This window comes from Mesorhizobium sp. ORS 3428 (assembly GCF_001854785.1).
In the GTDB taxonomy this organism is placed as follows: Bacteria; Pseudomonadota; Alphaproteobacteria; order Rhizobiales; family Rhizobiaceae; genus Mesorhizobium.
Genome location: NZ_MDFL01000138.1, coordinates 1 through 57,671 on the forward strand (window position 1 = coordinate 1; position 57,671 = coordinate 57,671).

Genomic DNA, 57,671 nt, shown 5'->3' on the forward strand with positions numbered 1-57,671 from the left:
GATCATAAAGGCGACGCCCGACGTGCGCAGCGCGAGCAGGCCGATGACCAGGGCGAGCAGCGCGCCGCAGACGATCCCGGCGACAAAAGCCCCAGGCACGCCCCAGCCGAGGTGATAGACCGTGAGCCCGGCGCCGTAGAGGCCGGCGGAGAAGAACATGGCATGGCCGAGGCTGAGCAGGCCGACATAGCCGAAGAGCAGATTGTAGCCCATGGCGAAGACGGCCAGCGCCATGATGCGGGCGAAAAGCCCMTGATGGTAATCGGGCAGGATGAAATTCAGCGCGAACAGAAGCGCAATGACGCCGATATGCAGCGCATAGACCTTTGCCGGCGAAGCATCCCTCATCGCGCCRCTGTCCCGAACAATCCTTGCGGCCTGAACACCAGCACCATGGCGACGACCAATGTGGCGATGATCTTGGCGAGCGTCGGCGAGAAGAACACCGAGATGATGCCGTCGGAGAGGCCGATCAGGATGGCGGCGACCACGGTACCGCGCAGCGAGYCTAGCCCGCCAATGATGACGACGATGAAGGAGAGCAGCAGCGGATCCTGCCCCATCAGGTAATGCGCCTGGCTGATCGGCACGATCAGCACCGCGGCGATCGCCGCCAGCATGGCGCCGATGGCGAAGACGCCGGCATAGACGCGCTCGACCGGAATGCCGAAGGCCTGCGCGGTCTCGCGGTCATACTGGGTCGCGCGCATGATCAGGYCGATTCTGGTGCGGGTGAGAACCAGCCAGGTCAGCACGAGCAGAAGTGCCGACGCGGCGACCACCGACAGCTTGTAGCCGGAATAGCCGAACCACGGCAGAAGGATGCGGTAGCTGAAGGGCGGCTCCACGGGGCGCGCCTCCGGACCATAGAATGTCAGCGCCAGCTGTTGGATGATGTAGAGCATGCCGATGGTGGCGACGATGGTGCCTTCCGGATTGTAGTTCAGGCGGCGCAGCACCAGCCGTTCGGCAATCAGCGCGACCAGCCCGACCAGCAAAGGCGCGATCACCAGCGCGGCCACGAAGCCGATCGCGGGATGGCCCGAGATCGCCGTCGAGATAGCCCAGGCGAGCACCGCGCCCAGCATGAAGAACTCGCCATGCGCGACATTGACGACGCGCATGACACCGAACACCAGCGACAGCCCAAGCGCCGTCAGCGCCAGCACCGCGGAGGTGACCAGGCCTTCGAGGGCGGCGAGCAGGAGGTGGGGTCCGAAATGCATCCTTTACACGCCTACCTTAGGCGCGAGGCGCACCCCCCTCTGCCCTGCCGGGCATCTCCCCCTCAAGGGGGGAGATTGAGTTTCACATCGGATTTCGCCAATCACCAAAGTCGAGAGATAAATGCCGGCGTGCGAACTGCCAATCTCCCCCCTTGAGGGGGAGATGTCCGGCAGGACAGAGGGGGGTGGCTTGGCGCTCACGCTTACAGAAACGATCCTACAGCGCCTGCTTCGTATAATCCCCTTCCGGCTCGTAGAGGCCGTCCTCGATCTTGGTCTTGTGCACGACCTTGAGCTTGCCGCCTTCGACCTTGGAGATGTTCTGGATGCCGAAGCACTGGTGGATCTTGCCGTTGAAGGTCTTCGGGCCCTGCGGATGCTCCGGGCCTTCGGCGAATTCCTTCAGCGCCTCGGTCGCCTCGACCAGCTTGGCGCGGTCCTCGGGGCCCTTGTAGCCCGCATCCTCCATCGCCTTCTTGACGACATAGAGCGTCTCCCAACAGCCGAACATATGGGCGGCGGTGGAAACAYCCTTGGGATCGCCGACGGCGGCGCCRTTGTCGTCGATGCCGACGGCGGCGCGGTAGGCCTTCTGCGCGGCGGAATCGTCAGGCTGCGCATAGCGCGGCGAGCCTTCCCAGAAGTRGCTGCCGTCGAGGAATTCGAGGCCGGGACTGTTGATGTCGACGGCTTCGAGCGAGTCGATGAAGCCGAAGAGCTGCGGCCTTTGCGAACCGTAGAACTCGCCGAGCTCCTTGACGAAGGTGAGCACGGCCGGGCCGACCATGACGTGATAGATAACTTCCGTTTCGGCCGGGATCTGCGGGAAGTATTTGGTGAACGAGCTCTCCGTCGGCGGAATGGCGATCTGGGCGATGACGTCGGCGCCTTGCGCCTTCAGCGCCGGCGGCAGGTAGTCGCGATGGTCGTAGCCAAAGGCGAAGTCGGGGAAGATCTGCGTCACCTTCTTGCCGGCATTGGCGGCGATCCACGGCGCCATCGACTGGATCTGGCTCTTCACATCGGTGATGCCGGGCTGGAAGACGTAGCGGTTGAGCTTGGTCGAGGCGACGTGATGACCTTCRCTGACCACGAAGTAGGGGATCTTGTTCTCGCCGGCGGCCGGCGCGGAACCGATCACCACATGCGAGAACAGCGTGCCGAAGACGATGTCGGTCTTGTGCTGCTTGGCGAACTTGCCGACCACCTCGGCGCCACGCGCGGGATCGGTGCCGTCATCCTCGATGACCAGCTCGACCTTGCGGCCGCTGATGCCGCCGGCATCGTTGATCGCCTTGACCGCGGCGGCGCTCGTCCTCTCGTACCAGCGGCCATAGGCGGCGCCGATGCCGGTGCGGTGCGACTGGAAGCCGATCCTGATCGGCGCCGAGCTCTGCGCCTGGCTGTAGCGGACGAAGCCCGGGGCCAGCGCGAGACCGGCGCCAGCGGCGATGCCCTTGAGCGCGCTGCGACGAGAAAGCGTCGTCTTGGAAAGGTCGAAGAATCCGTTCTTGTCAGCCATGTCCGTTCCCCTGTTTTTTCAGTGTTGACCAGCGATAAGGCGGCTCGATCCTCCTCCTTCGGAGGATGCGAAAATTGCATGTGTACAAACTAAATCACCAAAGCCCTGACCTGGCAAGCGAGCTTCCCGGGGACACTCTCACCCGGCAGTCGGCGTGGCAAGCAGCCAGAGGCCGAATATCGTGTAGGCGATCATCAGAAGCGTCAGCGGAAGCTGGCTGAGCGCGGCGCGTGACGGCTGCGGATGGAGACGCCAGGCAAGGCCATGCGCGACGAGCACTGCCAGTACGTGGCCGGCGATGATGACGCCGGCCTGAAGGTTCCACAGCCACCAGGCCGATTGGGCGCCGGYCACGACGCCCGCTTCGACCATCTTGTCGGCCGTACCGAACAGGTTCCAGCCGCGCGCGAATGGATCTGACAGCGCGACYAACGCGTATTGGCCGCCGACGAGCAGCGCCGTGAGGTAATGCGCGATGTGATAGGCGAGCGCGATCGRCACGATCGACCAGACCAGCAGCCCTGCGGCCTTCTTGAACGGCGGCGCATCGCCGGCGAGACGCTGGCCGAGAAGGACGGCAAGTGCGAATACGGCCGCGAGCAGGACGAAGCTGAGGACGAGACCGAAGCTGCCGATGCCGATCAGCGCGGTGCGGCCCGGGAATTCCAGCGGATTGACGCCGAACAGGCCGAGCCAGAAGAAGGTTTTCGACAGGCCATCGAAGGATACGGACGACAGCGCCAGCAAGAGGAACGCCGTGCCACTTGGCGGCAGCGGCTCAGCGGCGAGCAGCTTCGCCCCGGGCCAGCAGAGGCTGAGCCGGCCCTCGCTGCGCTCGAAAAGGGCGAAGCGGGCGACCATGGAGAAGAAGACGCTCAGCAATTCGCCGCGCCGGCTCCAGACGCCATAGCCGAAGGCAAGCATGGCGAGGAAGCTCACCAGCCAGTACAGGCCGGCCGCGAACGCCAAGCGGGACGGATCGTCGGGCGCCGGGTCGATCAGTTCGAACCAGGCGAAGGCGAAGAACAGCGCAAAGGCCGGCCAGAAGCCGAGCCGCGAGAGCAGCCGTGACGGCGTCGTMTCGTCACTATGAAGGCCGAAGACGCGAGAGGCTACGCGCCATGGGCCGTACCATGGGTTGAGCCACGACCAGAGATCGCCGAACACGCCCTGCAGCAGCGTGAAGCCGGCCCAGAGCAGCGTCCAGATAACCAACGGCAAGGGGTTGGAGAGGGGGTCGCGACTGCCGAGTACGCCGGCGGCGATAAGCAAAGCGAAGCCGGCAAAGGAAACCAAGCTGACGACGGTGCGCGGGCCGTTGCCGAAGGCGAACAAGGAGAGGCGGCGGCGCCAGACATTGTCGAGGGCGGCGGGCGGCAGCAGCGCCAACACGAGGAAGCTGACCGCCACCGCCAGCGCGCCGCCGGCGATGTAATAGCCGGTCGGGAGAAGCAGCACATGGCCGCGATCGGAGGCGTGGGCGAAGGCGGGAGTGGGGAGGAGCGTGAGTGCGCAGGCGCTCGCAAGGGCGCACGCCCGAAGGGGTCTACCTCCAGCGCTGCGATCCTTCGCACCCCCCTCTGTCCTGCCGGACATCTCCCCCGCAAGGGGGGAGATTGGCAGCTCGGTCGAGGGGCGCTTCTCTTGCGACGTTGGCGATTGGCGAAAGTAGCGGTGACGGCCAATCTCCCCCCTTGTGGGGGAGATGTCCGGCAGGACAGAGGGGGGTTGGCGGGAACTCAAGCTATCCGAGATTTCCATATGCCTGGCGAGGCCAGATTATGGGGCCCGCCCTCACACCTTGACCAGCTGCTCCACCCGCCCCTTCTCGCCGAAGATGCGCAAATAGCGCTTGATCTCCTTTTCATCGCCGGTCGCCTTGGCGGGGTTGTCGGAGAGCTTCACCGCCGGCCGGCCATTGGCTTCGCTGACCTTGCAGACCAGCGAGATGGCGTCGAGGCTATCGGTTTCGGTCGGCGCGYAGCCTTCGAAATCGTTGGTGAGGTTGGTGCCCCAGCCGAAGGACATGYGCACCTTGCCGCGGAAATGCTTGTAGGTCTCCTCGATGGTCTCGACCTCGAGCCCGTCGGAGAAGATGAGCAGCTTCTGCTTCGGGTCCTTGCCCTTCTCGCGCCACCAGGAGAGGATCTTCTCGCCGCCCTCGATCGGCGGCGCGCTGTCCGGGCGAAAGCCGGTCCAGTCGGCGATCCAGTCCGGCGCATCGCGCAGGAACGCCGCGGTGCCGAAGGTGTCGGGCAGCACGATCAGGAGGTTGCCGCCATAGTAGCGCTGCCAGTCCTGCAGCACCTTGTAGGGCGCCTGCCGCAGCTCCTCCTCGGTATTGGCGAGTGCCGCGAACACCATCGGCAGCTCATGCGCGTTGGTGCCGAGCGCCTCTAGGTCGTTGTCCATGGCTAGAAGCACGTTGGAGGTGCCGGTGAAGGCGTCGCCGATGCCTTCCTTCAGCGCCTCGACGCACCAGCGCTGCCACAGGAAGGAATGGCGGCGGCGCGTGCCGAAATCGGAAATGCGGATGCCGGGCAGCGCCTTCAGCCGCTCGGTCTTGTCCCACATCTTGGCCTTGGCGCGTGCATAGAGCACGTCGAGCGCGAACGGGCCGAAGGAGCGCAAGGCGGCGCGCGAACGCAGCTCGTTGATGATGGCGAGCGCCGGGATCTCCCAAAGCGTCGTGTACATCCAGGGACCCGCGAAGGCGAGTTCGAACTGGCCGCCACGCTTGGTGAGCTCGTATTCGGGCAGGCGGAAATCCTCCAGCCAGGCGAGGAACTCCGGCTCGAAGATCTGCTTGCGGCCATAGAAAGTGTTGCCGCCCAGCCAGATCATCTCCTTTTTGGTGAAGCGCAAGGTGCGAGCGTGGTCGAGCTGCTCGCGCAGTTCCTGCTCATCGATTTCGTCCGCCAGACGGACCGATGTGGTGCGGTTGATCAGCGAGAAGGTGGCGTCGACCTTGGGGTACATGCCCCAGATCATCTGCAGCATCAGAAGCTTGTAGAAGTCGGTGTCCAGCAGGCTGCGGATGATCGGATCAAGCTTCCAGGTGTGGTTGTAGACGCGCCGCGCTATATCGGTTCTTGCCATATTTGCTGCCGCCTCCGCTGCTTGCCYGAAAGAGCGCGCCGATACGATCCGGGCGACATTCTTTCAGCCGTTGGATCTCAAAGCGTCGCGTCGAAATGACGACGCGCTTCAAGCTTTTATCTTGATGCATGTCATTTACCCAAACCGCTGCGCAGTTTGGGCGACATGCACTAAGCCGACTGCCTCATAGCATTGAATTTTTGGGCGCGCTGCCCGCTTTGCAAGCTGGCCCGACAAAAAGAGCCGGCCTGCGGCAAGCGACAGGGCCTGAATGCAATTGATTTTTCGGATGGGCTACCGGACACTCCGCCGGACGAGAGACAGGAGAATCCGGATATGGGCTACGATCGCGGCAAGCTGGAAGCGTTGCGCCGCAAGTATGGCGAAAGCCATGGCGGCGAGATGTTCGATCCCAAGTTCCGCAAGGTCGCCGACAAGATCTTTTCGAAGAGCGGCACCCGGCTGGCACCCTATTCCGGCATCCCGACCTTCCTTGCCGCACCCTACCGGCAAGTCGCCGCCGACAATCCGGATTTCGGCGACCTGCAGGTGGCGATGATCGGCGTGCCGATGGATCTCGGCGTCACCAACCGGCCTGGCTCGCGCTTCGGACCGCGGGCCCTGCGCGCCATTGAACGCATCGGCCCCTACAACCATGTGCTGGAATGCGCGCCGACGCATGAGCTGCGTGTCGCCGATATCGGCGACACGCCGTTCCGCAGCCGCTACCGGCTGGAGATCAGCCATGAGGACATCGAGCGCCGCACCAACCAGATCGTCGATGCCGGCGTCATGCCGCTTTCGGTCGGCGGCGACCATTCGATCAGCCATCCGATCCTGAAGGCCGTCGGCAAAAAGGCGCCGGTCGGCATGATCCATATCGACGCCCACTGCGACACCAGCGGGCTGTTCGACATGACCAAGTTCCACCACGGCGGACCGTTCCGCAACGCGGTGCTGGACGGCGTGCTCGATCCCACCCGCACCATTCAGATCGGCATTCGCGGCTCGGCCGAATATCTGTGGGAATTCACCTATGAGTCCGGCATGACCGTGGTGCACGCCGAGGAGGTGACCGGCCTCGGCATCCCCGCCATCATTGAGAAGGCGCGCAGAATAGTCGGCGACGGTCCGACCTACATCTCCTTCGATGTCGACAGCATCGATCCGGCCTTCGCGCCCGGCACCGGCACGCCGGAAGTCGGCGGTCTGACGACGCGCGAGGTGCTCGAGCTGCTGCGCGGCCTGAAAGGTCTCAACATCGTCGGCGGCGACGTCGTGGAAGTTGCGCCGCAATATGACGCGACCACCAACACGGCGCATGTCGGCGCCCAGGTGCTGTTCGAGATTCTGAGCCTGATGGTGTTCAGCCCGGCTCTCAAGAAGGGCTGAAGCCAGCAACCCAACGCGGCCGCCGGCTAGAGCGGTTCACCGTTTCACGGAAACGGCGAACCACTCTATCTCTTTGTTTTCACGCAATTCCGGACGAAAAACCGCTTCACACTTTTCCTGGAATTGCTCCAACCGGCGGCCTTTTGGCTCAATGACTAAAGGATAATGCCGGCGCGATGCGGTCGCGCCGAAGCCAGCGCGCGAGCAGCAGTGCCGCCACCACGGCCAGCCCGGACGACAGGYCTATCCAGATGCCGACGCCGTTGAAGCCGAACTGGAAGGCGAGCAGCACGCCTAACGGCAGGCCGACGCCCCAATAGCCGATCGCGGCATAGATCATCGGCACCTTGGTGTCGTGCAGGCCGCGCAGCATGCCGGAGGCCACCGCCTGCGCGCCATCGAAGATCTGGAAGAGTGCGGCAAAGGCCAGGAAAGACACGGCAAGCCCGATCACCCTGGCATTGGCCGGGTCGGCGAGATCGATGAAGGCGCTGATCAGGAGATGCGGCCACAGAATCATCACCAGTCCCATCAGCGCCATGAAGGAGACGCCGATGACATAGGCCGTCCAGCCGGCGCGCGAGACGCCTTCGGGATTGCCGGCGCCATGGGCAAGGCCGACGCGCACGGTGACCGCCTGATTGAGGYCGAGCGGCACCATGAAGGTGATCGAGGCGATCTGGATGGCGATCGCGTGCGCGGCCAGCGAATCCGCGTCGATCAGGCCCATCAGCAGCGCCGCCGCATTGAAGATAGTCACCTCGAAGGCGAGGATGCCGGCAATCGGCAGGCCGAGCCGCAGCAGACCGCGAAAGCGCGGCCAGTCGGAGCGCCAGAAGCGCCCGAACAGGCGGTAGCGGCGGAACTTCTCCTCCAGCAGCACAACGGCCATCAGGCCGGAGAACATCAGCGTGCTGGAGAGCGTGGTGGCAAGGCCCGAGCCGGCAATGCCCATGGCCCGCACGCCGAGATTGCCGAACATGAAGACCCAGTTGAAAAAGGCGTTGCAGGCGACGGCGACGAAGACGATGACCAGCGCYCAGCCCGGCCGCTCGAGCGCCGAGATGAAGGAGCGCAGCACGATATAGCCGTAGAAGGGCAGCACCGCCCATTGCAGCCAGTGCAAATAGATGCCTGCCTCATGCGCAAGCTCCGGCTTCTGACCCATGGCGAGCAGCACCACTTCGCCGTGCCACAGGAAAAGCCAGATCGGGATCGAGACGAGCACCGCCAGCCACAGGCCCTGGCGCACGGTGCGGCGCAGGTCGCGCACCGAATGGCGGTGGCGGCCGAGTTCGGTGGCCATCATCGGCGAGGTCGCCAACATCAGGCCAAGCCCGAAGATCAGCGGCATGAAATAGAGGTTTGAGYCGAGCGCGCCGGCGGCCAGCGTGTCGGGCCCCAGCCGGCCCATCATCATGACGTCGGTCGCTGTCATGGCGGTCTGCCCGAGATTGGTGAGCACCATCGGCCAGGCAAGCGCCAGCGTCGCCCTGATTTCCCGACGCCAAAGATTTTCCGGCGCGYGAGCGCCGGCTTCGATCGCAGACATTTTCCGCTCTTTCAGATCGCGGCGCGTCGGGACCAGACCCGGAAGCCGCACGACAAACGGCGCAACCTTCGGTTTCGCGCCGTTTGCGTCGTCTTGTGAACGAAATGCGACATATTGGCAAGGGAGGAGGAGCCGCCAGTCATTGATCCAGCGGGAAGCCGACGACCGCGTTCACTTGCCGGCGCGTGGCTGCTACGGATTGTCCGAGGACGCACGCACAGCCGGCGAGAGATGCCGGGAGGAATGGATGCCGTTCAGGCGCAGAAAGAACACGGCCGCGATCCCGCGCACGGTGCCGGCCTTCGAGCATATCGTCACCGAGGCGAGCGAGAGCTTCCTGTGGCGGCTCGACGACTATCCGTGGGAGCGCAACGTCTGGAAWTTTCACCCCGAATACGAAATCCATCTGCTCAGGAAATCGTCGGGCGTCGTGCTGGTCGGCGACCATATCGGCGAGTTCGGTCCGGGCTATCTGACGATCGTCGGCGGCGGCCTGCCGCACGACTGGGTGACGGCGGTGCAGCCGGGCGAACTGATCGAGGGCCGCGATATCGTGCTGCAGTTCGACCCGGAGCGGCTGCGGGGCTCGGCCGGGCTGCTGCCGGAGCTGCGCGAGCTGGAGCCGTTCCTGGAGCGCTCGCTGCGCGGCATGGTCTTCCATGGCCAAACCGCTATCGACGGGGCAGAGCTGATGGAGCGGATGGGCACCGTGCAAGGGCTGACCCGCTTCCGTCTGTTCCTCGAGCTGGTCGATATGCTGGCCAGGACCGATGAGTACGAGCTCCTGTCGTCGCCGGATTTCTCGCCGGTGCTCGACGCCGCCTCGCTGGACATCATCCAGCGCACGCTGACCTATCTCTTCCAGCACTTCGCCGAAGACCTGAAGCTGCCGGAAGTGGCCGCRCTCGCCGGAATGAGCGAAAGCACGTTTTCTCGCTTCTTCCAGAAGAATACCGGCAACAGCTTCAGCGACCACGTCGCCAAGCTGAGACTCTGGCAGGCCTGCAAGCTGCTCGCCGATACCRATATCCCGATCACCGACATCTGTTTCCAGGTCGGCTATATGAACATCTCCAACTTCAACCGCGCCTTCCTGCGCAAGCACAAGATGACGCCGTCGTCCTACCGCAAGCTGTCGCGGCAGCGGCTGGCGCTGCGGGCCTGATCAGGTTCGAAATCGGTTGCTCCCGACGACACTGATACTCATGTGAAAAGTAGACTCAGCTGGCGGCATTTTTTGCGTCGCACAATGCATAAAAGTACAGATTTGCCGCAACAAGGCTTCTAGTCTCGCCCTGTCCAACTCCTCATTTTGGCGACGGGTGGCAGGTCGCCCGGGCGACGGTGAGGGTCGCTTAGYCCGGGGACCTCCGCTTCCTGCGAGTGTTCCTGGAGGAGAAAAATCAATGAAATCAACTCGGCTCGCTGCCAGCCTCGGCGCAGCGTTCGTGCTTACCGCATCCGCATCAACCGCAGCACTGGCACAGGCGCCGGTCTGCACGGCACCGGTCAAGGTGCTGGCGCAGCCGCGCGACGGGCTGACGCTTCTGGAGGACTCGAAGGACGAGTTCAAGAAGCTCTCCGGCGCCGGCTTCCAGATCGACTATCTCAACGAGAACGACCGCCGGGCCAAGTCGCGCGCCGACGCCTCCACCGTCGGCAACTACAACGTCTATTATGTCGACGAAGCCAATGTCGCACTGTTCGCCTCTTCCGGCTGGATCGCGCCACTGGCCGATTATTATCCGGCTGAATACGACTTCGCCGATTTCRATCCGGGCCGCCAGAAGGTCGCCACCTATGACGGCAAGGTCTGGTTCGCGCCGCTGACCGGCGGCGGCGACCTGATGGTCTATCGCAAGGACGTGCTGGAGGCTGCCGGAATCCAGCCGCCGAAGACGCTGGACGAGCTGATCGCCGACGTGGCGAAGCTGAACGATCCGGATAAGGGCATGTATGGCATCGCGCTGCGCGGCGCGCGCGGCTCGGGCGCCAATGTCTGGCGCTGGATGCCCTTCTTCAAGGCCTATGGCGGCAAGTGGTTCGACGGCGACAAGCCGGCTTTCAATTCGGACGCGGCCGTGAAGGCGACCGAGACCTATCTCAAGCTGTTCAAGGACTCCGCGCCCGGCACGCAGACCGGCAGCTGGGATGAATCGACCGGCGCCTTCCTCTCTGGCCAGGTCGCCATCCTCGTCGAGTCGACGCCGCTGTCGGGCATGGCGGTCGATCCCAAGACCTCGCAAGTGGTCGGCAAGGTCGGCTTCCTGCCGCCGCCCTCGCCGCTGCCCGGYGGCGGCTACGGCCATGGGCTTGCCATCGGCACCAAGGCCAATCCGGACGAAGCCTCGAAGAAATGCGCCGGCCTGTTCATCGCCTGGGCGACGTCGAAGGAGAACGAGAAGCGCAGGCTCGACGCGCACCAGTTCGGCGAGCTCAACCRCACCAGCATCCTCTCCAGCAAGGAATTCGCCGACATCTACGGCGCCGATCTCGGACAGGCGCTGGCCGACACCGGCAAGGTTACGGCGGTGAACTTCTGGCAGGATCCGCGCTGGCCCGATCTCGGCGACCGCTGGGGCATCATCCTCGAAGAGCTGGTCACCGGCACGCGCACCGACATCAAGGGCGGTCTCAACGAGCTCGAGGCCTACGCCAACGATCTGGTGAAGAAGAAGTAATCCTCCCGCCCGCGGCGCGCGGTCGCCGGCATTCACCGGAATGCCGGGACCCTGCGCCGCGGATCCCGCCAGCGAATTCCTATGCATCCGCGATATTCCCGAGGATAGGCAATGCGCCGACGCTCTTCCCTGCCCGTCACCTTTCTCGTTCCGACGCTCGCCATCCTGCTCGTGCTGTCGATGGTGCCGACGCTCTATGCCATGGTGATTGCCCTGCAGAACCGAGAATTGAGCGCGCCGGGCTATTCCTGGGTCTGGTTCTCCAACTTCGCCGATCTCTTCCTCGACCGCCGCTTTCTCAACGCCGTCTGGGTTTCGGTGAAATGGGAGATCGTCACCGTYGTGGCGACGATGGCGGTGGCGGTCGGGCTCGGTGTGCTGATGTTCGAGGTCGCCTCGCCGCGCCTGCGCAATGTCTACTGCCTGCTGTTCATCATTCCCGTGCTTCTGCCGCGCGTCTCGGCGGCCTTCGTGTGGAAGTTCGCCTATCACCCGCTCTACGGCATCGCCACCTATCCCTACCGGCTCATCACCGGCGGGCTGATCTTCGACCCGCTGTCCAAGGCCTCGACAGCGTTGTTCGCCGTCGCCTCGGTCGACGTCTGGCAATGGGGCTTGTTCTTCGCCGTCATCGTGCTGAAGCTCCTGGAGACCTTGCCGCCGCAGCCGATCGAAGCGGCGCGGCTCGACCATGCGAAGCGCTGGCAGATCCATGCCTATGTGACCTTGCCGATGCTGAAAGCGCCGCTGATCAGCCTGATGTTCGTCAAGATGATCGAATCGCTGCGCTCCTTCGACCTCATCTATGTGATGACGCGCGGCGGGCCGGGCGTCGCGACCGAGACGCTCGACATGTACGCGTTCTCGCAGGGCTTCATCGAGTCCGGCAAGGTCTCCTACGCCTCGGCCATGGCGGTGCTGATGATGATCGCGACGGTCATCACCTTCACCTTCCTGTGGAAGCGGGTGCAGGCATGAGACCGGGCCGCCTGATCGCCAAGGCCATACTGGCGCTGGCCGGATTCCTGGCTGTGTTCCCGCTTGTCTGGACGGCGCTCAATGCGCTGAAGAACAATGTCGACATCATCACGCGCGTGCCGCGCCTGGTGTTCACGCCGACGCTTGCCAACGTCAGCTACATCCTCGGCCGCGACAGCGTGCTGACCGGGCTCCACAACTCGGTCGTCGCCTGCGGCTCCGCCRTTGTGATCGGGGTCGTGCTCGGACTGCCGGCCGCCTATGCGGTGGCGCGCTATCCCAACCGCTTCGCCGGCGACATCCAGTTCTTCGTGCTGTCGCTGCGTTTCCTGCCGCCGGTGGCGGTGGCGATCCCGCTGATGGTGATCTGGCTGCAGGTCGGCCTCTACGACACTTTGCCAGCGCTCATCGTTACCTATTCGCTGCTCACCATCTCGGTGATCATGTGGCTGGCCATCCCCGCTTTCCAGGGCGTGCCGAAGGAGGTYGAGGAGGYGGCCTTTGTCGACGGCTACGGCGCCTATTCGGTGTTCTGGCGCATTGCGCTCCCCGTCGCGGCGCGCTCRCTCGCAGGCGCGATCGCCTTCAGCTTCGTGCTGGTCTGGAACGAGTTCCTGATCGCGCTGATGCTGTCGAGCTCCAACGCCAAGACCCTGCCGATCGTCGCCTCGGAACTGTCGCAGCAAGGCATGAACGTGCCGTGGGGGATTCTCAACGCCTCGGTCGTGCTTTTGTCGCTGCCGCCGCTGCTGTTCCTCGGCGTGCTCAGCGGCTTCCTGAATTCCGTTTTCCGGCAAAAAAAGACTTGATGCGAGGATTGGCCGATGCAGGCACTGGTACTTGAAAAGAAGGGTGAACTGTCGCTGCGCGAAATCGCGCTGCCGCTCGATGTCGGACCCGACGACGTCAGGATCGCCATCCATACGGTCGGCGTCTGCGGCAGCGACGTGCACTATTACACGCATGGCGCCATCGGCAGCTATATCGTGCGCGAGCCGATGGTGYTCGGCCATGAGGCGTCGGGCACGATCGTCGAGGTCGGCGCCAATGTCACGAGCCTGAAGGTCGGCGACCGCGTCTGCATGGAGCCGGGGGTGCCGAACCTTTCATCTCGCGCGACGAAGCTCGGCATCTACAATGTCGATCCTGATGTCCGCTTCTGGGCAACGCCGCCGGTGCATGGCGTGCTGGCGCCCTACGCAGTGCATCCGGCGGCCTTCACCYACAAGCTGCCGGAAAACGTCTCCTTSGCYGAAGGCGCGATGGTCGAGCCCTTCGCCATCGGCATGCAGGCGGCCGCGCGGGCACGCATCGTTCCCGGCGATGTCGCTGTCGTCGTCGGTTGCGGCCCGATCGGCATCATGATCGCGTTGGCCGCACTGGCGGGCGGCTGCTCGAAAGTGCTGATTTCTGATTTTTCGGCGCCCAAGCTGAGGATCGCCGCGCAATATCCGGGCATCGTGCCGGTCAATATCGGCGAGCAGTCGCTGGTCGATGCGGTGAGGGAGGCCACCGAAAGTTGGGGTGCCGATATAGTGTTCGAGGCAAGCGGCAGCCCGAAGGCCTTTGCCAATCTGTTCGACGTTGTGCGCCCGGGCGGCGCACTAGTGCTGGTCGGGCTACCGGTCGAGCCGGTCAGCCTTGATGTGCCGGCGGCGATCTCCAAGGAAGTGCGCATCGAGACGGTATTCCGCTACGCCAATATCTTCGACCGTGCCTTGCAACTCATTGCCTCCGGCAAGGTCGACCTCAAGCCGCTGATCACTGGCACTTACGATTTCATGGAGAGCATCAAGGCGTTCGAGCGGGCGGCYCAGGGCAACCCGCAAGACGTCAAGCTGCAAATCCTGCTCACCGGCGAGAAGGGCTGACCCATGTCCACGATCGTTTGCTCCCATGTCGACAAGGCCTATGGCGCCACGACCGTCATCCGCGACCTCAACCTTGCGATCGAGGAGCACGAATTCGTCGYGTTCCTGGGGCCCTCCGGCTGCGGCAAGTCGACCTTGCTCAGGATGCTCGCCGGGCTGGAGGACATCAGCGGTGGCGAAGTGTCGATCGGCGGCAAGGTGGTGAACGACCTCGAACCCGGCGACCGCGGCATCGCCATGGTGTTCCAGAACTATGCGCTCTATCCGCATATGACGATCTTCGACAACATCGCCTTCGGGCTGAAGCGGCAGAAGGTCCCGGCGGCCGAGATCAGGAAGCGGGTCGAGGCGGTGTCGAAGACGCTCGGGCTCGAGCCCTATCTCGGCCGCAAGCCGACCGAGCTATCCGGCGGCCAGCAGCAGCGCGTGRCGATCGCGCGCGCCATGATCAAGACGCCGAAGGTGTTCCTGTTCGACGAACCGCTCTCCAATCTCGACGCCAAGCTGCGCAACCACATGCGCGTCGAGATCGCCCGTCTGCACCAGTCGCTGAAGACGACGACCGTCTACGTCACCCACGACCAGCTCGAGGCGATGACGCTCRCCGACCGCATCGTGCTGCTGAAGGACGGCGTGATCGAGCAGATCGRCTCGCCGGCGGAAATCTATCGCCGGCCAAGCAACATGTTCGTGGCGGGCTTCATCGGGACGCCGAACATGAATTTCATTGAGGTGACGGTGGATCGGACCGGAAAAGGCTGGACGCTGACCGGTGCTGGAACGGTTCTGGTCGTGGACGGCCAGGGTTTCCATCTCCAAAATGGCGATCGCGCGATGCTCGGCATCCGGCCTCCGGACCTGAAGACGGTAGGTTCAGAAGCTGGCCGAAATCTCTTGCTGGGTACAGCCGACCTCATCGAATTTCACGGCAACGACGCGCTGGTGACATTCGGGTCCGGCGGCAAGGAGATCAGCGCGCTGGTTCCGGCCCGCGAATGCCCGGAATTGCGCGCGCCTGTCCGCTACACATTCGACGAGGAAAGCATCCACCTGTTCGACGCGACGACGGGTATGTCGCTGCGCAAGCAATAGGCAAAAGGTCTGCGTCTACCCTAACGCGTCGAGGGCGCGCCGTTGCCTGTGCATTTCGAGGAAGATGCGGTAGTCGCGGTCGAAGCGAGCGCTAGCGGCGGGGTTCGAGGCACGCGTCCTGCCGCCCTGCTGCATGGCGACACAGGCCGCGTTTAGGTCGGGGTAAAGCCCGGCGGCCGTCGCCGCCACCATGCCGGTGCCGAGCAGCACCGCCTCGTCGGCCAACGGCTCGATGACCGTGCAGCCGGTGGCGTCGGCATAGAGCTCCATCAAAAGCGGGTTCTTGGTGTGGCCGCCGGTGACGTGCAGCGTGTCGATCAGGTAGCCGTTCTCGTTCAGCGCCTCCAGCACATGGCGCACGCCAAGCGCGATGCCGACGGCTGTGCGCCAATAGAGCTTGCACAGGCTGTCGAATGAGGAATCGAGCGTCAGCCCGCTGACGACACCGACCGCGTGCGGATCGGCGAGCGGCGAGCGGTTGCCGTGGAAATCCGGCAGGACATGCAGCCTTGCCGCCAGCGCATCGCCCTCCGCGGCCCGCAGTTCGGCGACGCGCCGGGCGATCCTGGCATGCATCGCCGCGTCCGGCTCGCCGCCCGCCCCGTGCCAGCGGATGATGTGGTCGAGCAAGGCGCCGGTTGCCGACTGGCCGCCTTCCGACAGCCAGAGCTTCGGCAGCGCCGCGCCGTAATAGGGGCCCCAGACGCCGGCAAAGGGCTGCGGATCCTGCGACATCGCCATGACGCAGGACGAGGTACCGGCAATCAGCGCCAGGTGCCGGCTGATGTTGGTCTCGTCGCCGGCAAAGCCGCCGAGGACGCCGAGCGCGCCGGCATAGGCGTCGATGACGCCGGCGCCGACGCGGCATTTTTCGGTCAATCCCAGATCGGCAGCCGCATCCGCCGTCAGCGGGCCGATATCGGTGCCGACAGGGCTTGCCTTATCCGGGAGATTGCCGTGCTCGAAGAGGTCGCCGAGGCCGACGAGATTGAAGAAATCGCGTCGCCAGCCCGTTTCCTCATGYGCGAGATAGGTCCACTTGGCCGTCAGCGTGCATTGCGAGCGGGCGAGCGAGCCGGTTGCCTTCCAGGTCAGGAAGTCGGCGAGATCGAACAGATAGCCGGCTTCGTTCCATGTCTTGGGCAGGTTGCGCTTCAGCCAYATCAGCTTCGGCGCTTCCATTTCGGGCGACATCACGCCGCCGATGTAGTCGAGCACGGCATGGCCGCTTCTCGTGCATTCGTCGGCCTCCGCAATCGCGCGGTGATCTAGCCAGACGATCGTGTCCCAGCGCGTCTCGCCGGTGACCGAGACGCTCAACTGATCGCCCTGCCTGTCGCGCACCACCAGCGAGCAGGTGGCGTCGAAGGAAATGCCGACGATATCCGATGCGGCGACGCCGGCTTTCTCGCGCGCGGCGCGCACGGCGGCACAGACAGCCGACCAGATATCCTGCGAATCATGCTCGGCGTGATCGGGCTTGGGCTGATGCATGGCGATCGGCCGCTCGGCACGCCCCAGCAGATTGCCTTTAGAGTCGAGAATGCCCGCGCGAGCGCTCCCGGTGCCGACATCGACCGCGCAAACGAAACTCGTCGTCAWGATGCTCTTACTCTCGCTCCCAGGCCTGCAATCAGATCGGGCAATTGCAGCATGTCAGCGAATATAAAGTCCGGTTCGGTCGACGCAAGCCGCGCCTTCAGGGTGGGGTTGTTCGCATGCGAGCCGCCGGTGAAGGCAAAGACGCGCATGCCCGCGGCCCGCGCCGCGCCGATGCCGGCCGGGCTGTCCTCGATGACCAGGCATTTGCGCGGATCGGCGTGCATGCTAGCCGCGGCRTGAAGGAACAGGTCCGGCGCAGGCTTGCCGCGCTTMACCATGGCGGCGCTGAAGAGATGCGGCTCCAGCAAGCCCAGCAAGCCGGTGACCTCGAGCGCGTAGCGGATGCGCTCCAGCGTGCCGGATGAGGCGACGCAAAAGGGCAGGCCAAGCCTGGCCAGGACCTCCTTGACGCCGGGGATCGGCTTCAGTTCCTCGCGGAACTTGCGCATCAGCTCGACGCGCATGGTCGTGAGATGCTCATCGCTGATCTCGAGCCCGAAATCGCGGCCGAGGATCTCGCGCACGCTCTTCATGCTCTTGCCGAGGAAATGCTCGTAGGCGGCATCCTCACTGACCGTGCCGCCGGCGAGCTCGATCATGCCGAGCAGCGCCGAGACCGARAGCGCCTCGCTGTCGACCAGGACGCCGTCACAGTCGAAGATGACCAGTTCGGGCGTCATTCCGGCTGGGTTCCAGTGGCTTCAGAGCTTGCCGGCGAGATACCGCGTCAAGGTTTCGCGCGCCCCGTTTGCCCAAAGCTCGTTGAGCGCATGAGCGAAGGCTTCCGCGAAGGCGGGCGAGCGGCCGACATCGCCATAGATGTCCTCCATGGCGAGYCAGGCGCGGGGCAGGTCTTTCGCCGCCTTGGCGGTCGCCTGCATCCGGTCCCAGTTCGGATCGTTCGGCTCGATGACGGCGCCRCTGTCGGTGGTRCCGAAGCAGTAGCGRCACCAGAGCGCCGATTCCAGCGCGAGACCGGCGATGCCCTTGCCGGCCTTCAGCCGGTCGGCRATGGTCGGGATGATGAATTTCGGCTGCCGGTTGGAGCCGTCTAGGCAGAGCCTGCGAATGGTGTCGCCGATCTTGGGATTGGCGAAGCGACGCTCGATGAGCTGATAGTAGTCCTCCAGCACCGTGTCGGGCACCGGCGGCACGGTCGGGATGATCTCCTCGCGCTCCAGCTTGGCGAGGAAGYCGCACACCAGCGGCTCCTGCATCGCCTCATGGACGAAATGGATGTCCATCAGCCCGGCGGGATAGGCGATGGTTGCATGTCCGCCGTTGAGGATGYRGATCTTCATCAGTTCGTAAGGCGAGACATCCTTGACGAACTGCACGCCGGCCTTTTCCAGCGGCGGGCGACCGGCGGGGAAATGATCCTCCAGTACCCATTGCTTGAACGGTTCGCAGAAGACCGGCCAGTTGTCCTCCAGCCCGAAATCGTTTGCCAAGATGCCGCGCTCGCGATCCGTGGTGGCCGGCGTGATGCGGTCGACCATGCCGTTCGGGAAGGCGACATTGTCCCTCACCCAGTTCGCCAGATCCTCGTCGATGAGGCGTGCAAGGCCAATGACGCCGTCGGAGGTGACGTGGCCGTTGTGGGGGATGTTGTCGCAGGACATCACTGTGAATGGCACGATGYCGTCGGCACGGCGGCGCACCAGTCCGGCCAGGATGATGCCGAAGACGGTCTTCGGCACAGCGCCAGGCTGGGCGTCGGCGACGATGTCGGGATGCGCCGGGTTGAACTTGCCGGAGGCCGGATCGATGAAATAGCCGCCTTCGGTGATGGTCAGCGAGACGATCTTGATCGCAGGCTCAGCGAGCTGCTCGATGATCGCGGCCGCATCGCCGGGCATGAGGAAATCGACCATGGCGCCGGTGACGCGTGCACTCATATGGCCCTGGTCCTGCTCGACCACGGTCGTCAGCCAGTCCTGCTCCTCGAGCCTGGCGCGGCCGGTCTTTTCGCCCTCGAACACGCCGGCGCCGATCAGCGCCCAGTCGTGGCCGAGGCCTGAATTGAACAGGTCGTCGAGATAGACGGCCTGGTGCGAGCGGTGGAAGTTGCCGACGCCGAAATGCACGATGCCGGCTTTCAGAGAGGAGCGATCGTATTTCGGGCCGGAAACCTTCGAAGGAAGCTTTGCGAGGTTCGAGGAAGAGAGTTTCACGGTCATCTTACTTACCCTTTGGCCGATATGCAGCCCAACAATTCCGCCTCCTTCGGGAGAGCGGTGAGGGGCGGCACCGGCTGATCCGTGCCGCCCCTCACCTGCCCCTCGGCGCATCCGCCCCGGAGGAAGGGAGGCGCGCCTTCCCCTCAACTCATCCCCACATCAACTCATCCATTGGCCGCCATCGACATTGTAGGTCTGGGCAACAATGTATTCCGCCTCGTCGCTGGCGAGGAAAACCGCCATGCCGGTCAGATCTTCCGCCCGGCCCATGCGGCCGTAAGGCACGCCTTCGCCGACCAGCCGTTTCTTCTCGCCCTTCGGCCGGTTCTCATATTTGGCGAACAGCGAATCGACATGATCCCAATGCTCGCCGTCGACGACGCCCGGCGCGATGGCGTTGACGTTGATGCGGTGCTTGATCAGGTCGAGCCCCGCCGACTGGGTGAGCGAAATCACGGCGGCCTTGGTGGCGCAGTAGACGGCGACCAGCGGCTCGCCGCGGCGCCCGGCCTGGCTCGCCATGTTGATGATCCTGCCGCCCTTGCCGGCGGCGATCATCGAGCGCGCCRCCGCTTGCAGCATGAACAGCGTGCCGGCGACATTGACGGAGAACAGCCTGTCGTAGCTCGCCCGGCTGATCTCGACGATGGGCGCGAGGTCGAAAAGCGCGGCATTGTTGATCAGGATGTCGAGACCGCCGGCCTTCGCCTCGACCGCCTTGACCGCGGCCTMGATCGAGGACTGGTCGGTGACGTCGAGCCGGATCGCGTAAGCAGCGGGACCGATCGCCTTCGCCGTCGCTTCGGCCGCTTCAAGGTTGATATCGGCGATCACCACCGTTGCGCCTTCGCGCACATAGGCTTCGGCGAAGGCCCTGCCGATGCCGCGCGCCGATCCAGTGATCAGCGCCGATTTGCCTTCGAGCCTCACTGTGCCAGCGCCTTGCCGTCGGCTCCGAAGCGATGGAGCTTGGACTTGTCGGGCGTCAGATAGACGGTGTCGCCATGCTTGACGGCGACCTCGCCGTCGGCGCGCACATTGATTGTGCCGATGCCATCGGTCTGGACATGCAGGAATGTGTCCGAGCCGAGATGCTCGGCAACGCCGACCGTTGCCTTCCAGTCGCCGGCGGTGGTCGAGATGTTGATATGCTCGGGCCGGATGCCGATGGTCTTGGCGCCATACTTGTCCGCCGGCGCGCCTTCGATGAGGTTCATCTTGGGCGAGCCGATGAAGCCGGCGACGAAGAGGTTGCGCGGCGTGCGGTAGAGCTCCATCGGCGAGCCGACCTGCTCGATGTTGCCGGCGTTGAGCACGACGATCTTGTCGGCCATGGTCATGGCCTCGACCTGATCGTGGGTGACGTAGATCATCGTCGTCTTCAGCTGATGATGCAGCTCGCTGATCTCTAGCCGCATGGTGCCGCGAAGCGCTGCGTCCAGATTTGACAGCGGCTCGTCGAACAGGAAGGCCGCAGGCTGGCGCACGATGGCGCGGCCGATGGCGACGCGCTGGCGCTGGCCGCCGGAGAGCTGGCCCGGACGACGCTCCAGATAGTTGGTGAGGTTCAAGACGCGCGCGGCGTCCTTCACCTTCTTGTCGATGGTCGCCTGGTCCTCGCCGGCCATCTTCAGCGGGAAGGCGATGTTCTTGGCGACCGTCATGTGCGGATAGAGCGCGTAGGACTGGAAGACCATGGCCAGCTTGCGCTTGGCCGGCGCCTCGCGGGTGACGTCGCGGYCGTCGATGGTGATGGTGCCGCCGCTGACGTCCTCAAGCCCGGCGATCAGGCGCAGCAGCGTGGACTTGCCGCAACCCGAGGGACCGACGAACACGACGAACTCGCCGTCCTCGATATTGAGGTCGATTTTCGGAATGATCGTCGTCGAGCCGAAGGCCTTGGAGACGTTCTTGAGCGTGATATTTCCCATGGTTTCCTCCCCGGGGATTTCGTCCGCCGCTTGGYGCTCTTACTTCACGGCGCCAAATGTCAGGCCGCGCACCAACTGCTTCTGGCTGAACCAGCCCATGATCAGGATCGGCGCGATCGCCAGCGTCGAGGCCGCCGAAAGCTTGGCCCAGAACAGGCCCTGCGGGCTCGAGAAGGAGCTGATGAAGGCGGTCAGTGGCGCGGCATCGGTGGTGGTCAGCCGGATCGTCCAGAACGCCTCGTTCCAGGCCAGGATGATGTTCAGAAGCATGGTCGAGGCGATGCCCGGGATCGCCATCGGCGTCAGCACATAGATGATCTCGTTCAACAGCGAGGCGCCGTCCATRCGCGCCGCTTCGAGGATCTCGCCCGGGATCTCGCGGAAATAGGTGTAGAGCATCCAGATCACGATCGGCAGGTTGATCAGCATCAGCATCACGGTAAGGCCGATGCGGCTGTCGAGCAGGCCGGTATCGCGGAAGATCAGGTAGATCGGGAACAGCACCGCGACGGCCGRCATCATCTTGGTGGAGAGCATCCACATCAGGATGTCCTTGGTCCGCTTGGTCGGCGAGAAGGYCATCGACCATGCCGCCGGAATGGCGATGATCAGGGCAACGATGGTCGAGCCGACCGAAAGCACCACGGAATTGAGGWAGAACTTGAAATAGCCCCGCTGCGCCTCGACCTCGGTATAGCTCTCGATTGTGCCTGACGGCAGCAGGCTGAAGCCCTGGATCRCCTCCTGTTCCGACTTGAACGAGGTGATGATCGTGTAAAGGATCGGGAAGAAAATCAGCAAGGCGACGATCCAGGCCGCGGTGGTGGCGATCGTCTTGTGCTGGGTGGTGACTGCGCGTGCCATCTTATCCTCCCCTATTTGTCCAGATTCTTGCCGACGGCGCGCATGACGAAGAAGGCGACGATATTGGCGAGAATGACGGCGATCACTCCACCAGCGGATGCCTGGCCGATTTTGAATTCCAGCAGGGCCTTCTGGTAGACGAGGAAGGGCAGGTTGGTGGAGGCGTAGCCCGGGCCGCCATTGGTGGTGACCAGGATCTCGGCATAGATCGAGAGCAGGAAGATCGTCTGGATCAGGATGACGACCGTGATAGCGCGCGACATATGCGGCAGCGTCAGGTACCAGAAGCGGCTGAGGAAGCCGGCACCGTCCATCTCGRCCGCCTCCTTCTGCTCGGTGTCAAGCGATTGCAGTGACGTAAGCAGGATCAGYGTGGCGAAAGGCAGCCACTGCCAGGYGACAATGAGGATGACCGCCGTCAGCGGGTGCTGCCCGAACCAGTCGATGGGGTCGGCGCCGAAGAAGCGGGCAATGTCGGCGAAGACGCCGTATTGCGGATGCATGATCATGTTCTTCCAGACAAGTGCTGCGACCGGCGGCATGACGAAGAACGGCGAGATGACAAGGATGCGCACGACGCCCTGGCCCCAGATCGGCTGGTCGAGCAGCAGCGCGAGAAGGATGCCGCCGATCACGGTGAYGACCAGCACGCTGACGACGATGRTGAGCGTGTTCAGGATCGACTGCAGGAAGGCGGGATTGGAGTAGAAGAGCTTGTAGTTGGCGAACCAGACGAAGCCGTCGCGGATCGGATTGAGCGGGTTGTACTGGAGGAACGAGAACCAGAGCGTGAAGACCAGCGGCACGATCATCCAGACAAACAGCAGGATCACCGATGGCGCCATCATGAGACGGGCAAGCGAACGGGTTTGCTGAGTAGCCATGACGGTCACCCTCCAAAGGTCAGCCGGATGCTAGAGTCGTGCCACAATTTTCCTATTTGTGAAGATGGCCGCCCGAACTGGGTTTCGGGCGGCCAGTGCCGGTCATGGTGCGCTACCGGCGTTCGGCACCGGGAGGAGCCTTACTTCATGTAGCCGCCTTCGGTCATCGCGGCGGTCGCCGCATCCTGGGCCTGCTTCAGCGCGTCGTCGACGCTCGACTGACCGGCAAGTGCGGCCGAGAAGAGCTGGCCGACGGTGGTGCCGAGGCCCTGGAATTCGGGGATGGCGACGAACTGCACGCCGACATAGGGCACCGGCTTGACGGTCGGATGCGTCGGGTCGGCGGCGTTGATGGAGTCCAGCGTCATCTTGGCGAAAGGCGCGGCCTTCTGGTACTCGGGATTGTTGTAGAGCGAGGTGCGCGTTCCGGGCGGAACGTTGGCCCAGCCTTCCTTCGATGCCACCAGTTCGAGATAGTGCTTCGACGTCGCCCAGGAGACGAACTTCTCGGCGGCTTCCGCCTTCTGCGTGCCGGCGGGAATGGCCAGCGACCAGGCCCACAGCCAGTTGCCGCGCTTGCCGAGGCCGGTGTCGGGCGCCAGCGCATAGCCGACCTTGTCGGCGACCTTCGAGGCCTTCGGGTCGGAGACGAAGGAGGCGGCGACGGTGGCGTCGATCCACATGCCGCACTTGCCCTGYTGGAAGAGCGCGAGGTTTTCGTTGAAGCCGTTGGACGAGGCGCCCTCGGGACCGTCGGCCTTCATCAGGTCGACATAGAATTGCAGCGTCTTCTTCCATTCAGGCTGGTCGAACTGCGGCTTCCAGTTCTCGTCGAACCAGCGGGCGCCGAAGGAGTTCGACATGGCGGTCAGGAAGGCCATGTTCTCGCCCCAGCCGGCCTTGCCACGCAGGCACACGCCGTTCACGCCATTGGCGCGGTCGGTTATCTTGTCGGCGGCCTGCTTGATGAAGTCCCAGGTCGGCGCGTCGGGCATCTTGAGGCCGGCCTTCTCCATCAGGTCCTTGCGGTACATGACGAARGAGCTCTCGCCGTAGAAGGGCGCGGCATAGAGCTTGCCGTCCACCGAGAGGCCGCCGGCGATGGCCGGGATGATGTCCTTGGTGTCGTAGTCGTCGCCGAGCTTGTCGAGCGGCAAGAGCCAGCTCTGCTTGGCCCAGATCGGAACCTCATAGGTGCCGATGGTCATGACGTCGTACTGGCCGCCCTTGGTGGCGATGTCGGTGGTGACGCGCTCGCGCAGCACGTTCTCTTCAAGGGTGACCCAGTTGAGCTGAATGTCGGGGTTAGCCTTCGTGAAGTCGTCCGTCAGCTTCTGCATGCGGACCATGTCGCCATTGTTGACGGTGGCGATGGTGATGGATTCGGCATGCGCGGCGAAAGCAAGGGCGCTGGCCRACAACAGGCCCAGGGTGAGCGTGCGAAGTTTCATCAATTCCTCCCATAAACCAAAGATGAGCATTTGCCTTGGCTGTGGGCAATTACTCACTAAGTGTGAATTATGTCAAGCCGGAATCGATGCTGCAGCGCAGCACAAATCGGCCGCCCTGCCCGACCAAGGCAGCGCGCGGAAGCCCACTTCCGTGGTTGGTTGCTGGGTCTCAGCTACTGGCGGGCGATCTCGGCGAGGATCCAGTCGCGGAAGGCGCGGATCTTCGGCACGTTGCGCCGGGCCGTGGGATAGACGAGCCAAAAGGCGTGGCCGTCATCACCGACCAGGTCGAAGGGCTGAATCAGCCGGCCATCGGCCAGCTCGGCCTTGAAAAGGGCCCTGGTCAGGATCGCCACGCCATGGCCGGCGATAGCGGCATTTGCCTCATAGGCCTGAGCGCCCATGCTGCTGCCGGGACGCTTGGCAAGGTCGTGCGAATGCACGCCGGCGGCCTCGAACCACTGTGCCCACCAGATGTCGCCAGGATCGAGGATCGGTAGCCGCAAAAGGTCCGCCGGCTCTTTGACACCGCCAATGCTGGCCGCAAGCTTCGGGCTCAGCATCGGCGTGAAATCGGCATCGAGCAGTTTGTGCGCTTCCAGACCTGGCCATTTGCCGCCCCCGGACCGGATGGCGAGATCGACATCCTCGCGCGCGAAATCGGCAAGGCGGCTCGACGTATCGAGCCGCACGGCCAGCGCGGGATGCGCGAGCTGGAACGAGCCCAGATGCTGTGCGAGCCAGTTCGAGGCAAAGGTCAGCACCGTGGTAATGCACAACAAACCGTCCGCGCCRCCACGCGCAGCGGCATAGGCTTGACCAAGAATGGCGAAGGCCTCGCTGACGGCGGGCGCCAGGCGCTGACCGGGCTCGGTCAATTCGATCTGCCTCGGCCGGCGCAGGAACAGCGGCGCGCCGATGCGCTCCTCGAGCAGCTTGATCTGATAGCTCACCGCGGCCTGGGTCATGCCGAGCTCCTCGGCGGCCCTGGTGAAGGAGAGGTGCCTGGCCACAGCCTCGAACACCCGGATCGCCTGCAGCGGCGGGAGCTGCATATTCTGTCGGGAGCTCAGATCGGGCATAAGCCCTCCTTATGGGTCATGATCGACGTTTGATTGGAAGCATGCGGGAGCCGGACCGATATTTTGGGTCGACGATCAATCCGGTTCAAGCACGGCGAAAGCTGAAGATCATGAACACGATGCAGGAAAAAAGCGTTTCAAACCCGGTACGCGGATGGATTTCGCTGCTGACGCGGGAATTTTCACGGTTCGCCAGCCGCCGACGCGGCTATGTCGATGTGCGGGAACTGTCGGAGCATCTGCAGCGGGACATGGGTTTCCTCGACGGCAACGATCCGCACGGGCGCTACAAATAGCCGGCTCTCTTTTTATCGGCACCAGTGGCGCACCGGCCATTTCGAGCCTACAGCACTGGTCATGCGCCGCGGAGCAGGGCTGCGGCGGTCCGCTCGTCGGTGATGAGTCCGTTGACCAGTCGCCGGTTCACGGCGGCAAGGATACCCGGTAGCTTGCGCTCGCCCATGGCCAGCGCGATGACCAGCGACTTCTCGCGCGACGGCAAGGCGGCCGACGACACGCGATCGTTGGTGATGCCCTCGATCATGCGGCCTTCGCGGTCGAACACCCAGCCGACGATCTCGGCGACGCCGCCCGCCTTCTGCAGCGCCTTCAGTTCACCTTCCGAAATGAAGCCGTCCTCGTAAAGCGGCGCCTTCGGGCCAAGGTCGCCGATACCGACGAAGGTGACGTCTGCCTCCGCGGCGAGCGCCAGCGTCGGCTGGATCATYGGCTGGCTGAGCAGCATGTCGCGCTCCTCCGGCGAGGAGGCGATGACCGGCAGCGGCATCGGGAAGGAGCGCGCCTTGACCCGGTCGGCCATGGTGAAGATGACGTTGTAGAAGGCGGCCGAGCCGTCCGGCGAGATGTTGCCGGTCAAGGACACCACCTTGTGCTGCGGGCACTCCATCGGCGGCAGTTGCTCGATCGCCGCCTTCAGCGTGCGCCCGGTGCCGATCGCCATGACGATGGGCTCGGCCGAGCGCAGCCGCCGCTCGATCTCGGCCGCTGCCGCCTCGGCGATGCCGATCGTGGTCGATGACGACGTCGGGTCGCTCGGCACCACTTCGACCAGATCGAGCGCGAAGCGCGACCTCAACCGGGCGGCAAGGTCGAGGCAATTGGCGATCGGATGATCGACGCGCACCTTGATCAGGCCTTCCGACATCGCCAGCGACACGAGCCGCTGCGCCGTCTGCCTGGAAATGCCGAGCTTGGCGGCGATCTGGTCCTGCGTGTTGCCGGCGACATAGTAGAGCCAGCCGGCGCGCGCGGCGTCGTCCAACCTCGTGCTGCCGGTCTCCTGTCGCGCGTTCACATCCTGCCTCCCCAGCCCCTGCCAGTAGCGGGCGCTATAGATTACAGCGAAAGCGGCTTTGCGCAATTGTCAATCGAAAGAGCAATTGCTTGCAGCGACAGCAGCCATGGACAGATCAATTCGCGCTCGACTAAACCATTTGCCGGCGGGACGGTTTATCTCGACAGGGAAACCCATTAAGTGGATCGGCAAAAGGAGCCTTGCATGACGCCGAAAGCGGTTTTCTGGGACATGGACGGCACGCTGGTCGACAGCGAGCCGCTGCACGAGGCAGCGCTGGTCGCCGCTCTGCACAGCGTCGGCATCGCGCCGCCGACCAACCTGCATGAGCGCGTGCTCGGCGTCGCGGCATGGCCGGTCTATGAAATGCTGCGCGACCAGTTCGGCCTCGACCTGCCCTTCGACGACTGGATCGTGCGCAAATACGATCACTATCTGCCGATGGCCGAGACGCTGAAGCCGCGCCCCGGCGCGATCGAGGTGTTCAAGCAGTTGCGGGCGCTAGGCGTCGAGCAGGCCGTGGTGTCCAACTCCGACCGCCTGATCGTCGATGCCAATCTCAGCGCGGTCGGCCTCACCTATCCCGGCATGCACACGGTGAGCCGCAACGACGTGCGCCAGGGCAAGCCGCATGCGGAGCCTTTCCTGCGCGCCGCCTACCTCGCCGGCGTCGATCCGGCGGATGCATTCGCCGTCGACGACAGCCTGACCGGCGCAATGGCCGGACTGGCGGCCGGAATGAAAACGATCTTCTGGCCGGAGGCGCCGATGGAGGGACCGCCCGGTGCGATCGTCATCAACAGCGCCGAGGAATTGCGGGCGCAGTTGGGGCTTTGAGCTTGACCAACCTCGGCGCCGCCCCTCATCCGCCCTTCGGGCACCTTCTCCCCGTATAGTGACGGGGAGAAGGGAGAAGCTCGACGTTAGCTCCTGTAGACCGGCTCTTCCTCGTCGAGGATCGCCTTTAGTTCGGAAAGATGGCGCTCGGCCTGGYCGGGATAGTCGTCCATCTCGCGCGCCGTCTTTTCCGCGATCTCGTCAGAGAGCGTGCGCAGCGGCCGCCCGGTCCACAGCGCCTTGATGTAGGTCTCGGCTGCGCGCTCGAAATAGAACATGCGGTTGAAGGTGTCGGCGACAGTGTCGCCGATGACCATCACGCCGTGATTGCCCATGATCATGACCTTGACCTTGGGGTCAGTCAAAAGCTTGCAGCAGCGCTCGCCCTCCTCCTCGAAGGCCAGCCCGCCATAGTTGGCATCGACCACATGGCGATTGAAGAACATGGCCGAGTTCTGGTCGATCGGCGGCAGGGTCGAGTCAGCCAGTGAGGCAAGCACCGTGGCGTGGATCGAATGCACATGCATGGCGCAGCGCGCATGCGGCACGTTGCGGTGGATGGCGCCGTGCAGGCCCCAGGCGGTCGGATCAGGCGCGTCGGGGCCGGACAGCGTGTCGGGATCGTTGGCGTCGATCAGAAGCAGGTCGCTCGCCTTGATGCGCGAGAAATGCACCTGGTTCGGGTTCATCAGGAACTTGGTGCCGTCCTCGTTGACGGACAGCGAAAAATGGTTGGCGACCGCCTCATGCATGTTGAGCCGCGCCGTCCAGCGAAAGGCGGCGGCGAGATCKACCCGCTCCTCATAGTAGGGCAGGTTGGTCAGCGTTTCCTTCTGCAGACGGGCAAGGCTCATCGAAAAATCCTCCAGTTTCCCGGAGAATGCCGCGCCGGGCGCCAACCAGCAACCGCAAACTGATGGGTCAGACGCAGCCAGCGTTTGGTGGAAACGCTGGCTGCTTTCATTTGTTTTACGCAATTCCGGACGGAAAACCGCAGCGCACTTTTCCTGGAATTGCTCCCGCGTCAGGCCGCCGGCCGCGCCGAATGAAGYCCGCCATGCTCCAGAATGAAATCGATGACCTCCTGCAGGCCCTTGCCGCGCGACAGGTCGGTGAAGCCGAAGGGCCGCTTGCCGCGCATGCGCGCGGCGTCCGCCTCCATGACATCGAGGTTGACGTTCACATAGGGCGCCAGATCGCTCTTGTTGATGATCAGGAAATCGGAGCGGGTGATGGCCGGGCCGCCTTTCCGGGGGATCTCCTCGCCCTGGCAGACGGAGATGACATAGAGCGTCAAGTCAGCAAGGTCCGGCGAGAAGGTTGCGRCGAGGTTGTCGCCGCCGGATTCGATGAAGACGATGTCGAGATCGGGAAACTTCCGGTTCAATTCCGCAATCGCGCGCAGATTGATCGAGGCGTCCTCGCGGATAGCGGTATGCGGGCAACCGCCCGTCTCGACACCGACGATGCGCTCCTCCGGCAGCGCCTGCAGGCGAACCAGCATCATGGCGTCTTCCCTGGTGTAGATGTCGTTGGTGACGACGGCGATCGAGAATTGGTCGCGCAGCGCCTTGCAGAGCTTCTCGGTGAGCGTCGTCTTGCCGGAACCGACGGGACCGCCGATGCCGACGCGGAGGGGGCCGTTAGCTTGTGTCATGACGGAAACTCCGAGATTGCAAGGACTGCAAAGCCCAGCCCGATCGACAGGCAGAGCGGCGAGTAGAGGCGCTGATCGAGCCGCGCGAAAGGCAGCTCCGGCGTCAGCCTKCGCCACCAGGGCGTGAAGCCGGCAACGCCGCGGCCGAGGAACACAAGGCCGATCATCAGCGCCGTGGCGGCAAGGCCCTCCCTAGGAAAGGGCGAGGCGAACACCCCGGTGAGCGCCACTGGCCAGAGCGTGCCTAGCGCCAGGCATGCAGCGACGGCCAAGCTCGCGACAGGCGACGGCATCTCGTCGACGCCGCGGAAGCCGATGACGGCGCGGGCGCAGGATTTCGCGTCCTTCCCCGGCCAGATGCCGCCTATGCCCCAGTAGACATGCAGCGTGGTGATCAGGAGCAGAACGAGGGAGAGGGCGAAGGCCAGGATGATCATGAGCGGAACAGACGCGAATATTGGGTTTCGTGCTTCATCGCCATTATGTCGGAGATGACGGCCGAGCCGCCCAGATCGTCGAGCGAAGAGTTTGCGGCCCGGCTTGCCGTCGCCAATGCCAATGGCTCGAAGCCGGCTAACAAAGTGGCAGCGTCGACCTGCCCTGCCACACCGAGGCGGATCGCCGCTTGCACGAGATTGGAAAAGAAGGACTGCAGGAAGGCGGACAGGGCGTCGGAAAGGGCGATGCCGTGGCTGCCGGCGATAGCGCCGACGGCTACGCAATAGGCGCAATCGGCCGGCAGGCGCTCCAGCGCGGAACACGGCCAGGCGGACGCCGCCTTGAGAAAAGCCGCGCCCTGCAGCATGGTTTCCATATGGCGCTCCCGCGAGCCCGCGAATGCCTCGGCCAGCGCGGCAAGCTCCCCGAGATCGCCCCCGTCGCGCGCCCGGCGCCAGCCCTCGGCGAACAGCACGGCATCGTTCCAGCCGGAGCCCATCTCGACCAGCGTCTCCAGCCAGCCGGCAAGATCTTCGCGACCGGCGATCAGCCCATCATGYACGGCGCGTTCGAGGCCATGGCTGTAGGAGAACCCGCCGACCGGAAAGGATGGCGACAGCCAGGCCATCAGCCGCAGCAGCGCGGCGCCGGACAGCTTGTCAATCATGGTGGTGACCATGGTCGTGGTCATGATGGTCATGCGAATGGTCATGATCGTGATGGTCGTGACCGTGATCATGCGCATGGTGATCATGGCCGTGGTCRTGGCCATGCCCGGAATAGGCGCCGCGTACCGGGCTGAACGGCACCAGCACCTCGTTCACCGTAGCGCCGAGCCCTTCCAGCATCGCCTTGATGACGTGGTCGCGCAGGATGAGGATGYGGTCCGCCTCAATCGCCGCCGCGAGATGGCGGTTGCCGATGTGCCAAGCAAGCTCGGTCAGATGCACGGCGTCGCGGGCGCGGATGTCGTAGACCTCCTCCGGCGCGGCGACGATCTCGAGCTGGCGGCCATCCTCCAGCACCAGCCGGTCGCCATTGTTCAGCGCCACAGGCGCGGGCAGGTCGACCAGGATCTTGCCGCCGCCCGCCGTTTCGATGGCGCGGCGGCGCAGATGCCGCTCGTCATGGGCAAGCACCGCCTTGTCGTAGGCCGCGGCCGCTCCCGTCTCTGCGGCAGGCACAACCGAGACGGCGCGCGGGAATTTGGTGAAGTCGGTGCGGATATCGAGCTTCATTTGAAGGCTCCTCCATTGGCCTGCGCGCGGGCACGGGCCGGGCGCTGCAAAACACGATCGAAATAGGCGTTGACGCGATCGGACTCGATCGGAAACCTGCCGGCGCGAGCCCAGCCGCCGATGTCGCCGAGCAGAACGTCGACGGCCGAGAAACGCTCGCCGAGCGCGAAGGGCCTGTCGCCGAGCCGGCGATCCAGCGCCTTCACTTCCGAAGCGAAATCATGCGCGGCTGCAGGGCCGACATCGACACGCAGCTCCTCGGGCAACAAGAAGCGATGGCGCAGCTTATTCCACAGCGGCGCCTCCAACTCGCTCTGCGCGAAATGCGTCCAGGAATCCATCTCGGCGCGCCCGGCGAGACCGGGATTGGCGCCCATGCCCTTATCGGCGTGCTTGTCCGCCAGATAGACGCAGATCGCCGCCGAATCCGTGATCTTCAGCTCGCCGTCGATCAGGATCGGCACCTTGCCGGAGGGGTTCAGCGCATAGGCCTCGCGCGAGCGCAGCTTGATCTCGACGAACCCATAGGGCTGCGCGAGCTCCTCGAGCATCCAGAGCACGCGACTGACCCGGGAGCCTCGGGATCCGACGGCCTTGTACATGGTTGAACCCTGCCTTTCCCGGAACCCTAGACCATCCTGGACATCGACCCAATGTCGCTCAGACGATGGTGTCGAAGAGCCGCAGGATGAAGGATATCTGGTAGACGAGCGCGGCCGCAACGAAGGCGATGTGGTAGCGGCGATCGCGCACCAGGATCGCGACCAGGCAAAGCGCCACGAAGACCGGCGTGCGGATCAGATATTCGTTGCCGAAGCGGGCGAAATGCTCCGGGCCTTTGAGCAGCGTGTCGATGATGTCGAGCAGGTAAGTGGCGCCAAGYAGGCCGAAGAACCAGGCGCGCCGCGAATAGAAGTAGTCCTCGTAGCTGGTGTAATCGAGCATCGAATCCGGAAACAACAGTGCGCAGAGCAGGAAGAGCGTGATGGCGTAGAAGATGATGAAGAGGTATTTGCCGAAGGTCCAGGACTGGATGGCGTAGAGACCGAACTCCCACCACCAGAAATGCACAAGCATCAACAGCACCGAGCCCACCCAGGCGAGATGCACCGCATAGAGCCGGTATTGGCCGGGGTGCTGGACGATGCGGGCGACGCCGGACAGCAACCGGGTGACGCCAAGACCGATCACCATGCCCATGACAATGCGGATATGYGGGAAGATGTCGTGGGGAGAGGCGATTTCGGTGGGCATGGTTGTTAGCTATGCAGTTGCTCAACCGCATAGTGCAGGGTCCACACTCCACCCGCAACGGAATTTGCCCGCTCACCGGAAGGCGCAATCGGCGTCAGAACAGAAAATACCGCTGTGCCATCGGCAGCACGGTCGCCGGCTCGCAGGTCAGGAGCTCGCCGTCGGCGCGCACCTCATAGGTTTCCGGATCGACCTCGACATGCGGCGTGGCGTTGTTGAGCACCATGGAATGTTTGCCGATGCCGCCGCGCGTGTTCTCGACCGCGACCATTGCCTTCTCCACGCCTAGCCTGCCCTGCAGGCCGGCATCGAAAGCGGCCTTGGAGACGAAGGTCACCGAGGAGTTKGTCAGCGCCTTGCCATAGGCGCCGAACATCGGCCGGTAATRCATCGGCTGCGGCGTCGGAATCGAGGCATTGGGATCGCCCATCGGCGCGGCGGCGATCGTGCCGCCGACCAGAACCATCTCCGGCTTGACGCCGAAGAAGGCCGGGTTCCACAGCACCAGATCGGCGCGTTTTCCGACCGTCACCGAACCGATCTCCTTCGACAGCCCGTGCGCGATCGCCGGGTTGATCGTGTACTTTGCAATATAGCGGCGGACGCGGAAATTGTCGTTGTCGCCGGTTTCCTCGGGCAGCGCGCCGCGCTGGCGCTTCATCTTGTCTGCCGTCTGCCAGCAGCGGATCGCCACCTCGCCGACGCGCCCCATGGCCTGACTGTCGGAGGAGATGATCGAGAAGGCGCCGATGTCGTGCAGGATGTCCTCGGCCRCGATCGTCTCCTTGCGGATGCGGCTTTCGGCAAAGGCGATGTCCTCCGGGATCGACGGCGACAAATGATGGCAGACCATCAGCATGTCGAGATGCTCGGCCAGCGTGTTCACGGTGTAGGGCCGGGTCGGATTGGTCGAGGACGGGATGACATTGGGCAGGCCGCAGACCTTGATGATGTCCGGCGCATGGCCGCCGCCGGCGCCCTCGGTGTGGAAGGCGTGGATGGTGCGGCCCTTGATCGCCGCGACGGTGTTCTCGACAAAGCCCGATTCGTTAAGCGTATCGGTATGGATCATCACCTGAACGTCATAGTCGTCGGCGACCGACAAGCAGCAGTCGATCGCGGCCGGCGTCGTGCCCCAGTCCTCATGCAGCTTCAGCGAACAGGCGCCGGCAAGCACCATTTCCTCGAGCGCCGCCGGCTTCGAAGCATTGCCCTTGCCGGACAGGCCGATATTCATCGGGAAGGCGTCTAGGGACTGGATCATGCGCGCCAGGTGCCAGGGGCCGGGCGTGCAGGTGGTGGCCAAGGTGCCATGCGCCGGACCCGTGCCGCCGCCCAGCATCGTGGTGATCCCGCTCATCAGCGCTTCCTCTATCTGCTGCGGGCAGATGAAATGGATGTGCGCGTCGAAGCCGCYGGCCGTCAGGATCTTGCCTTCGCCGGCGATGATCTCGGTCCCCGGTCCGATGATGATGGTGACGCCAGTTTGAGTGTCTGGATTGCCGGCCTTGCCGATTGCCGCGATGCGGCCGTCCTTCAAGCCGATATCGGCCTTGACGATGCCGGTGAGCGCATCGACGACCAGGCCGTTGGTGATCACGGTATCAACTGCGCCGTCGGCCCGCGCCACCTGGCTCTGRCCCATGCCGTCGCGGATCACCTTGCCGCCGCCGAATTTCACCTCCTCGCCATAGACGGTGAAATCCTTCTCGACCTCGATGAAGAGCTCGGTATCGGCCAGCCGCACCTTGTCGCCGACGGTCGGGCCGTACATCTGCGCATAGGCAGCACGCGTAATTCTGGCCATCAGCGATAGCTCCCGGAAGTGAGGTTGCCGAAAATGATCGAGCCCGGGGCGCACATTGTCGCCATCCAATGGTCACRCAATGACCCGCTCAGCGACACTTTGCGTTCCCATTTGGGCGTTCCCATCTGGCGGTTGAGGTGGGCGGGCCCAAACGATCTTTTGCCAAAACGATGGAAGGAATATCCATGCGCAAAACGATATTTTTCGCCGCCGCGACAACCTTGATGCTGGCGGGTGCGGCCAGCGCCCAGCAGCAGCCCGCGCCCCAGACGAGCCCCGCGCCAGCGACGCCTGCTCCCGCCGCGCCAAAATCGCAACCGCCGACGATCGAGAGCGTCAGCATCGTCGACATTACGGAATTGCCAAAGGACACACAGACGCAGGTCAACCAGATTGTGGCGCAACGCGGCGATGCAGGCCTGCAGACATTGCGCAAATCRATTGACGCGACGCCAAAGGTGAAGTCTGCGCTCGAAGCCAAGGGGATGAGCTCGGCTCAGGTGATCGCCGCCAGCCTGCAGCCCAACGGCGCGCTGACCCTGATCACCAAGAAGTCGAGCTGACCTGGAGCAACCCCAGGAGAAGTGTGCAACGGTTTTCCGTCCGGAATTGCGCAGAAGCAGACGGCTAGAGCGGTTCGGCGGTCCTTCCAGACGCTGAACCGCTCTAGAAAGGCCGCCTGACAGGCGCTGGCGGGCCGACGTCGGGCCTGCCGCCAAGAGGCGCAAGGGAACCTCCGCCCAGCAAGAGTCGTTTTGCTCTTTTCGCCCCACCGGATTTCCAGTCAGGAGCGAGCGATGGCGRCACACGTCAAAATGGCTGTTCCAGCTACGGCGGTGGCCATGCTTTTCGCAGCCGCCGTCCCGCATGCGTTCCCGGCGCAGCCTCTGGAGAGCAACAAGCCGGGTGCGACGATCGTCGATTCGGACATCCGGCAGGAGGAAGTGCTGTCGAAGACCGAGRCCGGCAGGGTCATCAGCGCCATCGACCGCACCCGCGACAACATCGRCACCGTGCGCAAGACGACCAAGCTCGACACCGTCGATATCGTCTTCCTGACCGATGCCGCGCGCAGCGAAGGGGGACCGCCGCCGGCAATCGAGAACAAGGTGAAGCAGCATCAGGATGACGTGACGGAACTGCGCCAGGAGATCGAGGCGAACGCGCTGCTTTTCARCGCGATCGACTCGCGGCGGGTGCTCGCTGATGACGTGCTCGCCGTCGAATTYGACAACCCTGGGAAGATTGTCATCTACGCGGCGGCCAAGCCTCCGAAGTGAAGTGAGCGAGCCGCCGGACCTCACAGCTTGCCCATCACCTTCTGCTGGAATCCATAGACCTCGCGCTTGCCGCCGAGCGGCACCAGCGTCACGTCGCGTTCCTGGCCCGGCTCGAAGCGCATGGCAGTGCCGGCGGCGATGTCGAGTCGCATGCCGCGGGCGCGTTCACGGTCGAATTTCAGCCCCTCATTGGTCTCGAAGAAATGATAATGGCTGCCGACCTGGATCGGACGGTCTCCGCTGTTGGTGACCTTGAGCGTCACCGTCGGCAGCCCCTTGTTCAGCTCGATCTCGCCCTTTGCCGTGATGACTTCGCCCGGGATCATTRCACCCTCACAGTCATRCTGCCTTGCGAGKGCCGCAGCCCTCGGCCTTGAGCACGCCCCTTGACGAGCCCGGATATTTCTTCAGCATTGCTGCCGGCCGGATCGGCCGCGGTGAGAAATTGCCGCCGCAGTTCGGGCAGACGCCACCGAGAAYGTCCGCCACGCAATCGGCGCAGAAGGTGCATTCGAAGGTGCAGATCAGCGCATCGCCCGCCTCCGGCGGAAGATCCTTGTCGCAGCACTCGCAATTGGGCCTCAGCTCCAGCATTGGTCTCTCCTCACCGGATCGGTTCGTGCACGGTCACCAGCTTGGTGCCGTCGGGGAACGTCGCCTCGACCTGGACGTCGTGGATCATCTCGGCAATGCCGTCCATGACCTGCGCGCGGGTGAGGACATGCGCGCCGGCCTCCATCAGCTCGGCCACCGAGCGGCCGTCGCGGGCGCCCTCGACGACGAAGTCGGTGATCAGCGCGATCGCCTCGGGATGATTCAGCTTGACGCCGCGTTCCAGCCGCTTTCGCGCCACCATCGCCGCCATGGCGATGAGCAGCTTGTCTTTTTCACGCGGTGTCAGATTCATGCGTCTTCCCGATATTCGAGGTCAAAGTGACCACAATTTGGGCAGGCCCGCCCGCCCGTTGAGCAATTCGACGAGCGGAACCAGCCGCTTGCGGAGCTGGTAGCCGTCGCCGGCGGTGAGCCTCGCAAGAAGCTTGCCAGATTGTCCAACGTCCCAGAAGCTGGCAGCGCCCTGATCACCAACAATTGCGCGGGCGGTGTCGAGCAGGGTTTCTGCGCCCGGCGAGACAAGAAGCATCGTTGCCATCGCGAGCCCGCCGCCGGCCACGGCCGGACGCTGGAGCCTGGCCGCGATATCCGGCCCGATGCGAAAATCCTCGGCATGGATGAGCCTGCCATCCTGGCGCACCCGCCAGCGATCGTGGAAATTGCCGTCGAGCGTCCGTTCGCCCATCGCCAGCCGGCCGAACAGCGTCGCCTCCAGCAGCAGCGCCTCGGCGTCCGCTGCAAGCTCGACGTCGAGCGTGCGGGCGAAGGCCGCGCGGTCGAAGACGATGGTTTCCTGCGGCAGCCAGGCGATGCGGCCTTTGGCGCCGACGGTGAGGCTGACGCGGGTCTCGGCCCGGCCGGAAGCGGCGCGATAGATCTTCTCGCAGGCCTGGGTGGTGATCGATGCAGAGGCGCCCTCGTCGACCTCGATCGACCAGCCGAGTCGGTCGCCGCCGGTCAACCCACCGGCCGTGTTGATGAGCACGGCCTCGAGCGGGTCGCCTTGAACCGCCGGCATGCGAATCTTGGCCGATCCGTCCTGATAAAGGCGTCGCAGCCTGGTTCGGCCGCCGCTCTTGCCGCAGAAAAGCCTGGCTCGCCCGGCAACACGTTGAGGGGCAGGCTGGGAAACCAGGGTATCGTCGATCATGTCCACAGCGCCAACGTTAAGCACTCCGGCGGCATTGTCGATATATAGCTTGTTGCTTGACATCGTTTCGGTTTCTATAGAGGGAGCCACCTTGGAGCGGTCACGCGATGCCTGGCGAGGTAGGGGCGACGGCGTTTGTGAATCCGGAAACGAAGGGGCGCTGATCAGTTGGCGTCGGAAAACGACAGGGGAAGGAACCGAATGGCGGACCAGCTGACCACCGAAATCATCGAAAAGATCAAGGCGCATGCCGAACCGGGTGGCGAGGAAATCACGCCAAGCACGGACCTCAACACGCTGGGTATCCATTCATTGGAATTGACCGAGATCATCTTCGATCTCGAGGAGCAATATGGCATCGAGATCGAGATGAACACGGTCGACGCCTGGAGCAACCTGAAGAACGTCGGCGACATGGTCGAGGCGGTTCGCGAGTTGATCGCGAAAAAAGCCTGATTGCATGTTGAAGCGCGTCGTCATCACCGGCATTGGCGGGATTTGCGGGCTCGGCAACGATGTGCCGGCGATCTGGGACGCAATGCGCGCCGGCCGCTCGGCAATCGGCCCGATCGACAACCCTTCGCTGCATGACCTGAAGGTCAAGGTCGGTTGCGAAATCAAAGAGCTTCCTGATCACGGCATCGACCGCAAGCAAGTGGTGTCGATGGACCGCYTCAGCCTGCTGGCGGTGATCGCGGCGCGGGAGGCCATGCGGCAGTCCGGATTGATCGCGCATGCCGACAATACCTATCGGATGGGGGCAACTGTAGGCATCGGCGTCTGCGGCTTCGAAACGATCGAGGAAAATTACCGCGCCATCCTTCTCGAAGGCCGCAATCGCGCCGCRATCTTCACCGTGCCGAAGGTGATGCCGGGTGCAGCCGCCGGCCAGGTCAGCATGAATCTCGGCCTGCGCGGCCCGGTGTTCGGCGTCACCTCGGCCTGCTCCTCGGCCAATCATGCCATCGCTTCGGCGGTGGACCAGATCAGGCTCRGCCGCGCCGACGTCATGGTCGCCGGCGGCACCGAGGCGCCGCTGGTATGGGGCGTGCTCAAGGGCTGGGAAGCGCTGAGGGTGCTGGCGCCCGATACCTGCCGGCCGTTCTCGGCCGACCGCCAGGGCCTGTCGCTCGGTGAGGGCGCCGGCATGGCGGTGCTGGAAAGCTACGACCATGCCGTGGCGCGCGGCGCCACCATTCTCGCCGAGATCGCCGGCGCGGGTCTTTCGGCCGACGCCTCCGATATCGTCGCGCCGACGATCGAGGGACCGGAAGCGGCGATGCGATTCTGCCTGGTGGATGCCGGGCTCAACCCCGACGATGTCGACTATCTCAACGCGCATGGCACCGGCACCAAGGCCAACGACCAGATCGAGACGGCGGCGATCAAGCGCGTCTTCGGCGAGCATGCGCGCGAACTTTCGGTGTCCTCAACCAAGTCGATGCATGCGCATTGCCTCGGYGCGTCGGGCGGRCTGGAGATGATCGCCTGCGTCATGGCGATCCGCGACGGCATTGTGCCGCCGACGGCGAACTACCGCGAACCCGACCCCGAATGCGATCTCGACGTGACGCCGAACGTGGCGCGCGAGCGCAAGGTGCGTGTGGCGCTGAGCAACAGCTTCGCCTTCGGCGGCACCAATGCGGTGCTGGCTTTCAGGGCGGTCTGACACGCCCCCAGGCGTCTCAGCCCGGAACGCGCCCTCCCGCCGGGATTGGTTGACTGTCCGTGCACGGCAAGCCGCTTGCCGRCATATTGATCGCGACGGATGACGATCCTAACTCTTGGCCACCTGCCGTGAGCGCCATTCGGCGCCAATCCGCATCCGGAGCCCTCGATGACCGACCTGTCCGCCTTTCCGATCGCCAAGCGCTGGCCGGCCAGGCACCCCGACCTTCTGCAGCTCTATTCCTCTCCGACGCCCAACGGCGTCAAGATCTCCATTGCGCTGGAGGAGATCGGCCTGGCCTACGAGCCGCACTACGTCGACATCGGCAAGAACGAGAGCTGGACGCCGGAGTTCCTGTCGCTCAACCCGAACGGCAAGATACCGGCGGTCATCGATCCGAACGGACCCGACGGACGCCCGATCGGGCTGTTCGAATCCGGCGCCATCCTGCTTTATCTCAGCGACAAGACCGGGAAGCTCATCCCGGCCGATCCGATCCGGCGCTACGAGACGATCCAGTGGGTGTTCTTCCAGATGGCCRCGATCGGCCCGATCTTCGGGCAGGTCGGCTTCTTCAACAAGTTCGCCGGGCGCGAGATCGCCGACAAGCGGCCGCTGGAGCGCTACCGCGACGAGTCGCGGCGGCTGATCGGCGTGCTGGAAAGGCGGCTGAAAGGCCGRCAATGGATCATGGCCGACGACTACACCATCGCCGATGTGTCTATGCTCGGCTGGGTGCGCAACCTGATCGGCTTCTACGAAGYGCGCGACTTGGTCGGCTTCGACGATTTCCCGACTGTTGCGGCATGRCTGGAGCGCGGCCTTGCCCGACCGGCCGTGCAGCGTGGCCTCACCATTCCGGCGAGAGGCTAAAAACTATTTCCTCTTGGCGCCGCCTCGTCCAAGAACGGACGCGGCAAGCCGCGCTGTGGCCACCACCGCTCCGGTCGCAGCGCTTRCCACGGTGCGGATCGGACCCGACTTGCCCGCCGCCGGCTTGTGCGGGCTGGCGGGTTTTGYGCCGGCTTTGTGCGATGCGGCGGGCACCACTTTCTTGGGCGCGGCCTTGCCGAAGGTCGGCTTGGYCTCCTTGGCGCGGTCGGTCGCTGCCGGCGTGGCGGCGGCTTTGGATGGATTGGCCCTGCTTCTGGCGGGCGCGGGTTTTCTGGTCTTGGTTGCCATGGGACGATCCCTTACGCCTGACAATTGAGAATACGGCCATAACGACCTGTAAATCTTAAGGTTCCCGCCCAAAAATATTGAAAATTGAGCAGGTTAACCAATCACCAGATCGGCCTCGCGGCGACGCGCCAGCACGCGCTCGATGTTCGGCATGTCGTTGGAGGCGATCCAGGCGCGGGCGTCCTCGTCGGAGCGGCCATGGYCGCGCCAGCGYTCCATCAGGCGGCRCTCGAGCTCGTTGCGCGGCACGTCGACAAAAATGGTGAAATCGAACAATGGCGCCAGCCGCGACCACGRCTCCTCGTCGAGCAAAAGATAATTGCCTTCGACCAGGATGAACTTGGTGTCGGCACCGATGATTTCGGCCGCGGCGCGCGACAGTTCCATGCTGCGGTCGAAGACGGGAATGGCGATGTCCGGCTCGCCGGCGCGGATGCGCTTCAAAAGCGTCTCGAAGCCGGCGAAGTCGAAGGTTTCCGGCGCGCCCTTGYGCGAGCGCAAGCCGCGCCGGTTGAGCACGATGTCGTCATAATGAAAGCCGTCCATCGGAACGACTTCCGACGTGCCTTCGGGGAGCAATTCATGYAGCCTGGCCGATATGGTTGACTTGCCGGCTCCCGGCGGGCCGGCAATGGCAACGACGAAACGCTTGGCCTTGCCGGCGCGCTTGAAGATGGCGGCAGTGATATGGGCTAAGTCAGACATCGGCACCTTTCCGCTAGCAGTTGCGGCCGCATCTTGGCTGCGAAAGGCGGAAATTTCAAACCGCGATCGCGCCATGGCGCCGGCCTGTCGTCGATGTCAGTGCCGCCCCCTCTTTGCCCTGCCGGGCATTTCTCCCCGTAGAACGGGGAGAAAGAGGCGGCTGCGGCCGTGGCATCCGTTTCCGCCGGCTCGGCGAATGGCGAAATCGTTGGCGACAAAGCCCCTCTCCCCGCTCTACGGGGAGAGGATGCCGGCAGGCAGATGAGGGGCAGCGCCAGCGATCGCGACAATGGAATCTGTTCCGCAGATCAGTCAGGCAGGGCCGGACCGGCCGATGCGCAGGAAGTCGCCGTCGAACGGCACTTCGCGCGCTGTCCCGCCGGCGGTGAGGACGCRCAATCGGTCCGGCGCCGATTCGAGGCCACGTGGCGGCTCGGCATCGGTGAACGGAACCGCGCCGATGACATGGCGGAAGGAGACGCTGCGCCCTTCGGCAAGGGCGAAGGCCGTCGCCACGCCTTCACGCTTCAGCCAGTTGTCGCCGAGCGAGGCGGCGTGACCGACCGCAGCGCGGCCGTCCTCGATGCCGARCACGCCGACATGGCGGCCGCTCCACGGCGCATAGTCGCGCCCGCCATTGCTGAACCACAGCATGGTCACCGGCAGCTCGACCGGGTTCTTCAGCACCAGCACCAGATCCTGCTCGGCAGGGCGCGCGAGCGCGGTCCARCCCGGCCCACCATGATCGGCTTCGACCAGCGTGATGAAATCCTCGCGCCGGTCTTCCATGCGATAGTCGGTGAGATCGGTGGTGCCGCCGGCGGCGAGCGGGAATCGGGTGAGGTCGACGGCGCGGGCGGGATAGGCGAGCCGGAAGCGGCCGCGCGCCGGATCGGGCTCGAGCGGCGCAGGCGGCGCCACCGCCAGGCGCTTCGGCGAGAAGGCCAGCCGGYCGCCGTCCTTCATCGCCGTCATCGGGTGATGGGCGACGGAAATGGCGCCCGAGCCGCCGGAGAAAATGTGCTCCTGATAGAGGAAAGGATGGCCGTCGCGGAGCGTGAAAATCTTGTCGACGGTGGCGCCCATGACCTTGCGGCGCAGCCGGAACACGGCCCGCCAGCCGCCGGCGACGGCGCCGTTCTCGGCGACATCCCACGGGCTGTTCGCCGTCCAGCCATGCAGGGGTRCTGCCTCGACATCGCTGGTGGAAAACGGCGCGCAGAGGAAATCGCCGGAGAGCCGCACCGTGCCCTCGGGCAGGTTTTCCGGCAGCGTTTCGCGCGGCGAACCGACCCAGGGCGCGCGGTGCAGCGGCTTCAGGATGCGGCCGTCGGCCTCCACCTCCATGACGGCGATATGGCCGACTGCGAGATCGAGCGAAACCGAGATGCCCTTTGCGCCGATCGTGACCGTATCCATTGTCCTGCCCCCGAATCTTTTGCAGGGCGGCAGCAAAGCCTGCCAGGTGTCCTCAGCGCAAGCGCAGCGACAGGCATTTTGCATCAGGCGAATGCCACCACTTGTCGAACTCGGCGCTGCCCCTCCCTTACCCGCTCCCCGTGAAGAACGGGGAGAGGGAGGCGCCGACGTTGGAGCTTCATTCTTCTCCCCGTCACTATACGGGGAGAAGGTGCCGGCACGCGGATGAGGGGCAGCGCCGACGTCCGAAGCAAAACCTGGGCAAATACATTCTGATCCCCATTAACCAGTTGGACGCCGCAAACGCGCTACGCTAGCTTCGCCGCATCTCAGCAACAGCTTAAGAACCATCTTGTCCTATCTGCGTCCCGTTCCTCTTCTCCAGAAACTGATCGCCGCGCTTGCCTTTCTGGTGCTGGTCGCCGGCTGCACCACCGCCGCCCCGCCGGAAAGCGTGCTCGCTGTCCCGGCAAGGCCGCAGAAATACGCGGCGATCGTGGTCGACGCCTCGAGCGGCAAGACGCTGTTCGAGGTCAATTCGACGGCGCAGYGCTATCCGGCGTCGCTCACCAAGATGATGACGCTCTACCTGCTGTTCGAGGCACTGGAGAGCGGCCGGGTGACCAAGGAGACGCAGATCCCGGTTTCCGACCACGCCGCCTCGCAGCCGCCGACCAAGCTGCGCTTCCGGCACGGCGAGACGATCGACGTCGATTCCGCCATCCGCGCCATGGTGGTGAAGTCGGCCAACGACGTGGCGGTGGCGGTGGGCGAATATCTCGGCGGCGGCAGCGAGGAGCAGTTCGCCGCCATGATGACCGCCAAGGCGCACCAGCTCGGCATGACGAGCACCAATTTCCGCAACGCCTGCGGCCTGCCCGACGATGGCCAGGTGACGACGGCGCGCGACATGGCGGTGCTGGGAATGGCGCTCCGCAACCGCTTCCCGCARCATTTCCACTATTTCTCCGAAAGCGACTTCATGTTCCGCGGCCGCCTGGTGCGCGGCCACAACGACATGCTCGGCCGGGTGCGCGGCGTCGACGGCATCAAGACCGGCTATATCCGCGCCTCCGGCTACAACATCGTCACCTCCTATAATGCCGACGGAAAACATCTCATCGTGGTGGTGATGGGCGCCGACAGCGCGCGCCAGCGCAACGACCATGTCGAGGCGCTGATCCAGAGGAGCCTTGCGGCGACGAGCGCCGACGCCAAGCCGACGCTAATGTATGCCGGGCRGCCGCAGGCCGCCTCGCCGCTTCCCGGGTTACCTGCGCCTGGTTTGCCGGCGCCCGATTCCACGCTGCCGGGTTTGCCGGCTCAGTAAGCCTTCAACATACGCCGGCGGGACAGCGCCCCCGAGGGGGCGGCGAAGGATCGCATTCGCTGCGCGTTTTTTGGGATGCTTATCTCACCACCAACACCGGGATATCCGTCAGCGACACCACTTCCGCGGTCTGGCTGCCGAGCATCAGCCGGCCGAGGCCGCGGCGTCCGTGCGAGGCCATGACGATGAGGTCGCAGCCTTCCGCGCGGGCCGTGTCGAGGATCGCCTCGGCGGGCGCCCTGTTCTCGACGTGCAAGACCTTCGCGCGCACGCCGAGCGCGTCGGCCGAGGCCGTGCACCTGTCCAGCACCTCGCCGGCATATTTGCGCGCGCTTTCCTCGTAGTTGGTGAGCTCGTCGGCGGCGACATAGCCGGCCATGGCGCCGCCCCAGGCAAGCGCCGGGAACGGCTCGGAGACGGTGACGAAGGTGACGGCGGCGCCGAGGCCCCTGGCGAGCTCCAGGCCGTGGGCGACGCCCTTCTCCGCTAGTTCCGAGCCGTCGGTGGCGATCAGAAGATGCTTGTACATGAGACGCGATCCCTCTTCGTGCGGGCGATGCTCGCCCTTGGGTTGGCGGGAGCCTGAGCTGGCAGGCCTGATTTGGATATAGTTTGCCGGCCGGGCCGCCCACAGGGCCAGTATGGGGCCAGCGGGCGACGACGATGACGCCAGTCTCTCAGCCGATCGACGATCGCCCACGGCGCTCCCCCGCTCCGTCTCGGCTTCGCCGAGCCACCTCTCCCCCATTTCATGGGGGCGAGGAAATGCCAATCGCCGAGGCCGCAGCCTGAGCAAGCTTGGTTCCTCGCCCCCGCCAAGGCGGGGGAGAGGTGGATCGGCGCGCAGTGCCGAGACGGAGCGGGGGCTTGCGCGGCCACAGGCATTGCGCGTAGAGGCGGCCGAAAAGCCACGCCCCTCCATCCATCACAAGAACTTGTTCGGTCACACCAGATTCACAGTCACGGTGGATATGCCACRCCGGCTTGGCATATCGTATCAGGCGGCGAGAACAGGAGCACTGACCATGGCCAGCGACCCCAAGACTTCCGCGCAGAAAAAGGCAGACAACGAAAACGAGAGCGGCGGCGAGTATCTCGAGGCGGCCACCGTGCCGGACGAGCTGCATGAGGGCTCCGACGAGCATTTCGAAACGCCGGATGTGCCGGACTCCGAGCCGACCCTGCCCGRCGCGCCGCGGGCCAAGCCTAAGAAAAAGCCGTCGGCGATCAGCGGCAAGAAATTCCGCAAGCGCGACCTTGTGCGCATCGACGATTTGCGCCCGAGCCTAGCCGACCGCATCCGCTCCGACCATCCGGACCTGCCGCGCGGCGCCCGCATCAGCCGCGAGGAGCTCTCGCGCTACCGCATGCGCTATATGGAGGAACTGCTTCAGCAGGAGCACGGCGAATTCTCCGAACTCGACCGCCAGGTGGTGGAATCGATCGCCAGGCAGGACACGATCTCGGAAAACTCGGAAGAGGAATTCGAGGAGCACCGGACCTTCGCCGAGCGCGTTTCCGACGACATGGCGGCTTTCGGCGGCAGCTGGTGGTTCCTGATCTCCTTCGCCGGCGTGCTGGTGTTGTGGATCGGCGTCAATCTGTTCGAGGGCACCACCCGCGCCTTCGACCCCTACCCGTTCATCCTGCTCAACCTACTGCTCTCCTGCATCGCCGCCGTCCAGGCGCCGGTGATCATGATGAGCCAGAAGCGGCAGGAAGCGAAAGACCGGCTGCGTTCCTTCAACGACTACCGGGTGAACCTGAAGGCCGAGCTCGAAGTGCGGCACCTGCACGAAAAGCTCGACTACCTGATCTCGCGCCAATGGCAGCGCCTGGCCGAGATGCAGCAGATGCAGCTCGACGCAATGCACGAGCTGACCGCCAAGAAGCCGAAGCGGRYGACGCAYGGAACAAGGCGCAGGACGGCGAAGACCGAGACGGCAAAGGGCGAGGCGCAGGATTGAGGGCCGGCTCGGCCGGTAGGGCCAAGCCGGAGAAAGCCCGCGAGACGCCTTGATCCGCCGGCACTCGCCTCGCACTCCCCGCAGCGTGCCGGCGCACCGCAGCCTCAAGACATCACCACTCCAATTGGCCGTTGAAGCCTGCCCGCGCTTCCGCTAAGAAGCCGTGGTTGGCCGGTTCACCGGCCGGTTCGTTTTCCGGATTCCCCGGGAAGCACCCGTAGCTCAGCTGGATAGAGCGCTGCCCTCCGAAGGCAGAGGTCACAAGTTCGAATCTTGTCGGGTGCGCCAATTCCCCTTAGGCCGCTTTGGGCAAGCGGACGTCCCGATCCGATGCAGATAGGCGGCAGGCACTTACGGCGCGAATGCGGAGTGACTCGGGCCAGTGGGGAGTCTAGGCTCGAACGGTCTTTCCGCCTGAAGAGCGCGCCGCATGCCTCGCTATCTCGCCGTCTACACCATGAAGCCCGAAGACCTCGCCCGCTTTCGCGCCCTGCCCAAGTCCGAGCAGGACGCGATCGACGCCGTCGGGCTAAAGCAGTGGGCGGAATGGGAGGAGAGGAATGCCGCATCGTTTCGTGACCGCGGCGGCATGGTTGGCAAGACGACGCGCGTGACCAAGGACGGCATCGCCGGCGCCGYGAATGCCTTCTGCGGCTACATCGTTGTTGAGGCTGAAACCATCGAGGCCGCCGCCCGCCTCTTCGAGAATCACCCGCATTTCTCCGTCTTTCCAGGAGACGGCGTCGACATCATGCCCTTCCTCACCGACCCCGCGCCCTAGCCCTTCGCCCGAGTCGCACCGCCCACGTGCGTTCCGGCTCCTCTTTTTGTTCGCTTTGCCTGGGCGAGGCGRCGGCGCRCATGGCGGCTGCGTCCTCCCGAGCTACTGCCGCTCTTCCCTTGACTCTATCATCAGTCTGCACTAATCATAAGTCATGACTGTTGATAGTGCCCAGCTCGCCGCCCTTGGCGACACCACCCGCAGGCAGATTTTCGAGCTGATCGCGGAGYGGCCGCGCTCGGTGGCGGAGATCACGCGGCAGGTCGCCGTGTCGCAGTCGGCGGTGTCGCAGCATCTGAAGGTGCTCAAGGATTCGCGGCTGGTCCGCGCCGAGCCGAAGGGCGCCAGCAACGTCTACCACATCGACCCGCACGGGCTTGGCCAGATGCGCGCCTGGCTCGACCGGTTCTGGAGCAAGACGCTCGCGGCCTACAAGCAGGCCGTCGAGACCCCACCAGAGGAGTCATCATGAACACGCAAGTCCCAATCACGTCCGTGAAGCAGTCCGTCGTGGTCGAGGCGCCGATCGAGCGCGCCTTCAAGGTTTTCACCGAAGGCTTCGGCAGCTTCAAACCGCCGGAGCACAATCTRCTTCCCGTGCAGATCGCCGAGACGGTGTTCGAGCCCCGGGTCGGCGGGCACGTCTATGACCGCGGCGTCGACGGCAGCGAGTGCCGTTGGGCGCGGGTGCTGGCTTATGAGCCGCCAACCCGAGTGCTCTTGAGTTGGGACATCAGCCCGCAATGGCGGATCGAGACCGACCCGGCCAGGACCAGCGAATGGGAAGTGCGCTTCACCGCCGAAACGGCAGGGCGCACCCGTGTCGATCTCGAGCACCGGAACCTGGAGCGCCATGGCCAGGGCTGGGAGAGCGTGCGCGACGGTGTCGGCGGCGATCAGGGCTGGCCGCTGTATTTGCAGYGGTATGCGGATGTGGTGGCGCGGGGGGATTGAGGGGCGCGTGGCGAGGGAGCTTGGGTTTGCACGGCCGAGTTCCTTCGCGCCCCCTCTGGCCTGCCGGCCATCTCCCCCACTTGGGGGGAGATTGGCAGCTTCGCCGCCCCGCTCATCTTTGAGACGTTGACGATTGGCGAAAGCGAACGCGACATCTGATCTCCCCCTGTGGGTGAGATGCCCGGCGGGGCAGAGGGGGCGCTGTCCCGCCGACGATCGACGCTTGTGGCCTGCGATCAGTCGCATGCGGCAGTCATTCACCCAGCGTCTCGCGTATCGCCGCTGCCAGCCGCTCTACGCCTTCCCTCGTCTGCGCCGCATCACAGGCGGCGTAGCCAAGCACCAACCCCTGCGTTGCCGCCGTGTTCTGGAAATATTTCGACAGCGGCGAGACGTTGATCGCGCGCCGCGCGGCGGCCTGGCTGACCTTGATGTCRTCGATGCCGGGCCTGAGATAGCCGACCACCTGGATGCCGGCTTCGGCGGGCGAGAGCGTGATCTCRTCGCGCAGCCGCTCCGAAACAATCTCGCGAAAGAGCTGACGGCGCTGGGCGTAGATGCGGCGCATGCGCTTCAGGTGCCGGCTCATATGGCCTTCGGTGATGAAGTCGGSGAGTGCTGCCTGCAGCAGCAGCGGGGCGAACTGGCCGGTGGTCGAGATCGCGTTGACGATGCGCCCCGCCAGCTCCGGCGGCAGCACCATGAAGCCGAGGCGAAGCGCCGGGAAGAGCAGCTTGGCGAAGGTGCCKACATAGATGACGCGGCCGGAGCGGTCCATGCTCTGGATCGCCGGCACGGGCCTGCCTTGAAAGCGGTATTCKCCGTCGAAATCATCCTCGATCACCCAGCTGTTGGCGATCCCGGCGATGTCGAGCAGGCGCAGCCRCTCCTCCAGCGCATGGTGATGCCGAGCGGATGCTGGCAGGCCGGCGTCACATAGATGAGACGGGGCGCCGGGTCAGGCGCGTCTAGACCATGATGGCGTTTCGTTGAATCGCCATCACGATCTAACTCTTTGTTGGAGCATGATCTTTCTCCGAAAACCGGTTCCCACTTTTCGGGATCATGCTCTAAGCGCCAGCCGCGCTCCTGGTCGACAGGGATCGGCAGGATGCGGGCGCCGGCCACGGTGAAGGCGGCCTTGGCGCCGTAATAGCCGGGCTCCTCCATCCACACCGTGTCGCCGGGGTCGAGTAAAAGGCGGGCCAGAAGATCGAACGCCGCCTGCGCGCCGGTGGTGACGACGATCTGCTCCGGCCGGCAGCGCACGCCGCGCGCGGAAAAGAGGTAGCCGGCGATCGCCTCCTTCAGCGCCGGATGGCCGGTCACGTCATAGGTGCCGAACAGGGTCTCGCCGCCATGGCTGGCGCGGCGCGCCACCAGCCGGCCCCAGACGCCGAAGGGAAAGCTCGCGGCATCCGGCATGCCGGGGTGGAAGGCAAAGCGCCCTGGCGTGCCGTGATGGCAGGGCTGGCTGAGCAGTTCCTCGCCGCGACGCGAGGGCGAACGCAGCGGCGCCGGCGGCGCCTCGGGCGGGCTCTCGCGCGGGCCGTCCGGCAGGTCGACGATCGCCGGGCGCGCGCCCTGGCGGTTGGCGAGATAGCCTTCGGTGACAAGCTGGTCATAGGCCGCAACGATGGTGTTGCGGCCAAGGCCGAGCTCGGCGGCAAGCGCGCGCGTCGACGGCAGCTCCGAGCCCGGCGCCAGCGCGCGGTTGCGGATGATGGCGACCAGCCCGTGGTAGAGCTGGCGCGACAGGTGCTCGCCGCTCGCACGGTTCACCGCCAGCATGTCAAGGGGGAAGGCTTGGGGTTTGGGGTGGTGGGGGCGCATGACCAGCTCGCTCTATTGCTGCTCGGCAATTGGGTGGGAAGAGCACCTAAGGGGCCTCGCAGGCCGAGTTCCCGCCCACCCCCCTCTGTCCTGCCGGACATCTCCCCCGCAAGGGGGGAGATAGGCAGTTCCGGCGCCCCGCCCTTTCTGCAACGGTAGTGATTGKCGAAGACCGGCGTGACGYCCAATCTCCMCCCTCGTGGGGGAGATGCCCGGCAGGGCAGAGGGGGGCGCTGTCCTGCCGACCATCGACATCTTGCTGCTTTTCCTTCCCGTCCCGCATCCTGCCACAGCCACCAGCGCACTCAAACTGGTTCCTTCATTTTCCGCAAAACTGGCCCTCGCGATGGAGACAGAGGGGCGTAGACTTCCGCTTCAAGAAGAGGTTGGGCAAGGCGCTGGGAGGACGTCTCGCCAACCGAATACGGCACGGGCTTTTGCAGTCGCCCGGCCGCCGCGCGCGAAAGCTTTTTCCTCCTGAAACGAACAGCTCGCAGCTTTGCGGCCGCGGGCGGAAAGCGAGCAATGACCGCAGTCAGACTTGGCATCAATCCGATCACCTGGACCAATGACGACGTGCCGGAACTGGGCGGYGACACGCCGCTCGAGACATGTCTCAGCGAAACCGCCGAAGCCGGCTATGCCGGCACGGAACTCGGCGGCAAATTCCCGCGCGAGAGCCGCACGCTCGGACCCATCCTCGACCGATACGGGCTGGCGCTGGTTTCCGGCTGGTATGACGGGCGCATCTGYGAGAAAGACGTCGAAGCCGAATTCGAGGCGATCAGCCCGCATCTGACGCTRCTCAGGGACCTCGGCGCGAAACATGTCGTCTATGCCGACACTTCGCGCGGCCGYCACGGCGCCATCCATGATCCGATCTCGCAGCGGCCGAGACTTTCGGCCGAGGAATGGAAGCCTTACGGCGAAAAGATCACGCGGCTGGCCGAGCGTTTTGCCGAGTTCGGCGTCGGCATGGCCTTCCACCACCATATGGGCACGATCGTCGAGACGGACGCCGAGATCGACATGCTGATGGATGTCACCGGCGAGGCGGTCGGCCTGCTCTACGACACCGGCCACTGCGCCTTCTCCGGCGGCGATCCGGAGCAGTTGCTGCGCCGGCATGTCGGCCGTATCGTCCATGTCCATTGCAAGGATGTGCGCCCGGYCATGCTGAAGAAGGCGCGCGACGCCGACATGAGCTTCATGGGCGCGGTGATGGAAGGCATCTTCACCGTGCCCGGCGACGGCGCGATCGATTACCATACGCTGCTCAATATCCTCGCCGATCACGGCTATTCCGGCTGGCTGGTGGTCGAGGCCGAGCAGGATCCGGCCAAGGCACATCCGCTGACCTATGCCACGATGGGCTACCGCAACCTGCGCGAGCTTGCCGGCAAGGYCGGATTCACGGTCGACGAGCGGAAGGGCTGAGGGAACAAKCGGGGAGCGCCGGAGAAGGCGATGAGTTCGGTCCTGTACAAAAATGTGGTCAAGAATTTTGGCGCGCTCAACGTGCTGCGGTCGCTCGACCTCGCCGTGCCGGACCACAAATTCCTCGCCCTGCTCGGCCCGTCGGGCTGCGGCAAGACGACGGCGCTGCGCATCCTGGCGGGGCTCGACATGCCGACCGCCGGCAAGGTCTTCATCGGCGAGCGCGACGTCACCCGGCTGCAGCCGCGCGACCGCGACATCGCCATGGTCTTCCAGAGCTATGCGCTCTACCCGCAGATGACGGTCRCCGAAAACATCGGCTATCCGCTGTGGATCCGCGGCACGCCGGAGGYCGGGCGAAAGGCCAAGATCGGCGAGGTCGCCGCCATCCTCGAGATCGGCCACCTGCTCGATCGGCGGCCGCGCCAGCTCTCCGGCGGCCAGCGCCAGCGCGTGGCGCTGGCGCGGGCGATCGTGCGCGACCCGGCGGCCTTCCTCATGGACGAGCCGCTCTCCAATCTCGACGCGCGGCTGCGGCTCACCATGCGCGGCGAGATCAAGCGGCTCTGCCAGCGCCTCAGCGCCACCACCATCTACGTCACCCACGACCAGGTCGAGGCCCTGACGATGGCCGACCTCGTCGCCGTCATGCATGGCGGCGAATTGCAGCAGATGGCGCCGCCCATCGACATCTACGACCGTCCGGCAAACCGCTTCGTGGCCACCTTCGTCGGCAACCCACCGATGAACATCCTGCCGGCTGCGCCAAGCGAGCAAGGCGTGATGGTCGGCGGCAAGATCGTGCCGTTGGAGCAGTCGCGGCTCGACGCATGYCGCCTCGCCGGGATCGTGGAGATCGGGCTGCGGCCGGAAGACTGCAGCGTCGCCCAGCCGGGCGAACCGTGTGCGCTGCCCGGCGAAATCTATGTCGTCGAGCCGATGGGCAACGAGACACTGGTCAATGTCCGCCTCGAAGGCGGCAACGTCTCGGTACGGGCCGGCCGCGATTTCAGGGGCGCGGTCGGCCAAAGCATCGGCGTCGCTTTCGACCCGGCGAACGCCTGTTTCTTCAATTCGGCCGGCCTCACCGCCGTCCACAGGGTCAACAGCAATGGGAGAGAGAAATGATGCATTCCAGCAGACTTACTCGCCGCTCCGTCATCAAGGGCGGGCTCGGCCTGGCGCTCGCCACCACGGCCCTCACCACCCTCGGCTTGCCGATGCCCRCCATGGCAGCCGGCAAGAAGGTCATCATCGGCGCCTTCGCCGATGGCGGGCCGACGCCGTTCAAGCAGAAGATCATCCCGCTCGCGAAGGAGCAGGGCTTCGACATCCAGTTCCTCGAGGATGAATATGGCGTGACCCTGGAGAAGTGGTTCGCCGACGCCCAGAGCGGCGCCGGCCAGTACGATCTCTATCTGCTCGACGATCCATGGGTGCCKCAGTTCGGCGCCGCCAACGTGCTCGAGGATCTCGGCGCCGGCGGCATCGACGGCTCCGACAAGGACTGGATCGGTTCCATGATCGACATGGGCTACTGGCCGCCGCAGAAGGGCCCGCGCGTCAAGGGCTTCGAGAACGGCAAGCCGACGCTGATCTGCGTGCCCTTCGTCGGCGACCTGCAGACGCTCACCTACCGCAACGACGTCTTCACCGGCGGCGCGCCCAAGACCTGGGACGAGGTGATCGCCAAGGGCAAGGAAGGBGTAGCCGCCGGCAAGATCAAGTATCCGGTCGTCTTCCGCGGCGTTACGGGCAATCCGATCGTCACCAGCTGGTATCCGATCTTCCTGTCGTTCGGYGGCTCCTTCTTCGACGACAAGTGGAACCCGATCTTCAATTCGGCCGAGGGTAAGGCCTCCGCCGATTTCTTTGTCGGCACGATGAAGCAGAACGCGCCGAGCGGCGTGGTCGAGTTCGACTCCGACCAGGAGGGCGCGGMGATCCTCGGCGGCGACGCCGGCGCCATCATCCAGTATTCCGGCAATGCCTTGAAGGCCGACGAYCCCRCCCAGACCAAGGTGGYGGGCAAGCTCGATTTCGGCGTCGTGCCGAAGCAGGAAAAGGCGATCGCCCAGATGGGCATCTTCATCGCCGGCGTGCCGAAATCGGCGCCCAACAAGGCAAACGCGATCGAGTTCCTGAAGTGGTACGTCAGCGCCGAAACGCAGGCCAAGCTGTCGGAAGCGGGCTCGATCCCGGTCAAGCGCAGCGCCTTCGGCATCGCCAAGCCCGGCAACCGACTGATCCCGGTGGCCCTCAAGCAGCTCAACGCCGGCGCGCTGYCGAGACCCCGCACGCCCGACTGGGCGAAGGTGGAGGAACTGCTCGGCATCGAGCTCAACAAGGCGCTGCAGGCGGRCTCCGGCGGCGGCGCCGCGCTCGACACGGCCGCCAAGCAGGTCAAGGACTACCTGACCACGGCCGGTTACTACTGATGCGCGACATGACGCAGGCACGCAAATATCGCCTGCAGGGGGCGGGACTCGACCTCGCCCTCCCCTATCTCATGCTGGCGCCGGGCCTGACGATCGTGCTCGGCGTCCTTGTCTATCCGCTTTGGGATGGCCTCAGGGCCAGCACAAAAGCCTATCGCTATGGCTCGCCGGTCGGCGATGTCGGGTTCCAGAACTACACGAGGTTGTGGAGCGACACGCAGTTCCTGAATTCGCTCTGGGTCACCGTGAGGTTCGTCGCACTGTCGGTATCGTTCGAAGCGGTGCTGGGCTTTGCACTCGCGCTTTTCTGCCTGCGGGAGTTTCAGGGCATCCGCCTGCTGCGGACCGTGCTCATCATCCCGATGGTGGTCACGCCGGTCGTCGTCGCCATCGTCTTCAGGCTCATCTACGCCAGCGACGCCGGCATGCTGACGGCGCTGTCGCAGGCGACGGGCGGCGGCGCGGTGCAGATCCTCGGCAATCCGCTCAACGCCTTTATCGGCCTTGTYGTGCTCGACGTCTGGGAATGGACGCCGCTGATGTTCCTGATCCTGCTCGCCGGGCTGCAATCGCTGCCGCACGAGCCCTTCGAGGCCGCGCGCGTCGACGGCGCCGGCGCATGGCGCGTCTTTGCCGATCTCACCTTCCCGATGATGCGGCCGGTACTGGCGGTGGCGATCGTGCTCAGGACCATCGACGCCTTCGGCACCTTCGACCAGGTCTTCGTTTTGACCCGTGGCGGGCCGGGCGAGGCGACGAGGCTGATCTCGATCTACGGCTACGACACCGCGTTCAAGTTCCAGCAGACCGGTTACGCGGCGGCACTGTTCGTGACGATYGGCCTCGTCGTGCTCGCGCTCGCCTTGAGCGCCATCAGGCTTCTGCGCAGGATCGATGCGTCATGAGCACCCGTCTGGCGCGCATCCTCACGACCATCTTCGTTCTGGCCGTTGTCCTGCTGCCGATCTACTGGCTGGTCTCCACCTCGCTCAAGTCCAACCGCGAGATCACGCAGGAAGGCACGCTCTACCCGCACGTGCCGACGCTCGACAACTACGTCCGGCTGTTCACCGAAAAGCAGTTCGGTTCCTACCTGACGAACTCGCTGGTGGTGACCTTCTTCTCCGTCGCCATCGCGCTGGTGGTCGGCGCCATGGGCGCCTATGCGATCGTCAGGTTCCGCCTGCCTTTCGCCGCGGAGCGCAAGGTCGGCCTGTTCCTTCTGACGCTGCGCATCATCCCGCCGGTCGTCATCCTAATCCCGGTCTATCTGCTCATGCTCGGCCTCGGCCTGCTCGACAGCTGGCTCGGCCTGATCGCCACCTACACCGCCTTCAACGTCACCTTCTGCGTCTGGATGATGGAGAGCTTCTTCCGCGAGATCCCCGTCGATCTCGAGGAAGCCGCAATGGTCGACGGCGATTCGCGCTTCGGCGCCTTCCGCCGCATCACGCTGCCGCTGGCCGCCCCCGGGTTAGCTGCGACCGCCATTTTCGCGGTGCTGGTCACCTTCAACGAGTTCCTCTTCGCACTGGCACTGACGGCGACGCCGCGCGCCATGACCATGCCTCGCGGCACCGCGACGCTGATCGGCCGCATCGATACCGACTGGGCCTCGATGGCGGCGGCCGGCGTCATCGGCGCGCTGCCGATCGTCTTCTTCGCGCTCCTGGTGCAGCGCCATCTGGTGCGCGGGCTCACTATGGGCGCAGTGAAATGAATGCCGCTCAATATGAACCGGCCGTTCCGCGAAAGGYCGACCTGACAGGAGAGTCGAACGCATGATGGATGTCTGTCTGTTCGGAGTGGGGCTGATCGGTGTTGTGCATGCGGGCAATCTCGCACGTCATCCAAGGGTGCGGCTGCGCTACATCGTCGATCCCAATCGCGAAGCTGCCGCCAAGGTCGCTGCCGTTACCGGCGCCGAGATCGCCGACACAGAGACCGCGATGAACGATCCGTCGGTGAAAATGGCGTTCATCGCTTCGGCGACGCGCACGCATGCCGAGCTTGCCATGGCCGCCGCGGCGAAGGRCAAAGCGATCTTCTGCGAGAAGCCGATCGATCTCGACCTCACGCGCACCGACGAGTGCCTGGCCGCCGTCGAGAAAGCGGGCGTGCCGTTCCAGATCGGCTTCAACCGCCGCTTCGATCCGAGCTTCCGGGCGCTGAAGGAGCGCCTTGCCGCCGGCGAGATCGGCGCGGTCGAGCAGGTCATCATCACCAGCCGCGATCCCGAACCCGAAACCGAGGAGGCGCTGGCCGGAGGCGGCGGCGTCTTTCGCGAAATGACCATCCACGACTTCGACATGGCGCGCAACCTGCTCGGCGAGGAGCCGGCCGAACTCTTTGCGACCGGCTCATCGCTGGTGGCGCCGCACTACAGGAAGCTCGGCGACTACGACACCGCGATGTTCATCCTGCGCACCGCGTCCGGCCGGCAGTGCCACATCAACAACAGCGTCAGGGCCGCCTATGGCTACGACCAGCGCATCGAGGTGCACGGCGCCAACGGCATGCTGCAGGCCGGTAACCGGCTGCCGACCTCGGTCGAGATGTATGGCGACAAGGGCATATCGCGCGACAAGCCCTATTATTTCTTCGTCGAACGCTACGCCGAATCCTACGCGGCCGAGATCGATCACTTCATCACATGCGTGGAGACGGGAAAGAAGCCCGCCGTCACAGCCAGCGACGGCCGCAAGGCCATGATCCTTTGCGAGGCGGCGCTTGCCTCCGCCCGGTCCGGCAGGTTCGAGCCTGTGACGCTGTGAGCGGATGGTCCCAAGTCAACCGGGAGTCCCGAAATGAAGATTGGTATGATCACCGACAGCCTGGGCAACCTTACCTTTGACGAGATGCTCAACGCCTCGGCCGAACTCGGGTTGGAGACGCTGGAATTCGCGTGYGGCAACTGGTCGTCCGCACCGCACATCGATCTCGCGGCTATGCTGGACAGTGCCGCGACCCGCGCCGAGTTCGTCGCCAAGGTCCGCGACCACGGGCTGACGATCGCGGCGCTCAACTGCTCGGGCAACCCGCTGCATCCGGGACCGCAAGGCAAGAAGCACCGTCAGGTGACCGAGGACACGATCCGGCTGGCGAGCCTGATGGGGATCGATCGGGTGGTGATGATGTCCGGGTTGCCCGGCGGCCCGGGCGATGCCAACCCCAATTGGATCGTCACCGACTGGCCGCCCGAATGCGCCGACATCCAGCGCTACCAGTGGGACGATTGCATCATTCCCTACTGGCGCGATCTCGTTGAATTCGCCAACAATCTCGGCATAGGCAAATTGTGCCTGGAACTGCACGGCCATCAGGCGGTGTACAACGTCCAGACCCTATTGCGGCTTCGCGATGCCGTCGGCGAAACGGTCGGCGCGAACTATGATCCGAGTCACCCGCTCTGGATGGGCGCCGACCCAATCGCCGCCGTGCGCAAGCTTGGCTCGGCAATCTACTACGTACACGCCAAGGATACGCGCATCGAACCGACACCGGCGGCCATCGACGGCGTGCTCGATGCGCGTCCGCCAAACCACTATGYCGATCGGGCCTGGAACTACATCACGCTGGGCTATGGTCACGGCGAGACCTGGTGGCGGCAGTTCTGCGTCGCGCTGAAACAGGTCGGCTATGACGACGTGCTCTCCGTCGAGCACGAGGACATGATGCTGTCGCCGATGGAAGGCATGCGCAAATCCGTGGCGCTGCTGCGCAACGTCGCCATCAATCTGGCTTGATGCGCGCAGATCGACCCGGAAGGCCGGBGCCGCCGCCGACCCTGGTCTCGGCCATGGCCTGCGAGCCCAAGCTCGTCGCCAAGCATCCGGCGCTCGGCGATTTCCTGCGCTGCCGATGGGCCGACGCCGCCTTCATGACGGCGGCCGGCATGGCCGAAGCCACCGGCCTTCCCGCCACCACGCTCATCAGGCTGCTTGCGCTTTTGGGATACCCGAGCTTCCGCAGCTTTCGGGACGCGGTGCGCGCGCAGCTCAAGTCAGGATGACGACGAACATCTCAAGGCAAGCGCCGCGCCGGGCGTTCATGCCGCCGCAACGGCCGACGTCAGCACCCTTTCCACGCCGCGCAGTTCGGCAAGCCCCTTGAGCCGTCCGATGGCCGGATAGCCCGGCTGTGCGCCGCGGCTCAGGTCGTCGAGAATATCCTGACCGTGGTCGGGCCGCATGGGGATTTGCGCATCGGTGCGGCCTTCCGCCTCGCGGCGCCTCTCCTCCTTCAGGATCGCCGCGACGACCGCGACCATGTCGGTATCACCCGCCAGATGCTCATCCTCGTAGAAGGAACACGGCACCGTGTCGGTCTCGCGTTTCACATTGCGCAGGTGGATGAAATGCACGCGCGGGGCCAGCCGCGCGAACATTGCCGGAAGGTCATTGTCGTGACGCGCGCCCAGCGAACCGGTGCAGAAGGTGACGCCATTCGCCGAACTGCCGACGGCATCGAGCACGGCGCGATAGCCTTCCTCGGTCGACATGACGCGCGGCAGGCCAAGCAGCGGGAATGGCGGATCGTCGGGGTGGCAGCACATGCGCATGCCGAGACGCTCCGCAGTCGGCACGACCTCGGCAAGGAAATCGATGAGGTTCCCGCGCAAGTGCTCGGCGCCGATCTTCGCATAGCTGGCGATCTGGCCACGAAGATCGTCGAGGGAATATTGATCCGCCGCGCCCGGCAGGCCCGCATTGACGCTGCACGCAAGACGCTTGCGGGCCTCATCATCCATTGCCGCGAAACGGCGGCCGGCCCCTTCCACAACGGACGCGTCAAAGCTCWCCGCCGCGCCCGGGCGCTTGAAGACATGGATATCAAAGGCGGCAAAGTCGACAAGGTCGAAGCGCATGGCCGTGCCGCCATTGGGCAGGCGCCATGCAAGCTGGGTGCGGGTCCAGTCGAGCACCGGCATGAAATTGTAGCAGACGGTCGCTATTCGG

62 protein-coding genes and 1 tRNA gene (1 of these 63 running past the window's edge) are annotated in these 57,671 nt (G+C 64.6%); 28 read left to right on the plus strand and 35 right to left on the minus strand.

All coding sequences use genetic code 11. The features are described 5' to 3' along the window. From ORS3428_RS23155 to pncB, 5 genes are all read right to left on the minus strand, one after another. A partial coding sequence (locus tag ORS3428_RS23155; RefSeq protein ID WP_443136871.1) for an ABC transporter permease subunit occupies positions 1–348 on the minus strand: 348 nt, incomplete at its 3' end. Next, positions 345–1,226: a branched-chain amino acid ABC transporter permease gene (locus tag ORS3428_RS23160; RefSeq protein WP_071100618.1), complete on the minus strand. Its 882-nt coding sequence runs from the start codon at positions 1,224–1,226 to the stop codon at positions 345–347. The genes ORS3428_RS23155 and ORS3428_RS23160, both read right to left, overlap by 4 nt. A gap of 217 nt (positions 1,227–1,443) precedes the next feature. Beyond that, positions 1,444–2,748: an ABC transporter substrate-binding protein gene (locus ORS3428_RS23165; protein WP_071100619.1), complete on the minus strand. Its 1,305-nt coding sequence runs from the start codon at positions 2,746–2,748 to the stop codon at positions 1,444–1,446. Positions 2,749–2,886: 138 nt separating this feature from the next. After that, entirely contained in the window at positions 2,887–4,344 is a 1,458-nt protein-coding gene (locus tag ORS3428_RS23170; RefSeq protein WP_071100620.1) for a hypothetical protein, read from the minus strand. A gap of 198 nt (positions 4,345–4,542) precedes the next feature. After that, on the minus strand, positions 4,543–5,847 hold the full coding sequence (gene pncB / locus ORS3428_RS23175) for a nicotinate phosphoribosyltransferase (RefSeq protein WP_071100621.1): 1,305 nt from the start codon (positions 5,845–5,847) through the stop codon (positions 4,543–4,545). A gap of 336 nt (positions 5,848–6,183) precedes the next feature. Here pncB and speB point away from each other — a divergent pair, with 336 nt between their 5' ends. After that, positions 6,184–7,239 (plus strand): agmatinase, encoded by a 1,056-nt coding sequence (speB, locus tag ORS3428_RS23180; protein WP_071100622.1) that lies wholly within the window; start codon positions 6,184–6,186, stop codon positions 7,237–7,239. Positions 7,240–7,387: 148 nt separating this feature from the next. On the opposite strand, the gene ORS3428_RS23185 is transcribed toward speB, so the two are convergent. Next, complete coding sequence (locus ORS3428_RS23185) at positions 7,388–8,791, minus strand: MATE family efflux transporter (protein ID WP_071100670.1); 1,404 nt, start codon at positions 8,789–8,791, stop codon at positions 7,388–7,390. A 247-nt stretch (positions 8,792–9,038) separates the two neighbouring features. Between ORS3428_RS23185 and ORS3428_RS23190 the strand changes: the two genes are divergently transcribed. From ORS3428_RS23190 to ORS3428_RS23215, 6 genes are all read left to right on the plus strand, one after another. Next, a complete protein-coding gene (locus ORS3428_RS23190) occupies positions 9,039–9,956 on the plus strand; it encodes an AraC family transcriptional regulator (RefSeq protein WP_071100671.1) in 918 nt (305 codons plus the stop codon). Positions 9,957–10,197: 241 nt separating this feature from the next. Further along, positions 10,198–11,472, plus strand: a complete 1,275-nt coding sequence (locus ORS3428_RS23195; protein ID WP_071100623.1) for an extracellular solute-binding protein — start codon at positions 10,198–10,200, stop codon at positions 11,470–11,472. Positions 11,473–11,583: 111 nt separating this feature from the next. After that, the gene (locus ORS3428_RS23200) at positions 11,584–12,450 is read left to right on the plus strand and encodes a carbohydrate ABC transporter permease (RefSeq protein ID WP_071100624.1); all 867 of its coding nucleotides are present in this window, start codon (positions 11,584–11,586) and stop codon (positions 12,448–12,450) included. After that, positions 12,447–13,259, plus strand: a complete 813-nt coding sequence (locus ORS3428_RS23205; RefSeq protein WP_071100625.1) for a carbohydrate ABC transporter permease — start codon at positions 12,447–12,449, stop codon at positions 13,257–13,259. Before ORS3428_RS23200 ends, ORS3428_RS23205 begins: the two co-directional genes overlap by 4 nt. Before the next feature lie 15 nt (positions 13,260–13,274). Then, positions 13,275–14,321: an NAD(P)-dependent alcohol dehydrogenase gene (locus ORS3428_RS23210; protein ID WP_071100626.1), complete on the plus strand. Its 1,047-nt coding sequence runs from the start codon at positions 13,275–13,277 to the stop codon at positions 14,319–14,321. Positions 14,322–14,324: 3 nt separating this feature from the next. After that, positions 14,325–15,413, plus strand: a complete 1,089-nt coding sequence (locus tag ORS3428_RS23215) for an ABC transporter ATP-binding protein (RefSeq protein WP_071100627.1) — start codon at positions 14,325–14,327, stop codon at positions 15,411–15,413. Positions 15,414–15,428: 15 nt separating this feature from the next. Here ORS3428_RS23215 and ORS3428_RS23220 read toward each other — a convergent pair whose 3' ends face one another. From ORS3428_RS23220 to gcvA, 9 genes are all read right to left on the minus strand, one after another. Then, entirely contained in the window at positions 15,429–17,015 is a 1,587-nt protein-coding gene (locus ORS3428_RS23220) for an FGGY-family carbohydrate kinase (RefSeq protein ID WP_071100628.1), read from the minus strand. Continuing rightward, a complete protein-coding gene (locus tag ORS3428_RS23225; protein ID WP_071100629.1) occupies positions 17,012–17,695 on the minus strand; it encodes an HAD family hydrolase in 684 nt (227 codons plus the stop codon). Before ORS3428_RS23225 ends, ORS3428_RS23220 begins: the two co-directional genes overlap by 4 nt. A gap of 21 nt (positions 17,696–17,716) precedes the next feature. Then, complete coding sequence (locus ORS3428_RS23230) at positions 17,717–19,195, minus strand: mannitol dehydrogenase family protein (RefSeq protein ID WP_071100630.1); 1,479 nt, start codon at positions 19,193–19,195, stop codon at positions 17,717–17,719. Positions 19,196–19,354: 159 nt separating this feature from the next. Then, positions 19,355–20,125 carry an L-iditol 2-dehydrogenase gene (locus ORS3428_RS23235; protein WP_071100631.1) on the minus strand — a complete coding sequence of 257 codons (771 nt, stop codon included), beginning with the start codon at positions 20,123–20,125 and terminating at the stop codon, positions 19,355–19,357. Beyond that, positions 20,122–21,126 (minus strand): ABC transporter ATP-binding protein, encoded by a 1,005-nt coding sequence (locus ORS3428_RS23240; protein WP_071100632.1) that lies wholly within the window; start codon positions 21,124–21,126, stop codon positions 20,122–20,124. Before ORS3428_RS23240 ends, ORS3428_RS23235 begins: the two co-directional genes overlap by 4 nt. Before the next feature lie 39 nt (positions 21,127–21,165). Next, entirely contained in the window at positions 21,166–21,990 is an 825-nt protein-coding gene (locus ORS3428_RS23245; protein ID WP_071100633.1) for a carbohydrate ABC transporter permease, read from the minus strand. A gap of 11 nt (positions 21,991–22,001) precedes the next feature. Further along, positions 22,002–22,874: a carbohydrate ABC transporter permease gene (locus ORS3428_RS23250; protein ID WP_071100634.1), complete on the minus strand. Its 873-nt coding sequence runs from the start codon at positions 22,872–22,874 to the stop codon at positions 22,002–22,004. A 140-nt stretch (positions 22,875–23,014) separates the two neighbouring features. After that, positions 23,015–24,325 (minus strand): ABC transporter substrate-binding protein, encoded by a 1,311-nt coding sequence (locus ORS3428_RS23255; RefSeq protein ID WP_071100672.1) that lies wholly within the window; start codon positions 24,323–24,325, stop codon positions 23,015–23,017. A gap of 173 nt (positions 24,326–24,498) precedes the next feature. After that, a complete protein-coding gene (gene gcvA, locus ORS3428_RS23260) occupies positions 24,499–25,407 on the minus strand; it encodes a transcriptional regulator GcvA (protein ID WP_071100635.1) in 909 nt (302 codons plus the stop codon). 110 nt (positions 25,408–25,517) lie between these two features. Here gcvA and ORS3428_RS23265 point away from each other — a divergent pair, with 110 nt between their 5' ends. After that, positions 25,518–25,703: a hypothetical protein gene (locus ORS3428_RS23265; protein WP_071100673.1), complete on the plus strand. Its 186-nt coding sequence runs from the start codon at positions 25,518–25,520 to the stop codon at positions 25,701–25,703. Between the two features lie 59 nt (positions 25,704–25,762). On the opposite strand, the gene ORS3428_RS23270 is transcribed toward ORS3428_RS23265, so the two are convergent. Then, complete coding sequence (locus ORS3428_RS23270) at positions 25,763–26,722, minus strand: sugar-binding transcriptional regulator (protein WP_071100674.1); 960 nt, start codon at positions 26,720–26,722, stop codon at positions 25,763–25,765. Between the two features lie 204 nt (positions 26,723–26,926). Between ORS3428_RS23270 and ORS3428_RS23275 the strand changes: the two genes are divergently transcribed. Continuing rightward, a complete protein-coding gene (locus ORS3428_RS23275; RefSeq protein ID WP_071100636.1) occupies positions 26,927–27,559 on the plus strand; it encodes an HAD family hydrolase in 633 nt (210 codons plus the stop codon). An 86-nt stretch (positions 27,560–27,645) separates the two neighbouring features. Here the strand turns inward: ORS3428_RS23275 and ORS3428_RS23280 are convergent, their stop codons facing one another. The 8 genes from ORS3428_RS23280 to ureC all read right to left on the minus strand — a co-directional run bounded on the left by ORS3428_RS23280 (position 27,646) and on the right by ureC (position 33,953). Continuing rightward, positions 27,646–28,413: a class II aldolase and adducin N-terminal domain-containing protein gene (locus ORS3428_RS23280; protein WP_071100637.1), complete on the minus strand. Its 768-nt coding sequence runs from the start codon at positions 28,411–28,413 to the stop codon at positions 27,646–27,648. Positions 28,414–28,583: 170 nt separating this feature from the next. Continuing rightward, entirely contained in the window at positions 28,584–29,216 is a 633-nt protein-coding gene (ureG, locus tag ORS3428_RS23285; protein ID WP_071100638.1) for an urease accessory protein UreG, read from the minus strand. After that, positions 29,213–29,653, minus strand: a complete 441-nt coding sequence (locus ORS3428_RS23290) for a DUF3995 domain-containing protein (RefSeq protein ID WP_071100639.1) — start codon at positions 29,651–29,653, stop codon at positions 29,213–29,215. The genes ureG and ORS3428_RS23290 overlap by 4 nt, the downstream gene beginning before the upstream one ends. Beyond that, the gene (locus tag ORS3428_RS23295; RefSeq protein ID WP_443136872.1) at positions 29,650–30,366 is read right to left on the minus strand and encodes an urease accessory protein UreF; all 717 of its coding nucleotides are present in this window, start codon (positions 30,364–30,366) and stop codon (positions 29,650–29,652) included. Before ORS3428_RS23295 ends, ORS3428_RS23290 begins: the two co-directional genes overlap by 4 nt. Further along, complete coding sequence (locus tag ORS3428_RS23300; protein WP_071100640.1) at positions 30,314–30,892, minus strand: urease accessory protein UreE; 579 nt, start codon at positions 30,890–30,892, stop codon at positions 30,314–30,316. The genes ORS3428_RS23295 and ORS3428_RS23300 overlap by 53 nt, the downstream gene beginning before the upstream one ends. Then, positions 30,889–31,494 (minus strand): glutathione S-transferase family protein, encoded by a 606-nt coding sequence (locus ORS3428_RS23305; RefSeq protein ID WP_071100641.1) that lies wholly within the window; start codon positions 31,492–31,494, stop codon positions 30,889–30,891. The genes ORS3428_RS23300 and ORS3428_RS23305 overlap by 4 nt, the downstream gene beginning before the upstream one ends. A gap of 58 nt (positions 31,495–31,552) precedes the next feature. Beyond that, positions 31,553–32,146, minus strand: coding sequence for a hypothetical protein (locus ORS3428_RS23310; protein WP_071100642.1), 594 nt, complete (start codon positions 32,144–32,146; stop codon positions 31,553–31,555). 94 nt (positions 32,147–32,240) lie between these two features. Continuing rightward, complete coding sequence (ureC, locus tag ORS3428_RS23315) at positions 32,241–33,953, minus strand: urease subunit alpha (RefSeq protein WP_071100643.1); 1,713 nt, start codon at positions 33,951–33,953, stop codon at positions 32,241–32,243. Between the two features lie 185 nt (positions 33,954–34,138). Here ureC and ORS3428_RS23320 point away from each other — a divergent pair, with 185 nt between their 5' ends. Then, positions 34,139–34,516: a hypothetical protein gene (locus tag ORS3428_RS23320; protein WP_108723150.1), complete on the plus strand. Its 378-nt coding sequence runs from the start codon at positions 34,139–34,141 to the stop codon at positions 34,514–34,516. Between the two features lie 279 nt (positions 34,517–34,795). Beyond that, positions 34,796–35,233 carry a hypothetical protein gene (locus ORS3428_RS23325; protein WP_244508079.1) on the plus strand — a complete coding sequence of 146 codons (438 nt, stop codon included), beginning with the start codon at positions 34,796–34,798 and terminating at the stop codon, positions 35,231–35,233. A gap of 20 nt (positions 35,234–35,253) precedes the next feature. On the opposite strand, the gene ORS3428_RS23330 is transcribed toward ORS3428_RS23325, so the two are convergent. Genes ORS3428_RS23330 through ORS3428_RS23345 form a run of 4 tightly spaced genes read right to left on the minus strand, consistent with a single transcriptional unit; the run spans position 35,254 to position 37,004 of the window. Then, positions 35,254–35,559, minus strand: coding sequence for an urease subunit beta (locus ORS3428_RS23330; protein ID WP_071100646.1), 306 nt, complete (start codon positions 35,557–35,559; stop codon positions 35,254–35,256). 13 nt (positions 35,560–35,572) lie between these two features. After that, on the minus strand, positions 35,573–35,827 hold the full coding sequence (locus tag ORS3428_RS23335) for a DUF1272 domain-containing protein (RefSeq protein WP_071100647.1): 255 nt from the start codon (positions 35,825–35,827) through the stop codon (positions 35,573–35,575). Between the two features lie 10 nt (positions 35,828–35,837). Continuing rightward, positions 35,838–36,140: an urease subunit gamma gene (locus tag ORS3428_RS23340; protein ID WP_071100648.1), complete on the minus strand. Its 303-nt coding sequence runs from the start codon at positions 36,138–36,140 to the stop codon at positions 35,838–35,840. A gap of 21 nt (positions 36,141–36,161) precedes the next feature. Continuing rightward, entirely contained in the window at positions 36,162–37,004 is an 843-nt protein-coding gene (locus tag ORS3428_RS23345) for an urease accessory protein UreD (protein WP_071100676.1), read from the minus strand. Positions 37,005–37,199: 195 nt separating this feature from the next. Here ORS3428_RS23345 and ORS3428_RS23350 point away from each other — a divergent pair, with 195 nt between their 5' ends. The 3 genes from ORS3428_RS23350 (at position 37,200) to ORS3428_RS23360 (ending at position 39,540) form a co-directional block, all read left to right on the plus strand. Beyond that, positions 37,200–37,454 (plus strand): acyl carrier protein, encoded by a 255-nt coding sequence (locus ORS3428_RS23350; protein ID WP_071100649.1) that lies wholly within the window; start codon positions 37,200–37,202, stop codon positions 37,452–37,454. A gap of 4 nt (positions 37,455–37,458) precedes the next feature. Further along, positions 37,459–38,667 carry a beta-ketoacyl-[acyl-carrier-protein] synthase family protein gene (locus ORS3428_RS23355; protein ID WP_071100650.1) on the plus strand — a complete coding sequence of 403 codons (1,209 nt, stop codon included), beginning with the start codon at positions 37,459–37,461 and terminating at the stop codon, positions 38,665–38,667. Positions 38,668–38,835: 168 nt separating this feature from the next. Next, complete coding sequence (locus ORS3428_RS23360; RefSeq protein ID WP_071100651.1) at positions 38,836–39,540, plus strand: glutathione S-transferase family protein; 705 nt, start codon at positions 38,836–38,838, stop codon at positions 39,538–39,540. 3 nt (positions 39,541–39,543) lie between these two features. On the opposite strand, the gene ORS3428_RS23365 is transcribed toward ORS3428_RS23360, so the two are convergent. The 3 genes from ORS3428_RS23365 to ORS3428_RS23375 form a co-directional block, all read right to left on the minus strand. Beyond that, positions 39,544–39,849, minus strand: coding sequence for a hypothetical protein (locus tag ORS3428_RS23365; RefSeq protein ID WP_071100652.1), 306 nt, complete (start codon positions 39,847–39,849; stop codon positions 39,544–39,546). A gap of 93 nt (positions 39,850–39,942) precedes the next feature. Continuing rightward, a complete protein-coding gene (locus ORS3428_RS23370; RefSeq protein WP_071100677.1) occupies positions 39,943–40,554 on the minus strand; it encodes a nucleoside triphosphate hydrolase in 612 nt (203 codons plus the stop codon). Between the two features lie 312 nt (positions 40,555–40,866). Beyond that, the gene (locus ORS3428_RS23375) at positions 40,867–41,973 is read right to left on the minus strand and encodes a hypothetical protein (RefSeq protein WP_071100653.1); all 1,107 of its coding nucleotides are present in this window, start codon (positions 41,971–41,973) and stop codon (positions 40,867–40,869) included. 352 nt (positions 41,974–42,325) lie between these two features. On the opposite strand from ORS3428_RS23375, the gene ORS3428_RS23380 reads away from it, so the two are divergent. Beyond that, on the plus strand, positions 42,326–43,303 hold the full coding sequence (locus ORS3428_RS23380; protein WP_071100654.1) for a D-alanyl-D-alanine carboxypeptidase family protein: 978 nt from the start codon (positions 42,326–42,328) through the stop codon (positions 43,301–43,303). Between the two features lie 79 nt (positions 43,304–43,382). Here ORS3428_RS23380 and ORS3428_RS23385 read toward each other — a convergent pair whose 3' ends face one another. Continuing rightward, positions 43,383–43,832: a universal stress protein gene (locus ORS3428_RS23385; protein WP_071100655.1), complete on the minus strand. Its 450-nt coding sequence runs from the start codon at positions 43,830–43,832 to the stop codon at positions 43,383–43,385. Positions 43,833–44,328: 496 nt separating this feature from the next. Here ORS3428_RS23385 and ORS3428_RS23390 point away from each other — a divergent pair, with 496 nt between their 5' ends. The 5 genes from ORS3428_RS23390 to ORS3428_RS23410 all read left to right on the plus strand — a co-directional run bounded on the left by ORS3428_RS23390 (position 44,329) and on the right by ORS3428_RS23410 (position 47,005). After that, positions 44,329–45,270, plus strand: coding sequence for a DUF1003 domain-containing protein (locus ORS3428_RS23390; protein ID WP_071100656.1), 942 nt, complete (start codon positions 44,329–44,331; stop codon positions 45,268–45,270). Positions 45,271–45,481: 211 nt separating this feature from the next. Then, positions 45,482–45,558 (plus strand) — tRNA-Arg (locus tag ORS3428_RS23395). Positions 45,559–45,700: 142 nt separating this feature from the next. Further along, on the plus strand, positions 45,701–46,051 hold the full coding sequence (locus ORS3428_RS23400) for a hypothetical protein (RefSeq protein WP_071100657.1): 351 nt from the start codon (positions 45,701–45,703) through the stop codon (positions 46,049–46,051). A gap of 154 nt (positions 46,052–46,205) precedes the next feature. Further along, positions 46,206–46,523, plus strand: a complete 318-nt coding sequence (locus ORS3428_RS23405; protein WP_071100658.1) for an ArsR/SmtB family transcription factor — start codon at positions 46,206–46,208, stop codon at positions 46,521–46,523. Beyond that, a complete protein-coding gene (locus ORS3428_RS23410) occupies positions 46,520–47,005 on the plus strand; it encodes an SRPBCC family protein (protein WP_071100659.1) in 486 nt (161 codons plus the stop codon). Before ORS3428_RS23405 ends, ORS3428_RS23410 begins: the two co-directional genes overlap by 4 nt. 253 nt (positions 47,006–47,258) lie before the next feature. On the opposite strand, the gene ORS3428_RS32655 is transcribed toward ORS3428_RS23410, so the two are convergent. Both ORS3428_RS32655 and ORS3428_RS32660 read right to left on the minus strand, forming a co-directional pair. Then, the gene (locus tag ORS3428_RS32655) at positions 47,259–47,849 is read right to left on the minus strand and encodes an aminotransferase class I/II-fold pyridoxal phosphate-dependent enzyme (RefSeq protein ID WP_108723151.1); all 591 of its coding nucleotides are present in this window, start codon (positions 47,847–47,849) and stop codon (positions 47,259–47,261) included. Further along, on the minus strand, positions 47,846–48,838 hold the full coding sequence (locus ORS3428_RS32660) for an aminotransferase-like domain-containing protein (protein ID WP_108723152.1): 993 nt from the start codon (positions 48,836–48,838) through the stop codon (positions 47,846–47,848). The genes ORS3428_RS32655 and ORS3428_RS32660 overlap by 4 nt, the downstream gene beginning before the upstream one ends. A 525-nt stretch (positions 48,839–49,363) precedes the next feature. On the opposite strand from ORS3428_RS32660, the gene iolE reads away from it, so the two are divergent. The 8 genes from iolE (at position 49,364) to ORS3428_RS23455 (ending at position 56,725) form a co-directional block, all read left to right on the plus strand. Then, complete coding sequence (iolE, locus tag ORS3428_RS23420) at positions 49,364–50,275, plus strand: myo-inosose-2 dehydratase (RefSeq protein ID WP_071100660.1); 912 nt, start codon at positions 49,364–49,366, stop codon at positions 50,273–50,275. A 30-nt stretch (positions 50,276–50,305) separates the two neighbouring features. Next, a complete protein-coding gene (locus tag ORS3428_RS23425; RefSeq protein WP_071100661.1) occupies positions 50,306–51,403 on the plus strand; it encodes an ABC transporter ATP-binding protein in 1,098 nt (365 codons plus the stop codon). Beyond that, positions 51,400–52,713: an extracellular solute-binding protein gene (locus ORS3428_RS23430; RefSeq protein WP_071100662.1), complete on the plus strand. Its 1,314-nt coding sequence runs from the start codon at positions 51,400–51,402 to the stop codon at positions 52,711–52,713. The genes ORS3428_RS23425 and ORS3428_RS23430 overlap by 4 nt, the downstream gene beginning before the upstream one ends. Continuing rightward, the gene (locus tag ORS3428_RS23435) at positions 52,713–53,618 is read left to right on the plus strand and encodes a carbohydrate ABC transporter permease (protein WP_071100663.1); all 906 of its coding nucleotides are present in this window, start codon (positions 52,713–52,715) and stop codon (positions 53,616–53,618) included. The genes ORS3428_RS23430 and ORS3428_RS23435 overlap by 1 nt, the downstream gene beginning before the upstream one ends. Next, complete coding sequence (locus ORS3428_RS23440) at positions 53,615–54,433, plus strand: carbohydrate ABC transporter permease (protein WP_071100664.1); 819 nt, start codon at positions 53,615–53,617, stop codon at positions 54,431–54,433. Before ORS3428_RS23435 ends, ORS3428_RS23440 begins: the two co-directional genes overlap by 4 nt. 61 nt (positions 54,434–54,494) lie before the next feature. Further along, positions 54,495–55,487, plus strand: coding sequence for an inositol 2-dehydrogenase (gene iolG / locus ORS3428_RS23445; RefSeq protein WP_071100665.1), 993 nt, complete (start codon positions 54,495–54,497; stop codon positions 55,485–55,487). Positions 55,488–55,520: 33 nt separating this feature from the next. Next, complete coding sequence (locus ORS3428_RS23450) at positions 55,521–56,459, plus strand: sugar phosphate isomerase/epimerase family protein (RefSeq protein ID WP_071100666.1); 939 nt, start codon at positions 55,521–55,523, stop codon at positions 56,457–56,459. Positions 56,460–56,512: 53 nt separating this feature from the next. Then, entirely contained in the window at positions 56,513–56,725 is a 213-nt protein-coding gene (locus ORS3428_RS23455) for a hypothetical protein (protein WP_131802941.1), read from the plus strand. Positions 56,726–56,761: 36 nt separating this feature from the next. Here ORS3428_RS23455 and uxuA read toward each other — a convergent pair whose 3' ends face one another. After that, positions 56,762–57,671, minus strand: partial view of a mannonate dehydratase gene (uxuA, locus tag ORS3428_RS23460; RefSeq protein WP_071100668.1) — the 3' portion only. 302 nt of this gene lie beyond the right edge of the window; the window shows 910 of its 1,212 coding nt (coding positions 303–1,212); the start codon falls outside the window, past its right edge; its stop codon occupies positions 56,762–56,764.

Excerpts from the sequence above, each read along its gene's own strand:
- ORS3428_RS23340 (WP_071100648.1), bottom strand. The coding sequence starts at position 36,140 with ATGAATCTGACACCGCGTGAAAAAGACAAGCTGCTCATCGCCATGGCG.
- ORS3428_RS23265 (WP_071100673.1), top strand. The coding sequence starts at position 25,518 with ATGAACACGATGCAGGAAAAAAGCGTTTCAAACCCGGTACGCGGATGG.
- ORS3428_RS23440 (WP_071100664.1), top strand. The coding sequence starts at position 53,615 with ATGAGCACCCGTCTGGCGCGCATCCTCACGACCATCTTCGTTCTGGCC.
- ORS3428_RS23275 (WP_071100636.1), top strand. The coding sequence starts at position 26,927 with ATGACGCCGAAAGCGGTTTTCTGGGACATGGACGGCACGCTGGTCGAC.
- speB (WP_071100622.1), top strand. The coding sequence starts at position 6,184 with ATGGGCTACGATCGCGGCAAGCTGGAAGCGTTGCGCCGCAAGTATGGC.
- ORS3428_RS23305 (WP_071100641.1), bottom strand. The coding sequence starts at position 31,494 with ATGTACAAGGCCGTCGGATCCCGAGGCTCCCGGGTCAGTCGCGTGCTC.
- ORS3428_RS23455 (WP_131802941.1), top strand. The coding sequence starts at position 56,513 with ATGGCCTGCGAGCCCAAGCTCGTCGCCAAGCATCCGGCGCTCGGCGAT.
- ORS3428_RS23385 (WP_071100655.1), bottom strand. The coding sequence starts at position 43,832 with ATGTACAAGCATCTTCTGATCGCCACCGACGGCTCGGAACTAGCGGAG.
- ORS3428_RS23350 (WP_071100649.1), top strand. The coding sequence starts at position 37,200 with ATGGCGGACCAGCTGACCACCGAAATCATCGAAAAGATCAAGGCGCAT.
- ORS3428_RS23330 (WP_071100646.1), bottom strand. The coding sequence starts at position 35,559 with ATGATCCCGGGCGAAGTCATCACGGCAAAGGGCGAGATCGAGCTGAAC.